The organism is Streptomyces sp. NPDC037301, from assembly GCF_055602785.1.
On the sequence record NZ_JBVJWD010000021.1, the window covers coordinates 53,551 to 109,061 of the forward strand.

The 55,511-nt window shown below is 70.9% G+C and carries 51 protein-coding genes and 1 pseudogene (1 of these 52 running past the window's edge); 24 read left to right on the forward strand and 28 right to left on the reverse strand.

What is annotated here, in order from left to right; translation table 11 throughout:
• Positions 1-239: 239 nt before the first annotated feature.
• Complete coding sequence (locus ACZ7IB_RS29020; RefSeq protein WP_470916750.1) at positions 240-1,028, reverse strand: response regulator transcription factor; 789 nt, start codon at positions 1,026-1,028, stop codon at positions 240-242.
• Positions 1,029-1,155: 127 nt separating this feature from the next.
• Here ACZ7IB_RS29020 and ACZ7IB_RS29025 point away from each other — a divergent pair, with 127 nt between their 5' ends.
• From ACZ7IB_RS29025 to ACZ7IB_RS29040, 4 genes are read left to right on the forward strand one after another with little or no spacing between them, the layout of a single operon-like run.
• Positions 1,156-1,692 carry a hypothetical protein gene (locus ACZ7IB_RS29025; RefSeq protein ID WP_470916751.1) on the forward strand — a complete coding sequence of 179 codons (537 nt, stop codon included), beginning with the start codon at positions 1,156-1,158 and terminating at the stop codon, positions 1,690-1,692.
• Between the two features lie 14 nt (positions 1,693-1,706).
• Positions 1,707-2,747 (forward strand): peptidoglycan-binding protein, encoded by a 1,041-nt coding sequence (locus ACZ7IB_RS29030; RefSeq protein ID WP_470916827.1) that lies wholly within the window; start codon positions 1,707-1,709, stop codon positions 2,745-2,747.
• Positions 2,744-3,526 carry an ABC transporter ATP-binding protein gene (locus tag ACZ7IB_RS29035; RefSeq protein ID WP_470916752.1) on the forward strand — a complete coding sequence of 261 codons (783 nt, stop codon included), beginning with the start codon at positions 2,744-2,746 and terminating at the stop codon, positions 3,524-3,526. Before ACZ7IB_RS29030 ends, ACZ7IB_RS29035 begins: the two co-directional genes overlap by 4 nt.
• Positions 3,523-4,758: an ABC transporter permease gene (locus ACZ7IB_RS29040; protein WP_470916753.1), complete on the forward strand. Its 1,236-nt coding sequence runs from the start codon at positions 3,523-3,525 to the stop codon at positions 4,756-4,758. The genes ACZ7IB_RS29035 and ACZ7IB_RS29040 overlap by 4 nt, the downstream gene beginning before the upstream one ends.
• 72 nt (positions 4,759-4,830) lie before the next feature.
• Here ACZ7IB_RS29040 and ACZ7IB_RS29045 read toward each other — a convergent pair whose 3' ends face one another.
• From ACZ7IB_RS29045 to pdxH, 3 genes are all read right to left on the reverse strand, one after another.
• Positions 4,831-6,186 carry a PAS domain-containing protein gene (locus ACZ7IB_RS29045; protein WP_470916754.1) on the reverse strand — a complete coding sequence of 452 codons (1,356 nt, stop codon included), beginning with the start codon at positions 6,184-6,186 and terminating at the stop codon, positions 4,831-4,833.
• A 292-nt stretch (positions 6,187-6,478) separates the two neighbouring features.
• Positions 6,479-7,189 (reverse strand): DUF4232 domain-containing protein, encoded by a 711-nt coding sequence (locus ACZ7IB_RS29050; RefSeq protein WP_470916828.1) that lies wholly within the window; start codon positions 7,187-7,189, stop codon positions 6,479-6,481.
• An 814-nt stretch (positions 7,190-8,003) separates the two neighbouring features.
• Positions 8,004-8,630: a pyridoxamine 5'-phosphate oxidase gene (gene pdxH, locus ACZ7IB_RS29055; protein WP_470916829.1), complete on the reverse strand. Its 627-nt coding sequence runs from the start codon at positions 8,628-8,630 to the stop codon at positions 8,004-8,006.
• 221 nt (positions 8,631-8,851) lie between these two features.
• On the opposite strand from pdxH, the gene ACZ7IB_RS29060 reads away from it, so the two are divergent.
• Positions 8,852-9,961 (forward strand): citrate synthase 2, encoded by a 1,110-nt coding sequence (locus ACZ7IB_RS29060; RefSeq protein WP_470916755.1) that lies wholly within the window; start codon positions 8,852-8,854, stop codon positions 9,959-9,961.
• A 46-nt stretch (positions 9,962-10,007) separates the two neighbouring features.
• Here the strand turns inward: ACZ7IB_RS29060 and ACZ7IB_RS29065 are convergent, their stop codons facing one another.
• The 5 genes and pseudogenes from ACZ7IB_RS29065 to ACZ7IB_RS29085 form a co-directional block, all read right to left on the reverse strand.
• Complete coding sequence (locus ACZ7IB_RS29065; RefSeq protein ID WP_470916756.1) at positions 10,008-10,601, reverse strand: TetR/AcrR family transcriptional regulator; 594 nt, start codon at positions 10,599-10,601, stop codon at positions 10,008-10,010.
• On the reverse strand, positions 10,589-11,335 hold the full coding sequence (locus ACZ7IB_RS29070; RefSeq protein ID WP_470916757.1) for an enoyl-CoA hydratase family protein: 747 nt from the start codon (positions 11,333-11,335) through the stop codon (positions 10,589-10,591). Before ACZ7IB_RS29070 ends, ACZ7IB_RS29065 begins: the two co-directional genes overlap by 13 nt.
• A gap of 321 nt (positions 11,336-11,656) precedes the next feature.
• Positions 11,657-12,238 carry an HD domain-containing protein gene (locus tag ACZ7IB_RS29075; protein ID WP_266358997.1) on the reverse strand — a complete coding sequence of 194 codons (582 nt, stop codon included), beginning with the start codon at positions 12,236-12,238 and terminating at the stop codon, positions 11,657-11,659.
• A gap of 12 nt (positions 12,239-12,250) precedes the next feature.
• Positions 12,251-12,427, reverse strand: a pseudogene (locus ACZ7IB_RS29080) (transcriptional regulator); the annotation flags it as partial.
• A gap of 119 nt (positions 12,428-12,546) precedes the next feature.
• Positions 12,547-12,921 (reverse strand): hypothetical protein, encoded by a 375-nt coding sequence (locus ACZ7IB_RS29085; RefSeq protein WP_266358999.1) that lies wholly within the window; start codon positions 12,919-12,921, stop codon positions 12,547-12,549.
• A gap of 62 nt (positions 12,922-12,983) precedes the next feature.
• Between ACZ7IB_RS29085 and ACZ7IB_RS29090 the strand changes: the two genes are divergently transcribed.
• The 4 genes from ACZ7IB_RS29090 (at position 12,984) to ACZ7IB_RS29105 (ending at position 16,239) form a co-directional block, all read left to right on the forward strand.
• Positions 12,984-13,789, forward strand: a protein-coding gene (locus ACZ7IB_RS29090) for an IS5 family transposase (RefSeq protein WP_266359000.1) whose coding sequence is annotated in 2 segments (ribosomal slippage) — positions 12,984-13,320 and positions 13,320-13,789 — 807 coding nt in all. Because the reading frame shifts where the segments join, the coding sequence is not laid out codon by codon here.
• A gap of 52 nt (positions 13,790-13,841) precedes the next feature.
• The gene (locus ACZ7IB_RS29095) at positions 13,842-14,225 is read left to right on the forward strand and encodes a VOC family protein (protein WP_266359002.1); all 384 of its coding nucleotides are present in this window, start codon (positions 13,842-13,844) and stop codon (positions 14,223-14,225) included.
• A gap of 137 nt (positions 14,226-14,362) precedes the next feature.
• Positions 14,363-15,574, forward strand: a complete 1,212-nt coding sequence (locus ACZ7IB_RS29100) for a helix-turn-helix domain-containing protein (protein WP_266359004.1) — start codon at positions 14,363-14,365, stop codon at positions 15,572-15,574.
• A gap of 431 nt (positions 15,575-16,005) precedes the next feature.
• The gene (locus tag ACZ7IB_RS29105) at positions 16,006-16,239 is read left to right on the forward strand and encodes a DUF7848 domain-containing protein (RefSeq protein WP_470916758.1); all 234 of its coding nucleotides are present in this window, start codon (positions 16,006-16,008) and stop codon (positions 16,237-16,239) included.
• A gap of 254 nt (positions 16,240-16,493) precedes the next feature.
• Here ACZ7IB_RS29105 and ACZ7IB_RS29110 read toward each other — a convergent pair whose 3' ends face one another.
• The 5 genes from ACZ7IB_RS29110 to ACZ7IB_RS29130 are packed head-to-tail and all read right to left on the reverse strand — an operon-like array spanning position 16,494 to position 23,716.
• Positions 16,494-17,654 (reverse strand): acyl-CoA dehydrogenase family protein, encoded by a 1,161-nt coding sequence (locus ACZ7IB_RS29110; RefSeq protein ID WP_470916759.1) that lies wholly within the window; start codon positions 17,652-17,654, stop codon positions 16,494-16,496.
• On the reverse strand, positions 17,651-19,597 hold the full coding sequence (locus ACZ7IB_RS29115; RefSeq protein WP_470916760.1) for an acetyl/propionyl/methylcrotonyl-CoA carboxylase subunit alpha: 1,947 nt from the start codon (positions 19,595-19,597) through the stop codon (positions 17,651-17,653). The genes ACZ7IB_RS29110 and ACZ7IB_RS29115 overlap by 4 nt, the downstream gene beginning before the upstream one ends.
• Before the next feature lie 8 nt (positions 19,598-19,605).
• Complete coding sequence (locus ACZ7IB_RS29120) at positions 19,606-21,213, reverse strand: acyl-CoA carboxylase subunit beta (RefSeq protein ID WP_470916761.1); 1,608 nt, start codon at positions 21,211-21,213, stop codon at positions 19,606-19,608.
• A complete protein-coding gene (locus tag ACZ7IB_RS29125; protein ID WP_470916762.1) occupies positions 21,210-22,925 on the reverse strand; it encodes an acyclic terpene utilization AtuA family protein in 1,716 nt (571 codons plus the stop codon). Before ACZ7IB_RS29125 ends, ACZ7IB_RS29120 begins: the two co-directional genes overlap by 4 nt.
• Positions 22,922-23,716, reverse strand: a complete 795-nt coding sequence (locus tag ACZ7IB_RS29130; RefSeq protein WP_470916763.1) for a TIGR03084 family metal-binding protein — start codon at positions 23,714-23,716, stop codon at positions 22,922-22,924. Before ACZ7IB_RS29130 ends, ACZ7IB_RS29125 begins: the two co-directional genes overlap by 4 nt.
• Positions 23,717-23,961: 245 nt before the next feature.
• On the opposite strand from ACZ7IB_RS29130, the gene ACZ7IB_RS29135 reads away from it, so the two are divergent.
• The gene (locus tag ACZ7IB_RS29135) at positions 23,962-25,080 is read left to right on the forward strand and encodes a hypothetical protein (RefSeq protein ID WP_470916764.1); all 1,119 of its coding nucleotides are present in this window, start codon (positions 23,962-23,964) and stop codon (positions 25,078-25,080) included.
• Between the two features lie 40 nt (positions 25,081-25,120).
• Positions 25,121-26,131 (forward strand): TauD/TfdA family dioxygenase, encoded by a 1,011-nt coding sequence (locus ACZ7IB_RS29140; protein WP_470916765.1) that lies wholly within the window; start codon positions 25,121-25,123, stop codon positions 26,129-26,131.
• Positions 26,132-26,492: 361 nt separating this feature from the next.
• Here the strand turns inward: ACZ7IB_RS29140 and ACZ7IB_RS29145 are convergent, their stop codons facing one another.
• The 5 genes from ACZ7IB_RS29145 to ACZ7IB_RS29165 form a co-directional block, all read right to left on the reverse strand.
• A complete protein-coding gene (locus ACZ7IB_RS29145) occupies positions 26,493-27,773 on the reverse strand; it encodes a glycosyltransferase family 39 protein (protein WP_470916766.1) in 1,281 nt (426 codons plus the stop codon).
• On the reverse strand, positions 27,770-28,993 hold the full coding sequence (locus ACZ7IB_RS29150) for a bifunctional glycosyltransferase family 2/GtrA family protein (protein ID WP_470916767.1): 1,224 nt from the start codon (positions 28,991-28,993) through the stop codon (positions 27,770-27,772). Before ACZ7IB_RS29150 ends, ACZ7IB_RS29145 begins: the two co-directional genes overlap by 4 nt.
• A 68-nt stretch (positions 28,994-29,061) precedes the next feature.
• A complete protein-coding gene (locus tag ACZ7IB_RS29155; RefSeq protein ID WP_470916768.1) occupies positions 29,062-29,568 on the reverse strand; it encodes a hypothetical protein in 507 nt (168 codons plus the stop codon).
• A gap of 11 nt (positions 29,569-29,579) precedes the next feature.
• The gene (locus ACZ7IB_RS29160) at positions 29,580-30,086 is read right to left on the reverse strand and encodes a SigE family RNA polymerase sigma factor (protein WP_470916769.1); all 507 of its coding nucleotides are present in this window, start codon (positions 30,084-30,086) and stop codon (positions 29,580-29,582) included.
• Positions 30,087-30,748: 662 nt separating this feature from the next.
• Positions 30,749-31,960: a Dyp-type peroxidase gene (locus ACZ7IB_RS29165; protein WP_470916770.1), complete on the reverse strand. Its 1,212-nt coding sequence runs from the start codon at positions 31,958-31,960 to the stop codon at positions 30,749-30,751.
• 57 nt (positions 31,961-32,017) lie between these two features.
• Between ACZ7IB_RS29165 and ACZ7IB_RS29170 the strand changes: the two genes are divergently transcribed.
• On the forward strand, positions 32,018-33,358 hold the full coding sequence (locus ACZ7IB_RS29170) for a right-handed parallel beta-helix repeat-containing protein (RefSeq protein ID WP_470916771.1): 1,341 nt from the start codon (positions 32,018-32,020) through the stop codon (positions 33,356-33,358).
• 108 nt (positions 33,359-33,466) lie between these two features.
• Here ACZ7IB_RS29170 and ACZ7IB_RS29175 read toward each other — a convergent pair whose 3' ends face one another.
• Entirely contained in the window at positions 33,467-34,306 is an 840-nt protein-coding gene (locus tag ACZ7IB_RS29175; protein WP_470916772.1) for a hypothetical protein, read from the reverse strand.
• A 117-nt stretch (positions 34,307-34,423) separates the two neighbouring features.
• On the reverse strand, positions 34,424-37,054 hold the full coding sequence (locus ACZ7IB_RS29180; protein ID WP_470916773.1) for an SdrD B-like domain-containing protein: 2,631 nt from the start codon (positions 37,052-37,054) through the stop codon (positions 34,424-34,426).
• A 418-nt stretch (positions 37,055-37,472) separates the two neighbouring features.
• Between ACZ7IB_RS29180 and ACZ7IB_RS29185 the strand changes: the two genes are divergently transcribed.
• Together ACZ7IB_RS29185 and ACZ7IB_RS29190 are read left to right on the forward strand one after the other, a co-directional pair.
• Positions 37,473-37,982 carry a hypothetical protein gene (locus tag ACZ7IB_RS29185; RefSeq protein WP_470916774.1) on the forward strand — a complete coding sequence of 170 codons (510 nt, stop codon included), beginning with the start codon at positions 37,473-37,475 and terminating at the stop codon, positions 37,980-37,982.
• Positions 37,983-38,336: a nuclear transport factor 2 family protein gene (locus ACZ7IB_RS29190; protein WP_470916830.1), complete on the forward strand. Its 354-nt coding sequence runs from the start codon at positions 37,983-37,985 to the stop codon at positions 38,334-38,336.
• A gap of 22 nt (positions 38,337-38,358) precedes the next feature.
• Here ACZ7IB_RS29190 and ACZ7IB_RS29195 read toward each other — a convergent pair whose 3' ends face one another.
• Positions 38,359-39,336, reverse strand: a complete 978-nt coding sequence (locus ACZ7IB_RS29195; RefSeq protein ID WP_470916775.1) for an EamA family transporter — start codon at positions 39,334-39,336, stop codon at positions 38,359-38,361.
• A gap of 150 nt (positions 39,337-39,486) precedes the next feature.
• Between ACZ7IB_RS29195 and ACZ7IB_RS29200 the strand changes: the two genes are divergently transcribed.
• On the forward strand, positions 39,487-40,413 hold the full coding sequence (locus ACZ7IB_RS29200) for a LysR family transcriptional regulator (protein WP_470916776.1): 927 nt from the start codon (positions 39,487-39,489) through the stop codon (positions 40,411-40,413).
• A gap of 225 nt (positions 40,414-40,638) precedes the next feature.
• Here ACZ7IB_RS29200 and ACZ7IB_RS29205 read toward each other — a convergent pair whose 3' ends face one another.
• Complete coding sequence (locus tag ACZ7IB_RS29205; RefSeq protein WP_470916777.1) at positions 40,639-43,488, reverse strand: FAD-binding and (Fe-S)-binding domain-containing protein; 2,850 nt, start codon at positions 43,486-43,488, stop codon at positions 40,639-40,641.
• Between the two features lie 291 nt (positions 43,489-43,779).
• Between ACZ7IB_RS29205 and ACZ7IB_RS29210 the strand changes: the two genes are divergently transcribed.
• The 8 genes from ACZ7IB_RS29210 (at position 43,780) to ACZ7IB_RS29245 (ending at position 51,159) form a co-directional block, all read left to right on the forward strand.
• Complete coding sequence (locus tag ACZ7IB_RS29210) at positions 43,780-45,225, forward strand: ATP-binding protein (protein ID WP_470916778.1); 1,446 nt, start codon at positions 43,780-43,782, stop codon at positions 45,223-45,225.
• The gene (locus ACZ7IB_RS29215) at positions 45,222-45,668 is read left to right on the forward strand and encodes a roadblock/LC7 domain-containing protein (protein WP_093899843.1); all 447 of its coding nucleotides are present in this window, start codon (positions 45,222-45,224) and stop codon (positions 45,666-45,668) included. Before ACZ7IB_RS29210 ends, ACZ7IB_RS29215 begins: the two co-directional genes overlap by 4 nt.
• On the forward strand, positions 45,665-46,027 hold the full coding sequence (locus ACZ7IB_RS29220; RefSeq protein WP_470916779.1) for a DUF742 domain-containing protein: 363 nt from the start codon (positions 45,665-45,667) through the stop codon (positions 46,025-46,027). The genes ACZ7IB_RS29215 and ACZ7IB_RS29220 overlap by 4 nt, the downstream gene beginning before the upstream one ends.
• Positions 46,008-46,658: a GTP-binding protein gene (locus ACZ7IB_RS29225; protein ID WP_470916780.1), complete on the forward strand. Its 651-nt coding sequence runs from the start codon at positions 46,008-46,010 to the stop codon at positions 46,656-46,658. Before ACZ7IB_RS29220 ends, ACZ7IB_RS29225 begins: the two co-directional genes overlap by 20 nt.
• Complete coding sequence (locus ACZ7IB_RS29230) at positions 46,655-47,947, forward strand: cytochrome P450 (RefSeq protein ID WP_470916781.1); 1,293 nt, start codon at positions 46,655-46,657, stop codon at positions 47,945-47,947. The genes ACZ7IB_RS29225 and ACZ7IB_RS29230 overlap by 4 nt, the downstream gene beginning before the upstream one ends.
• Complete coding sequence (locus ACZ7IB_RS29235; protein WP_470916782.1) at positions 47,944-49,152, forward strand: cytochrome P450 family protein; 1,209 nt, start codon at positions 47,944-47,946, stop codon at positions 49,150-49,152. The genes ACZ7IB_RS29230 and ACZ7IB_RS29235 overlap by 4 nt, the downstream gene beginning before the upstream one ends.
• 119 nt (positions 49,153-49,271) lie before the next feature.
• Positions 49,272-50,390 carry a phosphoserine transaminase gene (serC, locus tag ACZ7IB_RS29240; RefSeq protein WP_470916783.1) on the forward strand — a complete coding sequence of 373 codons (1,119 nt, stop codon included), beginning with the start codon at positions 49,272-49,274 and terminating at the stop codon, positions 50,388-50,390.
• 157 nt (positions 50,391-50,547) lie between these two features.
• Positions 50,548-51,159: a Uma2 family endonuclease gene (locus ACZ7IB_RS29245; protein WP_470916784.1), complete on the forward strand. Its 612-nt coding sequence runs from the start codon at positions 50,548-50,550 to the stop codon at positions 51,157-51,159.
• Here ACZ7IB_RS29245 and ACZ7IB_RS29250 read toward each other — a convergent pair whose 3' ends face one another.
• The 4 genes from ACZ7IB_RS29250 to ACZ7IB_RS29265 form a co-directional block, all read right to left on the reverse strand.
• Positions 51,160-51,567 carry a DUF4259 domain-containing protein gene (locus ACZ7IB_RS29250; RefSeq protein WP_470916785.1) on the reverse strand — a complete coding sequence of 136 codons (408 nt, stop codon included), beginning with the start codon at positions 51,565-51,567 and terminating at the stop codon, positions 51,160-51,162.
• An 87-nt stretch (positions 51,568-51,654) separates the two neighbouring features.
• Positions 51,655-52,170, reverse strand: a complete 516-nt coding sequence (locus tag ACZ7IB_RS29255; RefSeq protein WP_470916786.1) for a GNAT family N-acetyltransferase — start codon at positions 52,168-52,170, stop codon at positions 51,655-51,657.
• A 36-nt stretch (positions 52,171-52,206) separates the two neighbouring features.
• Positions 52,207-53,034 (reverse strand): ABC transporter permease, encoded by an 828-nt coding sequence (locus tag ACZ7IB_RS29260; RefSeq protein WP_266359050.1) that lies wholly within the window; start codon positions 53,032-53,034, stop codon positions 52,207-52,209.
• Positions 53,031-54,008 carry an ATP-binding cassette domain-containing protein gene (locus tag ACZ7IB_RS29265; protein WP_470916787.1) on the reverse strand — a complete coding sequence of 326 codons (978 nt, stop codon included), beginning with the start codon at positions 54,006-54,008 and terminating at the stop codon, positions 53,031-53,033. Before ACZ7IB_RS29265 ends, ACZ7IB_RS29260 begins: the two co-directional genes overlap by 4 nt.
• 94 nt (positions 54,009-54,102) lie before the next feature.
• On the opposite strand from ACZ7IB_RS29265, the gene ACZ7IB_RS29270 reads away from it, so the two are divergent.
• Positions 54,103-54,909: a TetR/AcrR family transcriptional regulator gene (locus ACZ7IB_RS29270; protein WP_470916788.1), complete on the forward strand. Its 807-nt coding sequence runs from the start codon at positions 54,103-54,105 to the stop codon at positions 54,907-54,909.
• A 41-nt stretch (positions 54,910-54,950) separates the two neighbouring features.
• Here the strand turns inward: ACZ7IB_RS29270 and ACZ7IB_RS29275 are convergent, their stop codons facing one another.
• A protein-coding gene (locus ACZ7IB_RS29275) for an SdiA-regulated/phytase-like domain-containing protein (protein WP_470916789.1) crosses the window boundary here: on the reverse strand, positions 54,951-55,511 show its 3' portion. It continues 429 nt past the right edge of the window; the window shows 561 of its 990 coding nt (coding positions 430-990); its start codon lies beyond the right edge, outside the window — the gene reads right to left on this strand; it ends in the stop codon at positions 54,951-54,953.

Here is a 55,511-nt window from a genome sequence, read left to right on the forward strand (position 1 = left end):
CTCCCCTCCCCCCCCCCCCCCCCCCCCCCCCCCCCCCCCCCCCCCCCCCCCCCCCCCTCCCCCCCCCCCCCCCCCCCCCCCCGCCCCCCCCCCCCTCCCGCCCCCCCCCCCCCCCACCGCGGTCAGCACACTGGCGTAGAGGCCCTCGCTGACCAGCAGGTAGACCAGCCCCACCAGCAGGGCGCCGGCCAGCACCAGCAGTCCGCCGTACAGCGCGGTGAGCCGGGCACGCTCGCTGCTCACCGGCCCTCCGTCGGCCGGTTCGCGGAGCCGTCGTCCGGCTGGTCCGCCGACCCGTTCACCGGTCCGGTCGCGTCGCCGCCCACCGGTCCGGTCGCGGAGCCGTGGTCCCCCGGCCCGTCGGCGAGGCCGTCCCCGATGCGGTAGCCGGCCCCCGGGACCGTCTCGATCACCGGAGGCGCGCCCAGTTTGGCGCGGAGTTTGGACAGGGTGACCCGGACCGCGTTGGTGCGGTAGCTGGTGTCCTCCTCCCACACCTCCTCGATCAGGTCGTCGCCGCTGACGACCGCGCCCTCGGCCCGCAGCAGGGTCTCCAGCACGGCGAACTCCTTGCGGGAGAGCGAGAGGTAGCGGCCGTCGCGGCAGACCTGGCGGCGGGCGGTGTCCAGCGTCAGCCCGGCCCGTTGAAGGACCGGCGGGAGAGCCGGGCGGGCACGGCGGCCGAGCGCCAGGACCCGGGCGAGGAGTTCGTCGTACGCGAACGGCTTGGTCAGGTAGTCGTCGGCGCCGAGCCCGAGGCCGGCCACCCGGTCCCGTACCGTCCCGGACGCGGTGAGCATCAGGATCCGGGTCAGCAGGCGCATACCGACGACGCGACGGCACACCTCGTCGCCGTGCAGCCCCGGCAGATCGCGGTCGAGGATCATCACGTCGTACGCGCCGAACCGAAGCCGGTCCAGCGCCGCCCAGCCGTCGGGGGCGATGTCCACCGCGACGGCGTCGCGGCGCAGCCCCTCGGCGATCATCCCGGCCAGGAATTCCTCGTCCTCCACCACCAGCACACGCATGGGTCCTGTGTAACCCAAAGCGACGTTTCGTCGGTGTAAACATCCGGGCTGAGAGAAACGAAACCGCGTCCTCGCGCACGCTCAAGCCGTTCGTACCCGGCCTGTCAGCAACGGACGAGGAGCCCTCATGAACCCGACCATTTCCCGCCGGACCACCTCCCGCGCACAAAGCCGCGGCGTCGCCGCCGCCTGCCTGATCGCCGCCGCCGTCGTCCTGTCGGCCACCGCTTGCTCGGGCGACGGCGGCGGAAGCGGAAGCGGAACCAAGAGCGGCGGATCGGCTTCGGACAACAAGAAGACGGAGGAGGACCAGGCCCTGGAGCACCGCAAGTGCCTGCGGGAGCAGGGTCTGGACGTCCCGGAGCCGAAGCCGGGCGAGAACAGCCACGGAATAACCGTCGACGGCGGCGGCAAGAGCCAGAAGGAGATGGAGAAGGCGTTCAAGGCCTGCCAGGACAAGGCGGTCGGCGGCGGGCCCAAGGAGCTCACCCAGGCCGAGAAGGACAAGGCGGTCGCCTTCGCCCGGTGCATGCGCAAGAACGGCTTCGACATGCCCGACCCGAAGTTCGACGGCGGGGCAATGCAGGCGGCGCCCGCGATGAAGCCGAAGGACATGAAGAAGTTCGAGAAGGCCAACGCGGCGTGCGAAAGCGTCGGGCGGTGAGGCGCGGACGGGCCATGGTGGCCGCTGCGGCGGTGCTCGCCGTGGCGGCCGGGTCACTGGCTCTCACCCAGTTCGGCTCCGCCGAGGAGACGGGCGGCCCGAAGAACACCGGGCTGCCCCCGGCCACCGCCGCGGTCGAGCGCGGCGACCTGCGCGACAGCGCCCAGGCGGACGGGACGCTCGGCTACGACAAGCAGCGCAAGGTCAACGCGGGCGCGGCGGGCACCATGACCTGGACCCCGCGCACCGGCTCGACCGTCAAGCGGAACGAGCGGCTGTACGAGGTCGACGGACGGGCGGTGTGGCTGATGTACGGCTCGGGACCGATGTACCGGACGCTGAAGCCGGGCGACCGGGGCCGGGACGTGGAGCAGCTGGAACGCAATCTCGCGGAACTCGGCTACACCGGCTTCACCCCGGACGACGAGTACACCGAGCTGACCGCGGCCGCCGTCAAACGCTGGCAGAAGTCCCACGACAGCAAGCGGACCGGAACGGTGGGGCCGCAGGACATCGCCTTCGCCCCGGCGGAGGTCCGGATCAAGAGCGTCGAGGCGGCCGTCGGCGAACTGGCCCAGCCCGGCGCTCCGGTCCTCACCACGACTGGCTCCGAGCGCATCGTGACGTTCGAGCTCGACGTCGCCGAGACCCAGCTCGCCAAGGCGGGCACCAAGGTCACCGTGGATCTGCCGGACGGCAGCAGCGCGGCCGGGTCGGTCTCCTCGGTCGGCCGGACGGCGAAGCCCGGCAAGGACCCGCAGGACAACAGCCCCAAGGTCACCCTGACCGTCTCCTTCGACAAACCGGACAAGGTCGGCGGCTTCGATCAGGCGCCGGTCACGGTGAACCTGACCGGCGAACTGCACAAGGACGTCCTCAGCGTCCCGGTGAACGCGCTGCTCGCGCTGCCCGGCGGCGGCTTCGGCCTCCAGGTCGTCCAGGGCGGCACGGTCCGCGACGTGAAGGTCGAGCTCGGCATGTTCGCCGAGGGCCGGGTCGAGGTGTCCGGCGGCGGGCTGCGCGAGGGCATGAAGGTCGGGGTGCCGAAGATATGAGCACGGTTGTCGGCCTCAGGGCCGTCACCAAGGAGTACCCGGGCCCGGTCGCCGCCCTGCGCGGGGTGGACCTCACCGTCGAGGAGGGCGAACTCCTAGGCATCGTCGGCCCGTCCGGCTCCGGCAAGTCCACGCTGCTGCACATCATCGGCACCCTGGACCGCCCCACCGCCGGGTCCGTCCACATCGCGGGGCACGACGTGGCGGCGCTCTCCGACCGCAGGCTCTCCGCGCTGCGTGCCCAGCACGTCGGCTTCGTCTTCCAGGCGTTCCACCTGGTGCCGGGCGTCAGCGCCCGCGACAACGTCGCGGAGGGCCTGCTGTACTCGGGCCTGTCCCGTGCCGTACGCCGCCGCAGGGCCGCCGAAGCGCTGGAGCGGGTCGGGCTCGCCGACCGCCTCGACCACAAGCCGCACCAGCTCTCCGGCGGACAGAAGCAGCGGGTCGCCATCGCGCGGGCCGTCGTGGGGGAACCCGCGCTGCTGCTGGCCGACGAACCGACCGGGGCACTCGACTCGACGTCCGGGGAAGCGGTGATGAAGCTGCTGCGCGACCTCAACCGGGAGGGCGCCACCATCGCGGTCATCACGCACGACACCGAGATCGCCCGGGACCTGCCGCGCGAGGTGCGGATCCGGGACGGCCAGGTGGTCGCGGACGTACGCAATCCGTCCGTGGACGTCCGCGATCCGTCCACGGGCATGCGCGATCCATCCACGGATGTGCGCGACGGCTCCGGCAACGGCCGCTCCCCCGCCGCGACGGGAGCGGACCAGTGAGGGCGCGGCGCGCGGACCGCGACACCGACGGCCGGGGCCGGGGGCGGCTGAAAGCGGCCCGGCTCGGCCCCCGGGACGTGCTGCACGTCGGCTCGGCGGGGCTGCGCAGCCGGCCGATGCGGGTCGTGCTCTCCGCCCTGGGCATCGCCATCGGTATCGCGACGATGATCTCGGTGGTGGGCATCTCCGCCTCCAGCCAGGCCCAGCTGCTCCGGGAGCTCGACAAGCTGGGCACCAACCTGCTCGTGGCCTCCCCCGGCGATTCGATGTTCGCCGGACAGGACGTCAAGCTGCCCGAGGACGCGATCGGAATGGTGGGCCGGATCAAGGGCGTCCAGGGGGTGGGAGCGACCGCCGACCTCGACGCGACCGCACGCCGCAACGAGAAGATCGACAAGGACGATACGGGCGGGATCACCGTCAAGGCGACCACCGGCGACCTGCTGCGGGTGCTGCGCGGCGAGGTCCGCAGCGGCAGCTGGCTCAACAACGCGACCGGACGCTACCCCTCCGTCGTGCTCGGCCATGTCTCCGCGGAACGTCTCGGCATCACCGCTCCGGGCCGGCAGGTGTGGATCGGCGACCGGTACTTCACCGTGGTCGGCATCCTCGCCCCGCTGCCCCTCGCCCCGGAGATCGAACGCTCCGCACTGGTCGGCTGGGAGGGTGCGAAGCGCCTGCTGGGCTTCGAGGGCCACCCGACGTCGGTGTACGAGCGCTCGGCCGACGCGGCGGTGCAGGACGTGCGCAAGGTCATGGCGGCGACGGTCGACCCGCAGAACCCGCAGAACGTGAAGGTCACCGACCCGTCGTCGGCGCTCCGGGCGAAGGCGGCGACCGAGGGGGCGTTCAGCAGCCTGCTGCTGGGCCTGGGCGGCATCGCGCTGCTCGTCGGCGGCGTCGGGGTCGCCAACACCATGATCATCTCGGTGCTGGAGCGGCGGTACGAGATCGGGCTGCGCCGCTCGCTCGGCGCGACCCGGGGCCAGATCCGCATCCAGTTCGTCACGGAGTCGCTGATGCTCTCCGGCCTCGGCGGCCTGGCGGGCGTGGCGCTCGGCGCGGCGGCGACCGGGGTGTACGCGTACTCCGGCGGGCTGCCCTGGGTGGTGCCGCCGTGGGCGGTCGGCGGCGGCTTCGGTGCGACGCTGGTGATCGGCACGATCGCGGGCCTCTACCCGGCGGTGCGGGCGTCCCGTCTCTCACCGACGCTGGCGCTGCACGCGGCGTGAGGACGGGCCCCGGCCGGGGCGGTGCCGGGCTCCGCGACGGGGCCCGGCACACCCCTGGCCGGACCGCGCCTCCTACGGCCGCTTCGTCACCTGCGCCAGGTCGACCGCCCCCGCGACCCGGGCCGCCACCGTCTCCGCGTACGCCGCGTCGGGGCGTTCGAAGGCCGTGCGGTGGGCGGAGCGCAGAAACGTCACCACGCCCAGCGTCCGCCCCCTGCTCCGCAGCACCGCGCACAGCGCGTGCACCGAATCCCCCGGCCACTGCCGTTCGGCCGCCCACACCCCGGCCCCGGGCCCCGCGCCCGCGCTGGCCCGTACCGACCCCGTACGGTCCACCGCCTGAAGAGCCGGGTGCCCCGGCGTGTACCGCAGCGGAATACCGCCGCCGGCCACCGGCAGGCACGGACCCGGCTCACCGGACGGGGTCGCCGCCACCCGCACCAGCCGCTCCCCCGCCACCAGGTCGACCAGCGCGTGGTCGGCGAAGCCCGCGAGCGCATAGTCCAGATAAGACGTCGCCGCCTCCATCGGGTCCTCGCACTCGGACGCCGACAGCGAAGCCCGGTGCAACTGATTCGAGCGGAACCGCACCCGGTCCGCCTCCTGCGCCGCCGGCTTCTCCGCGGTCACGTCCTGGAACAGCCAGCCGACCCCCAACGGAACCGGCTCCTCCGCGAGCGGCGACGCGAGCCGCAGAAAGCCGCTGCGCCAGCAGCGCCGCCGGTCCCCCTCCGCCGTCCGCAACGTCACCCACAGCTCGGCGGGCGCCGGTGGCGCGCCCTCGGCGAGTACGTGCTGCAGCGCGCCCTCCAGATCCTCGACGCCCTGCACGATCAACTCCCCCAGCGGGCGCCCCAGCAGCGTCGTACGACCGCCGCCCAGCGCCCGTGCCGCGTGCGCGTTGACGACCGTCGGACGCAGATCGGCATCCACGAGCACCACACCCCACGACGCGTCCTCGAACAGCGCCTCGCTCAGCGCGATCGACCGCTCCAGATCGATCTGCGCATGCACCTCCCCGAACGCGCAGTACACCCCGGCCGGCTTCCCGTCCGCACCCCGGACCCCCGCCGACTGCGTCCGCACGAGAACCCGTCCACCGTCCTTGCGCAGCAGCGCGAACTCATGCACCCGGCGACCGGTACCGTCCATGGCCGCCATCAGCCGCCCCTGCACCTCCCCCGCGTCCGCCCGCCGCACCGCCCACCCGGCAAACCCGGGCCGGCCCACGGCCTCCTCGGCGGACCAGCCCAGAATCCGCTCGGCCTCACGGTTCCAGTGGGTGATGGTGCCGTCCGCGTCGAACGCGCAGAGCGCCGCGTCCATCCCGTCGAGCAGCGCCGCGAGCAGCTCGGCCCCGGGCCCTGCCCTCGGACCCTCTTCGGGCCCGAGCGCGTCGGTCGTCCCACTGCTTGTGGACGCACTCATCCCGTACCCCCCGCAGGACGTATCCGGCATTACCGCACGTCAGACCATTGAACTCGAACGTGACCCAGCGCACACCGACTTCTCTGAAATCCACTCCCCTCCGGCGCGGAATCCGGCCGCTCAAGCCTCCGCAGATGTGCACGAGCACTGACGGCGCCCAGGACGTTCGGGGCGTGATCGGGCGACGACTGCGGATCTGTGAAGGCGAGGGGGCGCTGCGATTGCCGGGACGACACGTCGGGGTCCGGGACGAGCGTGGAGTGGAGTGGGGCGGTTGCCCGGCGTGGAGGTGTCAGACGATGACGGGGACGGCCTCGGCGCGGTTGGTGGCCCAGTTGGTGACGATGGGCTTGTCGACGTTGGCGGTGTCGGGGAGCTTGAGTTCGGCGGGGTTGGGATCGTCGTCGGTGGTGGCGATGATGACGTGCCCGAACTCCTTGCCGGCATTGCTGTTGGTGGTCTTGGGGCTGATACCGGTGTATGCGACGGCGGAGCCGGTGAGCTTGATGGGGTCTTCGCCCCCCTGTCCGACGGGGGAGGCGACGCCGTCGGCGCCGGAGCCGAAGGACACGCTGGGGGTGTTGATCTCCAGATAGCAGGTGATGCCGGACTTGGCCTTGGCGGTGACGAGGTAGTAGCCGCCGGCCTGGGACTCCGAGGTGACCGTGAAGTCCAGGTCGTTGGTGCCGCAGGACTGCCCGTAGCCGCCCTTCTTGCCGCCGGAGTCGCCGGCCTTGTCGGTGGAGCCGCTGGAACCGGAGCCACCTGTGGTGGAGCCGCTGGAACCGGAGCCGCCGGTGCCGGAGCCGCTGGTGGAGGGGCTGTCGCTGGAGGAGCTGTCGTTCCCGCCGCTGCCGGCGGAGGCGACGGCGGAGGGGGCCGTGGAGCTGCCGGCGTCCGCGACGTCGTCGGCGTCGCAGGCGGTGGTGGTGGCGGCGAGGGCCGTCACGGCCGCGGCGGCCAGGACGAGACGGGCGGAACGGGCGGCGAGACGCGAACGCATCATGATCTCCAGCGGGTGTCGGTTGCAGTGTTTCCTGCTGACACCGATGACACTAGGGCCGGGTCGATCCTGAAACGATCCTGTGAGTGTCCGGGTTCTGTCTCAGCAACTTCGGTTCCAGGAAACGGCGTTGGATTGCACCAACCCCAGCTCAAGGAGCATGTCCGGGACCGCGCGAGTCCGGGGCGCTGCGAGAGATCCAGCGGCTCCGGCAGCCGCAGCACCCGGGCCCCGGTGGCAACCCACCGGCCGTGCCGGGGTCCGGACCCGTGCCCGGGACGGTTCTCCCGCCAGGCGCAGGCGGTGCGCGGGGCCGGCCGACCACCTGAGCCGTCTTCACCAGCCGGGCGGCGTCGGTCAGCACGGCTTCGGCCTGGTCGTCACGGGAGGCGGGGCCTGCCCAAGACACACACGCTCGACGCCCTCTGCGTGGGGCAGCTCGACCATGCCCCGGTCTGAGCACGCCTGTGAGCCGCTGCACCGTGTCCCACGTGCGCCTGCGGCTGCTGCAGTGTGCCGACGGATACGCGTACAGCTACCAGCAGGAAGCCACCGAATAAATAGATTGAGACATTCTCCGAGGGTTCTTAGGCTGCTGCCAGCGAATGAAAGGAGGTGATCCGAAAAGTGCAGTCTTATCGGATTCGTGAGGTGGCTGCGGGCTGACAGCCCGTCGTCGCACACAGTGCACCTCGGCAGGCTGTCTGCCGAAACCCAAGCAGTCACCGACCCGCAGGCTCGCCGGTAAGTCCGGCCGGCTCCTCCGCAAGGAGGGACCAGAGCCTGCGGGTTTCTGCATGTCCGGAGTGGTTTTCTACGGGCACAGGCGCTCGACGCGCCACTTCTCGCCCTCGCGTACGTACCTCAGCCGGTCGTGCAGCCGGTTCTCGTGGCCCTGCCAGAACTCGATCGTGTCGGGGACCACGCGGAAACCGCCCCACTGAGGGGGCGCGGGGACGTGTTCGCCCTCGGGGTAGCGGGCGGCCAGTTCCTCGTAGCGTTCGATCAGCTCGTCGCGGGAGCCGATCACCGTCGACTGGGCGCTCGCCCAGGCGCCCAGCTGGGAGCCGTGCGGACGGGTGCGGAAGTAGGCGACCGTCTCTTCGCGGCCGATGCGGGCCGCCGTGCCGGTGACGATGACCTGGCGGGCCATCGGGTGCCAGGGGAAGAGCAGCGAGACGTACGGGTTGGCGGTCAGTTCGCGGCCCTTGCGGGATTCGTAGTTGGTGAAGAAGACGAAGCCGCGTTCGTCGTACTTCTTCAGCAGCACCGTGCGGGAGGACGGCCGGCCCTCGGGGGTGGCGGTGGAGACCACCATGGCGTTGGGCTCGTGGAGCACCCCGCCCACGGCTACCTGCCGGAACCAGTGGGCGAACTGCTGCATCGGGTCGGCAGGCAGCGTGTCCTCGGTGAAGGCGACGGAGCGGTACTGCTCGCGCATCGCGGCCGGATCGGTGGTGGAATCGGAGGGGGAGTCTGCGGTGGGCACGGGGTCATCCTGCCGCAGCCGCCGAGTCTGCCCGGCAAGGAGGGGCTTCAATCCGTCACCGGTGAATCGTGAAGCTGTGCCGGATGTCACGCTTCCCCGCGTCGTGGGAACCCGCCAATATCTTGGGGCAGGCCACTGTGGCCTCCGTACAGCCGCCGACCGAGGGAGCCGCCATGTCCGACTTCGTACCGGGACTAGAGGGAGTCATCGCGTTCGAGACGGAGATCGCCGAACCGGACAAGGAAGGCGGTTCGCTCCGTTACCGCGGTGTCGACATCGAGGACCTCGTCGGCCATGTGTCGTTCGGAAATGTCTGGGGTCTGCTGGTCGACGGGGCGTTCAAGCCGGGTCTGCCGCCGGCCGAGCCGTTCCCGATCCCGGTGCACTCCGGGGACATCCGGGTCGATGTGCAGTCCGCGCTGGCGATGCTCGCTCCCGTGTGGGGCCTGAAGCCGCTGCTCGACATCGACGAGGAGACGGCGCGCAACGATCTGGCGCGGGCCGCGGTGATGGCGTTGTCGTACGTCGCCCAGTCGGCGCGCGGGCAGGGGCTGCCGATGGTTCCGCAGAGCGAGATCGACAAGGCACAGTCCGTGGTCGAGCGGTTCATGATCCGCTGGCGCGGTGAGCCGGACCCCAAGCACGTCAAGGCCGTCGACGCGTACTGGACGTCGGCCGCCGAGCACGGCATGAACGCCTCCACGTTCACCGCCCGGGTCATCGCGTCGACCGGCGCCGATGTGGCGGCGGCGCTTTCGGGTGCGGTGGGTGCGATGTCGGGGCCGCTGCACGGTGGTGCGCCGTCCCGGGTCCTCGGCATGATCGAGGAGATCGAGCGGACCGGGGATGCCACCGCGTATGTGAAGAAGGCCCTGGACAAGGGTGAGCGGCTGATGGGCTTCGGACACCGGGTCTACCGGGCGGAGGACCCGCGGGCACGCGTGCTGCGGCGTACGGCGAAGGAGCTGGGCGCGCCGCGCTTCGAGGTGGCGCAGGCGCTGGAGAAGGCCGCGTTGGAGGAGTTGCACGCGCGTCGCCCGGACCGGGTGCTGGCGACGAACGTGGAGTTCTGGGCGGCGATCATGCTGGACTTCGCGGAGGTTCCGGCGCACATGTTCACGTCGATGTTCACGTGTGCGCGTACGGCGGGCTGGTCGGCGCACATTCTGGAGCAGAAGCGGACGGGGCGGCTGGTGCGGCCGTCGGCGAAGTATGTCGGGCCGGGGCCGCGTGATCCCCGGGAGATCGAGGGATACGAGCAGATCACGGATCTGGGGAACTGAATCCGTGGTGTGAGGTCCGGGGTCGGCCGGGGCGCCGGTCCCGGACTCAGCCGAGTGCCTCGTCCAGCAGTGCCGCCCACTGCGCCACGACCCGTCGGCGCCGGGCGGTGTCGTCGGTGAGTACGTTGGCCAGGCCCAGGCCGCGGGCCATGTCGAGGAGGCCCTGGACGGTTTCGCGTACGCCGGGCCTGGTTTCGTCGGCGGTGAGGAGTTCGACGGCGATGCGGTGGGTCTCGCGGCCGACGCGGGCTTCGAGTTCGGTGACGCGGGGGCGGAGTTGTTCCTCGTTGGACGCGGCGACCCAGAGCTGGAGTGCGGCGCGGAAGAGCGGGCCCGTGTAGAGGTCGACGAGGGCGGCGACGACGGCCGTGCGGCCCTGGACGGGCAGGGCGCGCAGGGCGGCGGAGCGTTCCTCGGCGACGTATTCGACGGCTGCGGTGAACAGGTGCTCGCGGGTCGGGAAGTGGTGCTGGGCGGCGCCGCGCGAGACGCCTGCGCGTTCGGCGACGACGGAGACGGTGGAGCCTGCCCAGCCGTGTTCGGCGAGGCAGGCGACCGCGGCTTCGAGGAGTCGCCGACGGGTGGCACGGCTGCGGTCCTGCTTGGGGGTCCTGTCGGTGGAGGGCGTCACAACAACCATGCTGGGTCCCGTCGTTCGAGGAAGGCCGTCATCCCTTCGCGTGCCTCGGCGGAAGCGAAGAGGGCCGCCGAGCGGGCGATGAGGTCTTCGGCATGCTGGTCGAAATTCTTCAGCACAGTAGCCGTGACCAGCTCCTTCGATGCTGCCAGCCCCTGCGGTGAGGCCTTGCGCAGTCCGTCCAGTACGGGTACGAGTGCCTTGTCGATGTCCTCGGCGGACCCGACTGCGATCGTGATCAGGGAGATGCGGGCCGCTTCGGTCGCGTCGAAGCGTTCGCCGGTGAGGTAGTAGCGGGCGGCGGCGCGCGGGTCGGTGCGGGGTAGCAGCGGCAGGGAGATGACGGCGGGGGCGAGGCCGAGCCGGGATTCGGTGAGGGCGAACGAGGCGTCGGGCCCGGCCGCGGAGATGTCGCAGGCGCCGAGCAGTCCGAGGCCGCCCGCCCGGACGTGTCCCGTGACCCGGGCGACGACGGGCTTGGGCAGTGCGACAATCTGCCGCATCAGGGCGACGAAGGCTGCCGGGTCGGGCGGTCCGGTGAGGTCGGCGCCCGCGCAGAACGTGTTGCCGGTGTGGGTGAGGACGACTGCTCGTACGGTGTCGTCGGCCGCGCACGCGTCCAGGGCGGTGGAGAGCTCGCCCACCAGCCGTGCGGAGAGTGCGTTGCGGTTGGCCGGTGAGTCGAGGGTGAGAGTGGTGATGCCCCGGTCGTGGGTGGGGGCGGCGAGCGACGACATGCGGTTCGGCTCCTTGTCCTGGGGGCCAGTTACCCCGAGGGCGGTGCCCGGGGTCCCGCCGAGCGTGACAGCGGAACCCGGAACAATCAAGCACGCTTGCATGATTCTGTGTCCACGAAACCAGGACGTGGTATCCGGTGTCGCAGTCGGCTCAACGCACCGCCGGGCAGGGACAGATGCCCTCGCACGTGGCCGACGGCCGCTCCTCTCGCGCGCCGCCCCAGTCGGCGTGGTCAACCTCGCCGTGGCCCTGTGGCCGGCCTCCCAGAAGTAACCCCGCGCCGCTCCCGCGTGCGGAGCGGGTGATTTCGTGCGTCCGCGCTACTCCTTGCCCTCGCCCAGGGCGGTGCGCAGCCAGTCAATGGTCCCCTGCGACAGCAGCTCGTCGGCCAGCCGGTTCGCGGTCTCGGTGACGAGCCGCCCACGGCTGTTGTCGATCCACCGCTGAGCGTTCCCGTAGCCCTGCGCCTTGTACTCTATGCCCTGGAGCAGGCACTCCAGCTTGTCCGCGTCGCGGGCGCAGATCGCTTCCGGTGATTCCTTGGCTTCGTACTCCGCAATCAGGTCACGGACCTCCAAGGCCAGGACCTCGGGCATGCCCGCCGTCTGATCGGCGGTAACTTCCTGTGGATCGCTGGCGGGCGCGTACTTCTTCCCGAGGTGGTTCACGTCCCCGGTCCGGCTCTCCTGCGTGTCGTGCCACACCGCAAGGCAGGCGGCTCGGGCAGGGTCGGCCCCCTCCAGCTTCGCGATGATCGTGGCGATCAGCGACGTGCGCCATGAGTGCTCGGCGACGCTCTCGGGGTCGCGTACCCCAGCCATCCACCAGCCGGTGCGCCGCGTCTGCTTGAGCGTGCCCGCCTCGTACAGGAAGCGGCCCACTGCGGACAGGTCGTCAGCCACGACCCTCTCCTCTCACGCCTCGGCGAGGCGGATTGCGTACCGGATGCCCTCCAGCTCCCGGCGCGCTCGCGCCGACAGCTCCCGGCTATCCAACATGACGGGGAGGGACACGCGTAGCTCGTTCCCGATCGGGGTTCCGGGGCGCAGCAAATTCGGGCGGGCGGCGATCAAGGCCGACAGGGTGTGGACCTGATCTCGAAGCCCATTGCGCCCCTTGAGCCGGGGTGTTGCGACGAGCGCTAGAACCCAGGCATCGCGCGAGAAGGGGGCGGTTTACAGATCGTTTCAGAATAGGGATGGAGCGGCGGTCACTCGTCGTCGAGTCGCTGAAGAATCTGCGTGAAGTCACCGGCGTCGAGCAGGCCGGCAAGTACCTGGGTCATGTTGTCGATGCCGGGATCCCGGACTATCAGTCCGTCAGAACACCAGAAGTAGCGGCCGCCCAACTCCTCGCCTGTTTGAGACCATCTCTTCATCAGGCGCTCGATCTCGGCGAGAGTGAACACGGTCGCGCTCCAGCGGGAGCCGTCCGCTGCCAGCCGTACCTCTACGTCGACGTTGCAGACGGCATCCAGATCCTCGCCAGTGCTGGGCAAGAATGACGCCTCGAACCGATCTGTGCGGACGCGGTACCAGGGTTCATCCCAACCCTGTCCAGGGGCTTCGGTCCCTGCGTTGGTCATTCGGGGAGTATGTCGATCCGCTTCGGAGTGCTCAACCGGGTTTTCTGGCGAGCTGCAGTCTCGTGACCGTGAACCTTGTCCCCGACGATCTCTGGGACCGTATAGCCCCGCTATTGCCGGTGCGCCCACGGCGGCACCGCCATCCCGGACGGCTCCCGGTGCCGGACCAGGTCGCACTAGCGGGCGTCGTCTGCGTCCTGCGCAAGGGCGTGGCCTGGCGCGACGTACCAAGCGAAGTCGTGGGCTGCTCCGGGGTGACAGCCTGGCGCCGTCTGCGGGACTGGACCGAGGCCGGAGTCTGGCCCCGCCTGCACGCCGCCCTGCTGACCGAAATGCGTCGCGCCGGCCTGCTGGAACTGGACGACTGCGCTGTGGACGGATCGCACGTCCGAGCCCTCAAAGGGGGGACCATGTTGGCCCGTCGCCGGTCGACCGCGCCCGTCCCGGCTCCAAGCACCATCTGATTGTCGACCGCCACGGGACCCCGCTCGCAGTCACGCTCACCGGCGGGAACCGCCACGACGTCACCCGCCTCCTGCCCTTGTTGGACGCGGTCCCACCGATCCGAGGACGGCGGGGACGTCCCCGTACCAAGCCGCGGCGCTTGTACGCCGACCGGGGCTACGACTTCGACAAGTACCGCCGTCTGTGGTGGAAGCGCGGCATCAAGCCGATGATCGCCCACCGTGGTGTCGCTCACGGCTCTGGTCTCGGCAAGGTGCGCTGGGTGGTAGAGCGCGCCTTCGCCTGGCTGCACCAGTTCAAACGCCTGCGCATCCGCTACGAGCGCCGAGCCGACCTCCACCAGAGTCTGCTCGAACTTGCCTGCTCGATCACCGCCCTGCGAAGGCTACGGAAAGCCCAGTGAATCGTGCATGCGCGTATCCCTCTTCCTCCGTGCGCGGCATAGTGTGATCAACATGATCGGACGCCTGTTCTCTCTCGTCATTGACTGTCCTGCCCCATCTGAGCTCGCGAGCTTCTACGAGAGCCTGCTGTCGCTGCCGCGGGTGGAGGACTCGTCTGACTATGTGGTGCTCGCGAACACGACGGGCACGGAGATCGTGACCTTTCAGCGTGTCGGCGGTTTTCGGCCGCCCCAGTGGCCCGATCCCGATCATCCGGCCCAGATGCATGTTGATGTGATGGTCGATGACCTGGATGTGGCAGAGGCGAAGGTACTCGCACTGGGCGCCACGTTGCTTGAAGGATCGGACAAGCCAATCGGCTACCGCGTGTACGCCGACCCAGTTGGACACCCCTTCTGCCTCCTCACACGCGAAAGTGTGACGCCCAGCAAGTAGCAGCGGCGACCACGCGGCCTCCGGCCGCCGCACACGGGCCAGAGGCTGATTCTGAAACGATCTGTTAGTCATTTCTGGACCGGCACTCGACGCGATAGCTACGGACACGCGGACTCCGACGGCGTACCGTCGGCGACGTGAGTGAGCACCTTGGCGATACGCTGCGCCGCCTCCGGCGACTGTCCGGCCTGACACAAGAAGCTCTTGCCGGGCGGGCGGGAGTGTCGGCTGATGTCGTGCGGCACCTTGAGCAGAAACGTAAACACTCCGCTCGGCTGCCCACCCTTCATGCGCTCTCGAAGGGGCTCGGGGTAGAGCTCACGTCCCTCCTCGGTGATCCTCCGGGGGTGCCATCGACGGGGGAGACCGATCCACCACAACTCGTCGCCGTACGACGGGCGATCATGCCTCCGCTGTTCGCTCCGCCAACGGAGCCGACCGACGCGGCGTCGCTGTCTCTCTCGGCGGTCCGCGCGGAGATCGCAGACGCATGGACGCTTTACCACGGCGCCGAGTTCGGACGGCTGATGGATCTACTCCCTGGGATCATCGCGGATGCTCGGCTTGTCTCGTCTGTGGGGACGGCCGACGAGCGAGCAGCCGGGCAAGCGGCACTCGGCAAAGCACTGCAACTTGGCGGCCACCTGGCCATCCGGCTAGGGAAGACGGATCTGGCTCTTTCCAGCCTGGAACGCGCAATAGCAGCTGCGGGCGCCTCATCGGATCCCCTGCTGGCCCCTATGGTCTCGAACTCCGTCGCATGGGCGTACCAGCGTCAGAATCGGCTCGATGACGCTACCCATCTCGCAATCCACGCAGCCGACGGTGTGGAGCGGGAACACGCCACCAACGCATCGGGCGTACGCGTCTGGGGTGGGCTTCTGATGTCGGCCGCGACGAGCTACGCGCGGAGCGGAGACTACGACCGGGCCGACGAAATGATGCGGGTGTCCGAAGCGGCTGCGGGTCGTCTCATCAAGCTTCCATCCCCGGAGGACAGCCGCTTGGTATCGGTCTTCAGCCGGTCGTCAGTCCGTATTGAGCGTGTCCGACTCGCAGTTCAGTACGGGCGTCCGGAAGAGGCATTGGCCCTCGCCAAGGGAATGCGGCTGTCGACGGACACCCCGCCGTCGTGGCGCACATGGCTGCTACTGGACGTCGCACGGGCCCACACGGACACCGGGAATACCGAAGGTGCCTTGAAGGCGCTGGAGAGCCTGCGTCGTGTCGCTCCGACGTGGATGCGGCACCACACGCTCGCCGTCGCCATCGTGCAAGACCTCCTGGCGCTCCCTCGCCCTCCGGCGGGCCTTCGAAAGATCGCTGACTTCCTCGGTATCGCTGGCTAACGTCGCGAAACTAGGACGTGGCATCCCTGGAGCCGCCGCCGTGCCGGCGAAAGGCTGGACCCTCCCACGGCGGACAAGAGGGATGGGCCGAATGTCCATGACGCTCAAGGTGTACGAGGTCGACCGGCAGGGCCGGACGCGTGTCGTCCGGCCGAAAGCTGAAGTCACCCCGCTCAAGAACCCACCCCAGACCTCCGCGTACCCGGCCTGCGAGTGTGACCGGTGTACCGCAGGCACGGATCGGAAGGCCTTGGGGGTGCCGTGCTCGGCCCGATGACACCCGATGAGCCCTCACCGGTCAAGGGTTGTGATGTCTGCGGTGCGCTGGATCGTCAGCGGGCGGCGGCGCGGCAGGTGCGGGACATGTCGAAGGTGACGGACTGTAACGTCGAGCTGCGGCGACACCCGCACAGGAAGCCGCCGGGGGAGCGATGAGATCAGTGTTGAAGTACGTCATGCACAAGATCGCGACGGCACCACGGAGCGAAGTGACGATGTCCGCCGGCTGTTTGAAACCCGGATGCGGCTGGACGCTGGCGGAGACGGCCGACATCGACGCGGCCAATCAGGCGTGCATGACACACACGGGCCGGAACGGCGATCACGTCTTGTTCGCCAGGGAATGGTCGGACGTGGCGGTTGTGCGTCGGCTCGGTGCCGAGTGAGCGCGCGTACGGCGGTGACCCCTGCTGGGTTCAATGCCTGGGTGGTGACGGTCGCGTTGTTGGTTGGCGGCTACATTCACGCCCCGTAACTCAAAGCCCCGCTCAGGTGGCTCGCTGGGAACTTCCATACACCTGAGCGGGTCAGTAACTCGCCCCCTCACGCTGGTATTCGTCGAGTTGCCGATAGGTGAGGACGGAGCCGTCGTCCGTGTCGTCGATCAGAGCGACCGCGTGGAGAGACAGAATGTCCTGCGTCAGTACGACCTGGGGAGGCCCAGGGACTGGTGGGACACGTAGTTCAGGATCATTTCCCGGCTGACGGGTGCGATCCGGGCGACGCGGGACGCCGTGATCAGGGATGCGAGGCCGTACTCGCGGGTGAGGCCGTTGCCGCCGAGGGTGTGCACGGCCTGGTCGACGGCTTTGACGCAGGCTTCGCCGGCCGCGTATTTCGCCATGTTGGCGGCCTCGCCGGCACCGATGTCGTCGCCGTCGTCGTACAGCCGGGCGGCCTTCTGCATCATCAGCCGGGCCAGTTCCAGTTCGATGTGGGCCTGGGCGAGGGGGTGGGCGATGGCCTGGTGGGAGCCGATGGGTTCTTTCCACACCTGGCGGGTCTTCGCGTACTCGACGGCGCGGGCGATTGCGTAACGGCCCATGCCGATGCCGAATGCCGCGGTCATGATGCGTTCGGGGTTGAGCCCGGCGAAGAGCTGGAGCAGTCCGGCGTCCTCATCGCCGACAAGGGCGTCGGCGGGCAGCCGTACGTCGTCGAGGACCAGCTCGAACTGCTTCTCCGGGGCCTGGAGTTCCATGTCGATCTGCGAGCGCCGGAAGCCGGGTGCGTCGCGCGGGACGATGAAGAGGCAGGGCTTGAGCCTGCCGGACCTGGCGTCCTCGGTGCGGCCGACGATGAGGGTGGCGTCGGCGATGTCGACGCCGGAGACGAAGACCTTGCGTCCGGTGAGCAGCCAGTCCTCGCCGTCCTTGCGGGCGGTGGTGGTGATGCGGTGGGAGTTGGAGCCCGCGTCGGGTTCGGTGATGCCGAAGGCCATGGTGAGGCTGCCGTCGGCAAGGCCGGGGAGCCACTGCCGCTTCTGGGTTTCGGTGCCGAAGCGGGCGATGACGGTGCCGCAGATGGCCGGGGAGACGACCATCATGAGCAGCGGACTGCCGGCCGCGCCCAACTCCTCCAGGACTATGGAGAGTTCGGCCATTCCGCTGCCTCCGCCGCCGTACTCCTCGGGGAGGTTCACGCCGAGGTAGCCGAGTTTGGCGGCTTCGGTCCACAGTTCGCGCGGGTGGGCTCCGTCGCGTACGACGGAGGTCATGTAGTCCCGCCCGTAGCGCTTTCCGAGGGCGGCGACGGCTGCGCGCAGGGCCTGGTGCTCTTCGGTTTCGAGGACGGTGCTCATTCGTTCTCCTCAGGGTCTGCGGGTTCGGTGACGACGGCGAGCAGGGCGCCGACCTCCACCTGGAGGCCGGGGGCGGCGTGCAGTGCGGTGAGGGTGCCGGAGGCGGGGGCGAGGATGCGGTGCTCCATCTTCATCGCCTCCAGCCAGATCAGCGGCTGCCCGGCTTCGACCGTCGCCCCGGCCCCGAGCCCGTCCGCGATGCGGACGACGGTGCCGGGCATGGGGGCGAGCAGGGAGCCGGGTGCGGTCCGGTCGGTGGGGTCGGTGAAGCGGGGCAGGGCGGTGAAGGTGTACGAGCCGGTGGTGGTGTCCACGTACACCTTGTCCTGGTGGACGGTGATGGCGAAGTGGCGGGTGACGGAGCCGGCTTCGAGGGTGACGTGGTCGGGGCGGGCGGCGATGACCCGTTCTCCGGTTTCGGGGACGGGGCCGGTGCGTGTGGTGCGGTAGGCGGCCTGGTGTTCGGTGCCGTCGGGTTCGGCGCGGTAGCGCTTTACCTGGGGTTGCGAGGAGATGTTGCGCCAGGCGCCGAAGCGGGCGGGGCCGGGGCCGTGGTGCCGGGTGGCGGCGTCGGCGAGGGCGGCGGCCAGGGCGGCGGTGCGGTGGTCCGCTTCGTCCGGGGCGGGGGTGAGGGCGTCCAGGTGGCGGTCGTAGAAGCCGGTGTCGAGGCGGCCGGCGCGGAAGTCGGGGTGGCGCAGCGACCGTACGAGCAGGTCGCGGTTGGTGACCGGGCCGTGGATACGGGCGCGTTCCAGGGCGCGGGCGAGGAGACGTACGGCTTCGCCCCGGGTGGGGGCGTGGGCGATGACCTTGGCGAGCATCGGGTCGTAGTGCACGCCGATGGTGTCGCCGCCGGTGTATCCGGTGTCCAGGCGCAGTCCGGGTTCGTCCGGCACTTCCAGTGTGTGCAGTGCTCCGGTCTGCGGCTGCCAGTCGCGGGCGGGGTCCTCGGCGTAGAGGCGGGCCTCGACGGCGTGCCCCTGTGGTTCGGGGGGTGCGGTGGCGGGCAGCGGTTCGCCTTCCGCGATGCGCAGTTGCAGGGCGACGAGGTCGAGCCCGAAGACGGCTTCGGTGACAGGGTGTTCGACCTGGAGGCGGGTGTTCATCTCCAGGAAGTACGGCCGTCCGTCGGCCGTGAGGAGGAACTCGACGGTGCCCGCGCCCCGGTAGCCGACGGCGCGGGCGGCGGCCACGGCGGCATCGTGCAGCCGGGTCCGCAGCGCGTCGTCGAGACCGGGTGCGGGGGCCTCCTCGACGACCTTCTGGTGGCGTCGCTGGAGCGAGCAGTCCCGGGTGCCGAGCACCCAGACCCCGCCGTGCTCGTCGGCCAGGACCTGGACCTCGACGTGCCGGCCGCGCTCCACGTACGGCTCCGCGAAGACCTCGCCGTCCCCGAAGGCGGCAGCGGCCTCGGCGGAGGCGGCCATCAACTCGCCCGGCAGATCGGTCAGTTCGCGTACGATCCGCATGCCGCGTCCGCCGCCGCCCGCCGCCGCCTTCAGCAGCAGCGGAAGGTCGTCGGCGGTGACCTTCTCCGTGTCGACGGGCGCGAGCAGTGGCACCCCGGCGGCGGCCATCAGTTCCTTGGCGCGGGTCTTGGACGCCATCAGCTCGATGGCCTTGACCGGCGGCCCCACCCAGACGAGACCGGCGTCCTGCACGGCCCCGGCGAATCCGGCGTTCTCGGAGAGGAAGCCGTACCCGGGGTGGACGGCGTCGGCGCCCGCCGCGAGCGCGGCGCGTACGACGAGATCGCCGCGCAGATAGGTGTCGGACGGGGCGGCGCCCGGCAGCCGTACGGCGGTGTCCGCCTCCCGTACGTGAGGTGCGTCGGCGTCCGCGTCGGAGTACACGGCGACGGTGGCGATGCCCAGCGCACGGCACGTGCGGAAGATCCGGCAGGCGATCTCGCCCCGGTTGGCAACGAGCAGTGTGGAGATCATCTGTGGCCTCACATCCGGAAGATTCCGAAGCCGCCGCGGGCGCCTTCGACCGGGGCGGTGTGGATCGCGGACAGGCACATCCCGAGGACGGTCCTGGTGTCGCGCGGGTCGATGACCCCGTCGTCGTACAGCCGCCCGGACAGGAACATCGGCAGCGACTCGGACTCGATCTGCTGCTCGACCATGGCGCGCAGCCCGGCGTCGGCCTCGTCGTCATACGGCCGTCCCTTGGCGGCAGCGGAGGCGCGGGCGACGATGGACAGCACCCCGGCGAGCTGCTGCGGCCCCATGACGGCGGACTTGCTGCTGGGCCAGGCGAAGAGGAAGCGCGGGTCGTACGCCCGTCCGCACATGCCGTAGTGCCCGGCCCCGTACGAGGCGCCCATCAGCACGGACAGATGCGGGACCTTGGAGTTCGACACCGCGTTGATCATCATCGCGCCGTGTTTGATGATGCCGCCCTGCTCGTACTCCTTGCCGACCATGTAGCCGGTGGTGTTGTGCAGGAAGAGCAGTGGGATGTCGCGCTGGTTGGCCAGCTGGATGAACTGGGCGGCCTTCTGCGACTCCTCGCTGAACAGCACCCCTTGCGCGTTGGCGACGATGCCGACGGGATAGCCGTGCAGACTCGCCCACCCGGTCACCAGGCTGGTCCCGTAGAGCGGCTTGAACGCGTCGAAGTCGGAGCCGTCGACGAGCCGGGCGATGACCTCGCGCGGGTCGAAGGGCACTTTCAGATCGCCGGGCACGATGCCGATCAGCTCGTCCTCGTCGTACTTCGGCGGTTCGGCCGGTCCCGGATCTGTGTGTGCCTTGCGCCAGTTGAGGCGGGCGACGATCCGGCGGGCCTGGCGCAGCGCGTCCTGCTCGTCGACGGCGAAGTGGTCGGCGAGCCCGGAGGTGCGGGCGTGCATTTCGGCGCCGCCGAGCGATTCGTCGTCGCTCTCCTCGCCGGTCGCCATCTTCACCAGGGGCGGTCCGCCGAGGAACACCTTGGACCGTTCCTTGATCATGACGGTGTGGTCGGACATGCCGGGGACGTACGCCCCACCGGCGGTCGAGTTCCCGAAGACGACGGCCACGGTCGGGATGCCGGCCGCCGACAGCCGGGTGATGTCGCGGAACAGCGCCCCGCCCGGGATGAAGATCTCCTTCTGCGACGGGAGATCGGCGCCCCCGGACTCGACGAGGCTGATGCAGGGCAGCCGGTTGGCGAAGGCGATCTCGTTCGCCCGCAGGGCCTTCTTCAGGGTCCAGGGGTTGGAGGCGCCGCCGCGTACGGTCGGGTCGTTGGCGGTGATCAGGCACTCCACGCCCGACACCACCCCGATCCCGGTGACGAGCGAGGCGCCGACTGTGTACTCGGGGGCCTCGCTCCCCCAGGCGGCGAGCGGTGACAGCTCCAGGAACGGGGTGTCCTCGTCGATCAGCAGCTCGATCCGCTCCCGGGCCAGGAGCTTGCCGCGCGAGCGGTGCCGCTCGATGTACTTCTCACCGCCGCCCGCCTGCGCCTTGGTGTGCTCGCCGGCCAACTCGTCGAGTTTCGCGAGCATGGCCGCACGGTTCGCGGCGTATTCGGGGCTCGCGGTGTCGAGCCCGGTGGGCAGGACGGTCATGCGTTCACCTCCGGTGCGTGGGCGGCGTCCAGCAGCGATACGGGAATGGGGAGGTGCCGGGAGCGCAGCCACTCCCCTACTGCCTTGGCCTGGGGATCGAACCGGTGCTGGGCGGCGACGCCCTCACCGAGCAGCCCGTGCACGACGAAGTTCAGGGCGCGCAGGTTCGGCAGGACATGGCGTACGACGGCGAGGCCGGCGGTCTCCGGAAGCAGTTCCCGGAACCGTTCGACGGTCAGCTCATGCGCCAGCCACCGCCAGGCGTCGTCGCCGACGGCCCACACCCCCACGTTGGCGTCCCCGCCCTTGTCACCGCTGCGGGCGCCCGCTACCCGGCCGAGCGGGGCGGTCCGGGTGGGTCCGGAGGACGGCAGGGGCTCGGGCAGCGGCGGCTCCCCGGCTTCCCGGAGGGGCTGCGTTCGTGTGGGATGTTCCTGGCTCTCCCGCCGCCCGTCCGGCAGGACGGCGACGTGCGGGACCTCGCCGGCCGGTACGTACTTTGCCTCGAACACCCCGTACGGTGCGCCCTTTCCGGGCGGGGTGGTGACATGGAAGCCCGGATAGCTGCCGAGGGCGAGCTCGATCGCCGCGCCGGAGACCGCACGTCCGACGGCCTCCGGGTCCTGGTCGCGGACGACGAGCCGGAGCAGGGCGCAGGCCCTCTCCTCGGTGTCGGCGTCGGCCCGGTCGGTCCGGGCCAACTCCCAACGAACCTCTGCGGGGCGGGTACGGGACCGGTCGAGCGCCTGTGCGAACTGGTCCTTGACGAGCTGCGCCTTGGCCTCGATGTCGAGCCCGGTGAGCACGAAGACGACTTCGTTGCGCCAGCCGCCGAGCCGGTTGAGTCCGACTTTGAGTGTGGGCGGCGGGGCCTCGCCGCGCACGCCGGAGATCCGTACCCGGTCGGGGCCTTCCTGGGCCAGCCGTACGGTGTCGAGTCTGGCGGTGACATCCGGTCCGGCGTACCGGGCCCCGCCGGTCTCGTACAGCAACTGGGCGGTGACGGTGCCGATGTCGACGACGCCGCCCGTGCCGTCGTGCTTGGTGATGACGGACGACCCGTCGGCATGGATCTCGGCGACGGGGAAGCCGGGCCGGCGCAGGTCATGGCCCCGGAAGAACGAGTAATTCCCCCCGGTGGCCTGGGTTCCGCACTCCAGTACGTGTCCGGTGACGACGGCCCCGGCGAGGGCGTCGTGGTCGTCGGGTCCCCAGCCGAAGTGGGCGGCGGCGGGCCCGGTGACGAGGGCGGCGTCGGTGACCCGTCCGGTGACGACGACATCGGCGCCCGCGGTAAGGCAGGCGGCGATCCCCGCGCCGCCGAGGTAGGCGTTGGCGGTGAGGAAACCCTCGGGTACGGGGAGGCTGTCGCCCTCCACATGGGCGACCCGTACGGGCACCCCCACCTTCTGCGCCAACTCCCTTACGGCATCGGCCAGTCCGGCCGGATTGAGCCCTCCTGCATTGGTGACGATCTTCACCCCGCGCTCATGGGCGAGCCCGAGGCCCTCTTCGAGCTGGCGCAGGAAGGTGGTGGCGTATCCGTGCGTGGGGTCCTTGAGCCGACTCCGGCCGAGGATGAGCATGGTCAGCTCGGCGAGGTAGTCCCCGGTGAGGACGTCGAGGGGGCCGCCGGTGAGCATCTCGCGTACGGCGTCGAAGCGGTCGCCGTAGAACCCGGAGGCGTTGCCGATCCGCAGCGGTCCGGTCACTTGCCGCCTCCCCGGGGTGCGCGGCCGGGTCCGGCGGGCCCGGCGAACGCCTGGGCGATGCCGAGCCACTGGTCGGCGTCGGGCCCGACGGCCCGGACGGCGAGGTCGTCGCGGTGGGCGCGCTGGGTGACGAGGAGGCAGAAGTCGAGCAGCGGCCCCGTGACGCGCTGGGGTGAGCCCTCGACCCCGAAGGCGATCAGCTCTCCGTCCGGGGCCAGGAGTTCGACCCGGAACTCCTCCTCGGGCGCCTTGATGCCCCGCACCAGGTAGGCGTAGTCCCTGGCCCGCACCCCGATCCGGGCGACGTGCCGCAGCCGGGTGGTGGGGGCTCTGGTGACGCCGAGGGCGTCGGCGATGTCCTGGCCGTGCGCCCAGGTCTCCATGATCCGGGCGGTCGCCATGGAAGCGACGCTCATCGGCGGCCCGTACCAGGGAATACGGGTTCCGGCGGGTGCGTCCCGCAGCGCCGCTTCGAGCCGCCCCCGACCGTCCCGCCACCGCGCGAGCAGCGCGTCCGGGGCGAGCAGGGCCAGCTCCTCCGCGCCCCGGTCGACAAAGGATTCGGGCGCCTCCATGGCCTCGGCCACCTCCGCGGCGAAGGCATCGGCATCGGTGGCGGCGAGCAGCGCGACCTCGTCGGTCCAGGTGAGATGGGCGATCTGGTGCGCGATGCTCCAGCCGGGCGCGGGGGTCGGAGCGGCCCATTGCCCGGCGCTCAACCCCCGTACGAGTCCGTCGAGTTCCTGGCTCTCATCGCGCATGTCGTCGATCACGGCTGCGACATCGGGCACGGTGCGCTCCCCTCGGGGCAAGGCGGTGTGCCCAGGAGCATGGCAGCGGACCCATAAACAAGCAAGCATGCTTGCATTATTTTCTGCCCCGCCACCGGCCCCGGTAGCGGTGAGCTCGGACCGGAGTCCGCAGGGCACGCCGGGCCCGCCGCCGCGGACCTCTCCGGCCAACTCCGGCGCACCGCACAGGAATGGTCTTGCAGATCAGGTTTCGTGTGGAGTGTTCTTGGCGAAGTACTTCAACCATGGGCTTATCGCCGGTTGCCGGCCATCCTGCTGTCGCTGTCTTCCGTGAGCCCCGAGGCGGGCAGCCCGTCCCGGTGCTGGGCCCGCGGGTCGATGCCGAGGCGAAGCGCACCGCGCGCGTGCTGGCCGGGCTGGCGACCCACGCCAGGCCTGTCGAGCGGACCGTCGCGCTGCGGCAGGCCGCTTCGGCTGCCGGTGAGTTGGTGGCCGCGCTGTCGGCTCTGGCTCCGGCCGTGGCCGGTGAGGGACTTCCGGCCAAGTCGATCAGCCAGTCCTTCTTCCGGGTCCGTGAGGTGGAGCTGTCGGATCAGCAGGCCGCCCTGCACGGTGTCCTGGTCGTCCACCGCGGTCTGGAAGATCTGTGTGAGGCTCCGCTGTCGGGTTCCGACCTGGCGCTGGAGGTGGCCGGGATGCGGCAGTCTGTGCTCGACCTCACCGGCGCGGCGCCGGGCGCCGCACCTGACTCCGCCTCGCCGTTGGCCGTCCCCGAGCCTGCTGCGGGGGCGTCGTTGGAGAGTGTGTGGAGTGCTCGGTGGCTCATCGGGCACCAGGTCCATGTCCTGTTCAACGTCTGCGCCGCGGTCGCCGTGGCCGACGCCACCCGCCATCTGCGGCACGGCGACGTCGATGCCGCGCTGCTGCGGCTGGCAGATGCGACGGTGTTGGTGCGGGGCTTCCCGGCGGCCATGACCCACGCCAGTACGGTCCCGGCCGATTACTACATGGCGGCGATACGCCACACCATGGCGCCTCCGTCGGTGGACGTCCCGTTGAGCGGGCGCCAGCATCGCGGCTACAAGCTGTTCCGGGCGGCGATGAAGGACCTGCTGTCGGTGCTTCCCGACTCCTACGAGCACCTGGCGGCCCGCGCCCCGGAGCTGGCCGAGGCACGGGCCGCTCTCCTGGAAGCCGACATCGTGGACGGTGAACGGCACGTCACCCTGGCGTACTCGATGGTGCATCTGCGTCGTTCCATCGCCCAGAAATCTGAAGGCCCCGACAACGCCGTCGCCGAACTACGGCTCATGCGCCATCGCCGCGCGGCCCAGTACGCCTCCCTGATCCGGTTCGGGGACCACTACATCGCCGACGCCGTGGCCGGCCTGCGCCACTCGTGAGTCCGTGCGTCCGCCGCCCACCCCCCGGCAGGAGACCCTGATGCCCGAGACGACGCCCGGCACCACCCAAAGCCCTGCCGTCGCCGCCGACTGGGCACTCGACCCGGCCGATGCCGGCGCGTGCGAGCGGCTGGCCCGCACCCTGTGCACCGGCGGTCACGACCAGGTCGACAGCCCCGAGTGGGTGGCAGGGGCCCGGGACGCCTGGGAGGACCTTCCGTTCCCGCTGCGCCGTGAGGTGCGCCGGTTTCGAAGGCACTCCGGCCCGCACGGCACATCGGTGATCGGCGGCCTGCCCGTCGGCCAGGCGGCCCTGCCCGCGACACCGACCGTACCCGGCTCGGTCCAGCGCCAGGCCAGCGTCTCAGCCGCGGTGCTCACCATGGTGGCCTGCGGGCTCGGCGAGCCTCTCGCCTACCGGGCTGAGAAATCCGGTGCCCTCGTGCAGGACGTCGTGCCCGTGCCCGGGCAGGAGACCTTCCACGGCAACGCCGGATCGGTGCCGCTGTCCTTCCACACCGAGAACGGCTTCCACCCCCACCCACCCGACTATGTGATCTTCCTGTGCCTGCGCGCCGACCACGACCAGATCGCCGGTATGCGCGTCGCCGGCATCCGCCAAGCACTGCCGCTTCTCACCCCAGCCAGCCGCCAGGCCCTGTTCGCACCGGAGTTCATCACCACACCACCCCCCTCCTTCGGCCCCGCCACTGCCGCGAGCGAGCCCGATGCCAAGCCCCGACCGGTGCTGTCGGGAGCGGCCGAGGATCCCGACATACGCATGGCCCAACTCGTCACCACCCCGCTCACCCCTCGGGCCACCGCGGCGCTGACCGAATTCGGCCGCGCCTGTGAGGCGACCGCCCGCACCCTGCGCCTGACACCCGGCGACCTGGTCATCATCGACAACCGCGTCACCGTCCACGGCCGCACCGCCTTCCACCCCCGTTACGACGGAGCAGACCGGTGGCTGCAACGCACCTACGTCACCACCGATCTACGCCGCTCCCGCGACCACCGCCCCCACGACGGCCACATACTCGCCCGCTGACCAGCGTCCAGTTCCACGGGTAGGTGTTCACGAGCGCGGTGAATTTCTTCACCGCGTTCTCCCGGCCTTCCACGGTCGTGCGGCCGGGTTCCCGCGCCGGCTGCTGATTGGCGAACCCGGTCAGCATCGCTGTGAAGACCTGTTCCTCCGGCCGCAGCAAAGTGACCCCATCCACCAGAAGCAGTCTCGCCGCCCCTGGTATCGAACCGTTGAACCCCAATGATCGACCACTCTCTGTTACTCGCATCAGATGCGAGAAAACCGCATCCTCCGCGAGCTTCCAGAGAACCCGCAGGTCAGCCCCTTGGGTGAGCGGTGGGCAGGGTCGTGGTCATCGGGCATCCGTTCCTGGGTCCGTCGGTTACGGGACGCCGAGTTCGAAAAGGCCGTAGCCCGCGTACGAGCCGGAAGCCAGGGCCGCGATGCCGAGGAGCATGAGCTGGAGGGGCAGGCTGAGGCGGCGCAGGGCGAGGGCGAGCGGGAGGAAGAGCGGGAAGAGGGGGAGCAGATAGCGGGAGACGTTGGCGAATATCTGCTGGCTGCCCAGGATGAGGACGAGGGTGAGGACGGTGTAGACCATCAGGACGGCCGGGGGACGCAGCCGGATCAGCAGCGTGAGCAGTGCGAGCGCGAGCAGGACGACCCCGACGCCGATCAGGTCCGCGAAAGGCCAGGCGGAGAGATAGTCGGAGTGGCCCACCGGGACGGATGTGAGGACGTCGAGGGTGTGCCGGCCGTAGTCCCATTCGTGGGCCCAGGCATCGGACTGAAGCTTGAAGTAGCCGCCGTAGTCGCCCATTTGGTGACCCACCCAGCCGATATAGGCGAGGAGGCCGAGCGGGGCGACGGCCATCGCGGCCACCGGACGCAGGATGCCGTCCCGGTGACGCCAGAGCTCGAGCAGGGCCGCGACGGCGACGGCGGCGATCAGCGCCCCGGCGGTGGGCCGGTTGAGCCCTGCCACGCAGGTGAGGAGACCGGCGGTGAGCCAGCGGCGGCTCAGGACGGCATGGCAGGCCCAGACGGCCAGGGCCACGTAGAGGGAGTCGGAGTAGACGGCCCACTCCGCGCCGGAACCGGGCCAGACGGCCCAGAGTCCGGCCGCGGCCAGCCCGGCCCTTCTGCCGCCGAGGCGTTCGGTGACGGCGTAGATGCCCAGGGCGGCGGCCAAGGAGGCGACGACGGAGACCAGCATGCCGGCGCCGTACGAGCCGAGGCCGGTGAGCTCGGAGACCAGCCGCATCAGCGCCGGGTAGAGCGGGAAGAACGCCGCCGAGTTCCCTTCGAGGGTGATCGGGCCGGTGGCGCCGGGGATCGGGACCAGCTGAGGGTCGTACCCGTGCTCGGCGATCTGCTGGTACCACCAGCCGTCCCAGCTGGCCAGGACGTCCCACGGGTGGGCGCCGCCGCCGAAGCGCGGGTGCTTCGTGCGGTAGTCCCCGGCGGAGTGCAGCAGCCACATGAAGGCGGCGAAGCCGATGAACTTGAGCGTGCCGTAGACGGCCAGTACGGGGCCGTAGTGCTCGGCTGTGCGGCGCAGCCGGCGCCGGCGGTCGGGGCCCGTGGTGGCGGGCTGCTGCGACAGCCTCGCGTTCCAGCTCAGGGTACCGGTCGCGGTCGTACGGGTGGTGGTCCTGATCATGCGCGGAACACCCACACTCGGAAGAACAGGAACCGCAGCAGCGTCGCGGCCAGGTTGGCGGCGACGAGTACGGCGAGTTCGATGGTCTGCCCGGCCGAGGGCACCGCGTGGTGCAGGGCGGCGAGCGATCCGCCGGTGAGCGCCAGGCCGATCAGGAGGACGACCAGGCCCCTGCTCTGGTGGCGCAGCACACCGCCGCGGCCACGGAGGCCGAAGGTGAGCCGCCTGTTCACGGCCGTGTTGGCGACGGCGCAGACCAGCAGCGCGAGTGCGTTGGCGGCCTGGGATCCGGCCACCGGGCGCAGCGCCGCGTAGAGGAGCAGGTATGCGAGGGTGCTGACGGCTCCTACGGCGGCGAAGCACACGAGTTGGGTGGCGAGCCTGCCCGGTGCGTCGGCGCCACCGTCGCGGAGCGACCCGCCCGGCGGCAGCGTGCCCCGCGCCAGTGCCCCGCCGATCCTGGCGATGCCGCGCAGGTCGGCCAGTGCCGTGGCGAGGATGTCGACCCTGGTGTCGGGATCGTCCACCCAGTCGACCGGCACCTCATGGATGCGCAGCCCGGCACGCTCGGCGATCACCAGCAGTTCGGTGTCGAAGAACCACTCCGAGTCCTGTATGAGGGGCAGCAGTCGCTCGGCCACATCACGCCGCACCGCCTTGAATCCGCACTGCGCGTCGGAGAAGCCCACGGCGAGGACGGAGCGCAGGAGGGCGTTGTAGCAACGAGAGGTGATCTCTCGCTTGGGGCCGCGCACCACCCGGGAACCGGGGGCCAGGCGGGTGCCGATGGCGATATCGGAGTGGCCGGAGAGCAGCGGGGCCACGAGCGGCAGCAACGCCGTCAGTTCCGTGGACAGGTCCACGTCCATGTACGCGAGTACGGGGGCCGACGAGAGCGACCAGGCGGTGCGCAGCGCCCGGCCGCGCCCCTTCTCGGCCAGCCGAATCCACTGTGCTTCGGGCAGTTCGTCTGCCAGCCGAGCGGCGATCCGCGGGGTGCTGTCCGTGCTGGCGTTGTCGGCGATGGTGATACGGAACGGATAGGGGAAGGTCTCGCGCAGGTGTGCGTGGAGCCGCCGCACGCTCGGCTCCAAATCTCTCTCCTCATTGAACACGGGGACGACCACGTCCAGGACGGGCTCCGGGTGGTGCGTCGCCACCGGTGCGCGGTGCGGCAGTGGGCTCAGGTCCTTCAGGGCAAGTGGCCCTTGATGTCTCATGTTTTGTCCTTTTTGTGACCTGGTACGGGGCAGGCCGAAGACACTCGGGGCGACGGTGCGCTACGGCGTTACGGGGTGACGAGCGAGAACGAGGCAGTCGACGGCTGGTTCCGCGCGGTCGCCGTACCCGAAGGCGGGGCCGAGGTCGAGGGCGGCGACGCGCCCTCCGCGCTCCCCGGCAGGGTCTCGGTGGCCGTGGCCGTACTCCCGGTCGTGGCCGGCGGCGTGGTTGCGGCGGTCCCGTCCGGGGACGCGGGGGCAGTGGAGGTGCCCGAGGAGCCGGGCTCGCTCGGGGACGCGTCGGGTGTCGCGGGTGAGGCGGAGGGCGACGGGCTCGTCGCGGGCCGTGGGCCGGGGTGGCTGGGCTCGACCCGGGTCGCATGGCCGGGCAGCAGGAACAGCCCGACACTGAGGCCGACGACGGCCAGGACGGAGCCGACCGCCCTCTGCGCGGCCCGTCTCCGAGAACGGACACGCACCCCCGCCCAGAGACGTTCCCGGTGCTTCGGCTCGAACGGTGCGGGCGCCTCGGTGTCGCGCATCATCTGCGCCAGCTGCCGCTCGAAGTGATCCATGGGGTTCTCCTTCACCGCACCGGCTCGTTCACATTGCCCAGGAGCTGCCTCAGCCGCGCCACTCCGCGTGCGGCATGGGACCGCGCCGTGCCCACCGGGCACCCGAGCGCTTCCGCCACCTGCCCCTCGGGCAGGTCCTGGTAGTAGCGCAGCACCACCGCCACCCTCTGCTTCGGCGACAACTGGGCCAGTGCGGCCTCCAGCCGAGAACGCTCCACCACGTCGGCGGACACATCGCCGGCCACCGCCGCCTCGGGCAGCTGTTCGACGGGGCGTTCACCCCACCAACGCCGCTGTCCCGAGCGTGCCGCCGCACGCATCATCACCTTGCGGACGTACGGCTCCGGTGCGTCATCCGCGACCCTGGGCCAGACGAACCAGAGCTTGACCAAGGACTCCTGCAACAAGTCCTCGGCCCGATGCCGATCGCCTCCGACGAGCAGACGGGCCAGGTGGACCAGCGCCGACCAGCGGGCAGCCACGAACTCGTCGAACGCACGGGCTCGACTCTGCTCCATCCACACTGTCCCTGTTCTCGCCGGTCGCCTACACCCTGTAGAAGGCACTGGCATGCGGCCCACGATGCACCCGCGGCCCGTGATCTGGGTCACAGGGCATGTCGACGACAAGCGCGAGACGCTCCTTCGTCCCGTCCCGTCAGCGATGCCGACGACGAGGACGCGGTTCGACGGCCCCGCCCGACGGCCACCCGCCCGACGGGAAGGGCACCGCCGTCGAAGACCAATGGTGCCAACCCCTTCGGCCGCAGGGGATTTCCGTACCTCCAGGTGGGAGGACGGCCCGGTCGTCCACGAAGCGGTGTTGGCAGCAGCCGCCGAGCGGCTCGAGACCCCAGGCAATGCGAGCTACGTGTTCCGCCCGAACTGCCACAGCCGCGGAACGAACACAGTGACCGACTTCCTGAGCCGGACCGAGCCCAGCGATGACGTTCCCCGCCCGGCCATGGGGCGCCTGCGCTCCACCCGGCTGGTCGATCTCTCCGAATCCCGAGTCCCGGTCACTGCGATCGTCGCGGCGGCAGGCGTGGACACGCTTCACGGACTCTCCCGCATCCTGCCGTTCCTCCGCGGCATCCCGGCCGACGAAGCTGCCGCACTGCTGCGAGGCGACCAGCCAGGGATGCGCGCGCTTCGGTGGGGAGGAGGGAGCGAGGCGGACTTCATGTCCAGAGCTGTTCGCCGAGAGTCCCGGCGGGTGCGGTGCCGGGCAGGACGTAGGCCATGGCCGAGGCCCGGTGCTGGAGGAAGGGGGTGAGGGCGTCGCGGGCGGCCAGGCGGTTCTGGACGCGGGTGAACTGGGCGGGGTCGCGCATGAAGGCGCAGAAGAGCAGGCCGCGGTCGGTCGGGCCGTCGTCGTAGCTGTAGCTGCGGCGGAGCATACGGGCGCCGCCGTCGAAGCGGGGGCTGGCGAGGCGCACGTGGGCGGTGGCGGGGATGACGTAGGAGCCGTCGGGGTTCTTGGCGTAGATGTCCGGCTCGTCATGCTCGGCGGTGCCGCTGAGGGGGACGCCGTCGCGGGCGCGGCGGCCTATCACCCGGTCGTGCTCGCCCTCGGGGAGGGCGGCGAAGCCGGTGACGTCCATGCGGATCCTGCGGTAGACCAGGACGGTGCCGTTCCGGTGAGCTCCCGTCGGGCCCCAGACCCACTGCTCGGCCGCCGCGTGATCGGGGTTGGCGATGCCGTCCTTGGAGCCGAACAGGTTGCGAGGGGTGGCGCCCGGAGGCGTGTGGGGCAGGAAGCCGGACTGGGTCCAGCGCGGTACGGCGCCGGCGGCGTGTGCGGCCGTGCCGGCGAGTTCGGCGACGATGGTGAGGGTCCAGCGGTCGGCTGCGCACAGTTGGACCAGAAGATCGCCGTTGCTGCGGTGCGGGTCGAGGCGGTCGCCGGGGAAGGACGGCAACTCACCGAAGGAAGCGGGGACGTTGAGGCCGAGCCGGGCGGCGAGGGCGGGGCCGATGCCGACCAGGGAGGTGAGCCGGGACACGCCGCCGCTCTGGAGTCGCGGATCCGGCGGGGCGGCGGAGGCCGCGGCGGCGAGCGTGCGGGTCAGCGCGCCGAGGACGCCGCGCAGGGTCTTCCTGTCGGTGGCGGCGGAGGCCTTCGGGAGGTCGAAGGAGAGCAGGTGCGTCGCCGGTTGCTGGGGCGCCGTGACGCCCGCCTGCCGGGCGCCGTGGAAGAGGATCGCGGCCTCGGCCGACGGGGCGCCGGTGGTGGCACGGCCGGCTGTCCGGTCGTCCCTCACCAGTTCGTCGGCCGCCGCGCCGATCCCGGCGGCGAGCACCCCTCCAGCGGCGAGCAATGCCCGGCGCCGCCCGAAACCGGTTGCCGCGGGTCGGGATGAATCCTGCGCATTTCCCTGTTCGGTGGGCATACGCCTATTGGAGACGATAAAACAACTGCCATGCAAATCCTGTCTGGAGAAGGCCTGTTGACGCGTTCGGCAGTCCCGGCGGCGGTGTTCAGGGCGGCGCTGCGTCTGTCGGTGCTGGTCGTCTCGGTCGCGATGGCGGCCACCGGGTGCTCCGCAACGGGGTCGACGTCCGCCGACGCGCGGCATCCGGCCGGGAGCGTGCTGCGCGTTCCGCAGGATTTCCCCTCGGTGCAGGAGGCGGTGGACGCCGCTCGTGAGGGCGAGACGGTGCTGATCGGCCCGGGCGTGTACCGGGAGAGCGTGCGCGTCACCAGGCCCCGCGTGGTGCTGCGCGGAACGGACCGTAACAAGGTGGTCTTCGACGGCGGTGTGCGGCTGGCCAACGGCATCACCGTGACCGGCGCCGGCTCGGTGGTCGAGAACCTCACCGTGCACGGCTACCTCGCCAACGGTGTGCTGTTCACCGGCGTCACCGACGAGCGGTTGCAGCAGCGCGGCGCCGGCGGCTCCGCCTACGACCCGCTGGACACCGCCCGCTTCCCTGCCGTCCGGGGCTTCCGCGCGACCCGGGTCACGGCATACAACAACGGCCTGTACGGCATCTACGCCTTTGACGCGCGTGACGGGGTGATCGAGGACTCCTACGCCTCGGGGCACGCCGACTCCGGCATCTATGTCGGCCAGTGCAAGCCCTGCGGCACCGTCGTCCGTGGCAACACCGTGGAGCGCAACGCGGTCGGCATCGAACTGACCAATGCCTCGGACGGCCTGTCGGTGCTGGGCAATCGCGTCGTCCTCAACCGGGTCGGCGTCACAGTCAACTCCAATGACCTGGAGGCCCTCGCCCCGCAGCACGGCGCGGTGATCGCGGGCAACGTGGTCGCCGACAACAACGCCGCCGACACGCCCGAGCAGGCGGACGGGGGCTTCGGCATCGGCATCGGCATCGGCGGCGGCACCGGGAACCGCATCCAGCGCAACCTGGTCCGGGGCAACCGGGCGGCCGGAGTGGTCGTCACCGACCCGCCGGGGCATCCGGCGAGCGGCAATCGCGTCGAAGGCAACCGCGCCACCGGCAACGGCATCGACCTCGTGCTGGCCTCGGCCGACCCCGGCAACTGTTTCGCCGGCAACCGGCCCGCCACCCAGAGCCCGGACGGCCTGGAGGGCCGCGCGGGCTGCGGCACCCGCGGCCGGGGCGCGCTGCCCACCGGCCGGACCGCGCCGGTGCAGGCGCCGCCCGGCGTCCCGTTCAGCCAGGTACCGGCCCCACCCGCCCAACCGTCCATGCCGGACCCGACGGCCCCGGGCAGCCCGGCGACCGGCCTGCCGGGGGCCGTCGACACGGCCGCGTACCCGCTCCCGAAGGACGCGGACGCCATGCCGCACTCACGCTGAGCACGGTGCTGCGGCGGACTCGGCCCCCGTTCACCGTGCCGCCCCGAAGGGTGGGCCAAGGAGGGTCGTCGGCACCCACGGAAGCCGGGGCACATCGGCACGGAGACGTCAGCCGGTGGCCCACGGCGCCTCGGGGAGCTTCGCGCGGCCGTCGCGCCCGGAGAACTCCACGGTGGTCGGGGTCCCCAGGCCCGGCATCCGCATCGTCACCCGCCGCAGGCCGCCGTCACCGTCGACCCAGTACGTCAGCGGCGACCGTCCGCCGTCGGGCCCCGCACTGGGCGTGGCACCCTGTGCGCGCGGCCCGGCGAACCGGTCGTAGCTGCGGCCGTCGATGCGCTCACGCTCCAGCCAGCGAGCTCCGGACTGTGCGAGCAGCAGCGGGTTGTCGGGGCGGTCCGCGCCAAGCCCGATCAGCAACTGGAGCCCGGCGTCCAGGGGATCGGTCGTGTAGGAGCGCGGGGACCAGCCCGAGCGCGGGATGCGCTCGGCCTGCTGCCAGGGCGGGCTGTTGTCGCCCTCCGGCGCGGGGGCCAGGCCGAGGCCGCCGGTGTCCCAGACGATCAGGCCGCGGTCGAGCTGCCCGGTGGCGGGCCCGGACGTTCCAGAGGTCCCGGAGGATCCGGCGGCCCCGGTGACCTGGTAGCTCCCCACGGCCCGGTGGGTCCGGTAGTCCACGACCCCCTTGACCCGCACCACCACTCCGCCGCCCTCGGTGGCGGTGAGGGTCACCGCCACGGGACTGGCCTGGTACAGATTCAGCCGCGACAGCGCCAGCCTGGACGCCTCCTCCGTCGTCACCGGCCGCTCGGTGGCGGTGTCGTCGGAGAAGGTCCGGTAGGCGGCCAGGCCGCCCACTACGACACCGCACGCCGTGATCGCGATCAGTGTTCTCAACCAGAGGGCCCGACGCGGCGTACGGCCGTCGGTCTTTCTCTTCCGAGCCATGCGGTCGCCTTCTCTCGTCGGTCGGTCACACAGGAGGGCGGGTTCGCGAACCGCTGGTCCGCGAACCCGCCCAGTCCGGCCCGGAGGGTCACCGGTGCCGGTCGCCCCGCTTCGGGGCTAGCGGTGCTGTGCCCTTCGCCTGCGCATCAGTGCGACCAGAGCCCCGCCGAGGGCGGTAAGCACGGCGCAGCCGGCCAGGGCCAGCAAAACCGCCTGGCTCATGCCGGTGGACGCCAGGCCCGAGTTGGGTGCATGGCCCGGTGCACCTGGTGCCCCCGGTGAACCCGGTTTGCCCGGTGTATCCGGTGCCGGCGTGGTCGGTGTCGGTGTCGGAGTGGGGCCGGGCAGCCGCTGGTTGACCGCGGTCACCGAGACCCCCTCGTCGAGGTTGTCGGAGGTCAGCACCAGCGGCCCGAACACCGCCACGTCGGGTACGGCGTACCCTTCGGGCGGGCTGACCTCCTGCCAGTAGTACGTCCCCGGCGCGCCGGCGCCCTGGCAGATGCCGTCGGTCCCGGTCAGGCAGGGCTTGTCGGCCGGCGTGTCCGGCTCCGTCCCGGTGGCCTGCAAGCCGTCGGAACCATTCGTCTCCTTCCACAGCTGGAACTTCGCCTTCGCCAGCGGCTTGCCGTCCTGGTCGTGCTTGACCAGGCGCAGCGCGCCTTCCTGTTGCCGGAAGCCGAAGTCGTAGGTGTGGTCGTTCTCCCCGGGCCCGCCGGTGGTCAGCGCCCGCTCCGGGAACTTCGCGTCGCGCGGGACGATTCCCTTGGAGTCGATGAAGTGGTTGTCGCCGACATCCGCCTCTGTGGGCACCCACTGGTGGAGCGGGCCGCCCTTGGCGTAGTCGGCCGGTTTGTCGAGGCGGATGGTGTACTTGGTCCTCGGCTTCAGGCCGCCGGTGACATTGGAGTCGTCGAAGTAGTACTCGCCACGCGCCGTCGTCTCGGTCGTGCCCACGAGCTTGCCCGACTCGTCGTACAGGTTGACGGTCGCGCCCACGACCGGCCGCTGGCCCGGGTTCTGGATGCCCTTGCGCTCGGGGTCGTACCAGACCCGGTTGCCGATCTGGAGCGGGGCCTGGTCGCAGAGCACCTCCAGGTCGCCCATCGAGGCGCCCTTGCCGAACGGGGCTACGGTGCCCGGCGGGTTGAGGCGCAGGCCGAACTCCGGGTCCTGCGTGCCATCGCGCTGGAGGAACGACGTGCCGTACCCGAGGGCGGTGTGGTTGGGGTCGAAAGCGGAGGTCGCGATGGTGTTCTCGGTCTTGGAGAGCGTCATGCCGGCGAACGCCGTGTTGCGGTGACCACCCCAGCTGGTGTCGAAGAACCGGGTACCCCGAGAGGACAGCCCGCAGCCGTTGTTGGTGTCCATCACATACATGCCGTCCGCCGGACAGGCCTTGTTCAGGTCACCGCCCGACATGACGATGGCGGCGGAGTTCGGCGCGGGACCGGCCGGCGCGCGGTCGCCGAAGCGGTCGCGGAAGGCCAGCAGCATCGAGCCGTCTGTCTCGAAGGCGATCTCGCCCAACTCCGGTTCGGGTTTGGCGATGGTGGAGTTGCCACACGGCCGGCCGTTCTGCGAGTCCGGGTAGGTGCTCGTCCACGGGAACCAGCCCGCGCCGTCGCACGGGCCGGCGCCGACCGTCGAGCCGCGCGGGTAGTCCAGCGGCTGGTTCAGCACGGCCTTCTGGAAGGCGCCGGTGCCCAGGTCGAAGGGCAGAACCACCGCGCGCAGGTCCGAGACCTTCCCGGTGGACTCGCCCGAGCAGACCCCGCCGAGGTAGCCGGTGCCGTCCTGCGTCCCCAGGCCGAAGGGGCGCCAGTCCCCGGCCGCCGGGCAGCCCGGGTCCGGGATCGCGTAGACGGCCTTCGGCGCCGCGGCGGTCGGCACGGTGGCGTCGTAGCGGTAGAGCTTGCGGTTGTTGAGGTTGACGACGAACAGGTCCTTGCCGTCATCGGTGATCTTGATGCCGCCCAGACTCTCCTTGCCCGGTACGGCAAGGAAGGCGTCATCGGTACCCGACCCGTGCGCCGTGGTCCCCGCGTCCGGGACGACGGTGAACAGGGTGGTCTTCTTCTGCGCGCGGTCGGTCACGTAGATCCCCCCGGCGCCACCCGGACCGTAGTCCGTGGTGCGCTTGGCCACCGCCGAGGAGAACACCCGCTTGTCGGCCTTGTTCCACGCGATGCCGAACAGTGTGCCGGTCTCGGCGTTGGTGGCGATGTCCGTGACGTTGACGTCGACGCCGTCCTGGCCGCGTGCGTCGTACGGGAAGGAGACCAGCGTGCGCTGGGCACCGCCCTCGCGCGTGGTTGGCTGACAGGTCGTCATCAGCGGTGCGTTCTTCTGGCAGTAGTCACCCGGACTCCACAGCCCGGTGGTGTACGCCACGCTCTTCCCGCCGGAGAGGTCGACGAACTCCTCATTGCTGCTCAACTGGTTGGGCGCACCGTCCAGCCCCCGGCGCGAGGCGAAGGCGGGGAACAGCACACCCGGTTTCGGATTCACCACCTGCACCCGGTACTTGCCGCTGGTGACCTTGCCCGCCGCCGGCGTCAGTGTCACGGTGCCGTCGGCCGCCGTAACCCCCTCGACGCCGGCCCCGGCGTCGTCGGCGAGGGTCACCTTGACGCCCGCGATGCCCGGTTCCAGCGCGGGCGTCCACACGCCGCTGTTGTCCACGGCCCGGATCACCCGGACCGTCACCGATCCGTCGTCCGCCTGCGAGTACGCCGCAGGCGCCATGGCTAACGAGCCACTACCGATTCCCAAGGCGAGCGCGACCACGCAGCCAACGGTGCGGCGACCGAGCACGCCCGGCCGCCGCCGACGCGGCTCGGGCGCGGCTCCCTTCGCTTGTTCATTTGTAGCTGTCATCCCCTGCTCTCAGCGTTCAGAAGGGCCTGCAGCCCTGCTCGTGAGGGAGTACATAGAGATGCGGAGAACCGCCTTGCCAGCGACTTTAAAGGGAATTTGGGCATGATCGTGACGGAATGGCGAACTCGGCCTCTGCCGAACCTGTGTCGGCCGGCTCCTGCGCCGTCATCCGATCGCAGGTCTGCAGGAGCAACAGGATGGAGACCAGCCGGCTCGCTCGCATGCCGTGAAGTCTGCCGCGGATCACTGACACAAGGTGTCAGTGGAGTGGAAATAGCTTCCCCGCATGAACAACGACGTGAGCAATGACGTGAGCAGCGACCTGGGCAACGGGACGAGCGGCGACATGGACATCGACCGGTTCGTCGCCAGGTACGTGGATGTGTGGCACGAACCCGACCCGGACGCACGCCGCGCCGCCGTCGCCCGGCTCTGGGACGCGAACGCCACCGAAACCACCGAGGCCGCGCGGTACCACGGCCACGACGCCCTCGAAGTCCGCGTCACCGAGGCGCACAACAAGCTGGTGCGGGACGGTGGATACGTCTTCCGTTCCGCGGGCGACGCGACCGGCCACCACGACACGGTCGCCTTCACGGTCCACATGTTCCCTGCCGCCGGGGGCGCCATCGCCTGGACCTGCCGCATCGTCGCCACCCTCGGAGAGGATGGGCTCATCCGGGACGAGTACCAGTTCCCCGTGGCCGTACCGTCCGGGACGGCCACGGGCACGCGGGCCATCGCCGAGGACTTCCTGCGTCGTCTGGCCGAAGGCGACCCGGACCGGATCGCCTAACTGTTCGCCGCGCACGTCGACTGGCGGCTGGACTGGCCGGAGGGCGGTCATCCGGCGGTTCCGTGGATCCGTCCCCGCTCGACCCGTACGGATGTCGCCGACCACTTCCGCGAAGTGGCCGCCCACCACGTTCCCGGCAAGTCGGCCGGAACGGCGTCGCTCGTCCTGGTCGACGGCGCGGAGGCGGTCGTGCTCGGCGACATCCGCCGGACGGTACGGGCGACGGGCACGCCGTACACAGCCCTGTGCGCGCTCCACCTCACCGTGGGGGACGGCCTGATCACCCGCTACGTCGTCTACGAGGACAGCCTCACCGTCGCCGAGGCCCTCGCGGGCCGGCCGGTGCAGCGCTGAGCGGCCGGGCACGGGCCGGACGTCAGGTGTGGGCGCGGCTCTTCCCGCCCCGTACCTGACTGCGTACCGCCCCCATGCTCGCCCCGATGACCAGCGCGATGGCGAGCGCGTCGGTGGTCGTCAGGGTCTGGTCGAGGATGAGGAAGCCGGCCGTGGCCGCGATCGCGGGTTCGAGGCTCATCAGGATCGCGAAGGTGGGCGCGGGCAGGCGGCGCAGCGCCATGAGTTCGAGGGTGTACGGAAGGACCGTGCTCAGCAGCGCCACCGTCGCACCCAGTCCCAGCGTGGACGGGACCAGCAGTTTCGAGCCCGACTCCAGGATGCCGAGGGGCAGGGAGAGGAGCGCGGCGACCACCAGGGCCATGGCCAGGCCGTCCGCCTGGGGGAAGCGGCGGCCGGTGCGGGCACTGAAGACGATGTACGTGGCCCACATGGCACCCGCGCCCAGTGCGTACGCGGCGCCCACCGGATCGAGGCGGTCGAAGCCACCCCCGCTCAGCAGCACGACGCCGCCCAGCGCGAGGCCCGCCCACACCACGTTGACCAGGCGGCGTGAGGCGACCACCGAGAGGGCCAGTGGCCCCAGCACCTCCAGGGTGACGGCCGCGCCCAGCGGGATGCGGTCGGCGGCTTGGTAGAAGAGTGTGTTCATGCCGCCCATGGCCGCCCCGAACGCGAGGACCGTGCCCCAGTCGGCGCGCGAGTAGCCGCGCACCTTCGGACGGCAGACGATCAGCAGCACGAGCGCGGCGACGGCCAGGCGCAGGGTGACGACCCCGAGCGCGCCGGCCCGCGGCATCAGCAGGACCGCGACGGCGGCGCCGAACTGGACGGAGAGGCCGCCCGCGACCACCAGCGCGACCGGGGCGAGTGCCGCCCTTCGGCCCTTGGGACGTGCAGGACCTGCCGCCCCGCCCAGGGCGGACGCCGCCTCCGGTACGGCGACGGCTGCGGCCTGCTCCGCGGCCGGCGCCCCTGCTGCACTGCGCTGGTCGTTCACCTGCGGTGTTCCTCCCGAGTCCGGCAGTGCATTTCAATGCACCACCTGATTGAAGATACTGCACTATTGCCGTGCGGTATCTCCTCTTACGTTAGGTACCTCCGCGTGGCACGTAAAATGCCCGTTGGGCTCCCGTTATGCTTCTCGCGCATGAGCCTTGGACGCAGCGGTGACGGCCGTACCGGGAGCCATGCGGGCCGGAGTTCCGGCCGCGGTATCGAGGTCCGCCATCTGCGTGCCTTCCTCGCGATCGCCGACGAGGGCAACGTCACCCGCGCCGCCGCCCGGCTCCGCCTCACCCAGCCCGCGGTCTCCCGCACCCTCGCCGCCCTGGAGCAGCACCTCGGCATCCGGCTCGTCGACCGGTCCACCCACCATCTCGTCCTCACCGCCGAAGGCGTCGCCTTCCGGGACAAGGCCGCCGCCGCGGTCGCCGCGTTCGACGAGGCGCTCGACTCCGGCGGGCTGCGCCACTGGCCGCTGCGGCTCGGACACGCCTGGTCGGCGTTCGGCCCGTACACCACACCCCTGCTCCGGCGCTGGCAGGAGCGGTATCCGCAGACCCCGCTCGAACTGCTGCGGATCGACGACCGCACCGCCGGGCTCACCCGCGGCGAGGTCGATGCGGCGTTGCTGCGGGGCCCCGTCGAGACGCCGGGGCTCGTCGCCGAGGTGCTGTTCGAGGAGGACCGGGTGGCGGCGGTGGCCGCGGACGGGCCGCTCGCCGCCCGCGCCACGCTCCGCCTCGCCGATCTGGCGGGCGGCACCGTCGTCCTCAACACCGTCTCCGGCACCACCACCGTCGATCTCTGGCCGCCGGACTCCAGGCCCGCCGCGACCCTCACCGTCGCCAACACCGACGACTGGCTGACCGCCATCGCGGCGGGGCGCGGCGTCGGGGTCTCCGCCGCGTCCACCGCCGAAATGCACCCGCACTCGGGGGTCGTCTACCGCCCGCTCGCCGACGCCCCGACCGTCCCGGTCCTGCTCGCCCGGCGCGACGCCCCCGGCCATCCCGCGCTGGCGAAGCTCGCCGCGCTCGCCCGCGAGATCGTGGGGCGAGACGCTGCGGAATGAGGGAATTTCCGCGCACGCGCATGACGGTGGGGCGGGTGCGCGTGTGGTGCGGGGTGCGCCTGTGGCGGGCCTCTCCCACTACCCGCCCTTCCCGAAACCGGGGCTCCGCCCCCGGACCCCGGTCCTCGAACGCCGGACGGGCTGGAAGAAGAGCCGGAAGGGGTGGGGGAGCAGAGAGGCGAGGGGGGCGAAGAGGGTGAGGGGAGCCTGGGGGCCAGGAGGTCCCTAGGACGGGATCTCGTTGTTCAGGCCCTCCGCCAGCACCTCCGCCAGGTGCCGGGCCCGCACACCGCCCAGTTGCTCCAGCTGTGTCCGGCAGGAGAAGCCGTCCGCCAGGAACTCCGTGCCGGGCTCCGCGGCCCGTACCGATGGCAGCAGGGTCTCCTCCGCGCACGCCGCCGATACCGCCCAGTGGCCCCGCTCGAAGCCGAAGTTCCCGGCCAGTCCGCAGCAGCCGCCGCTCAACTCACCGGTCAGTTTGGCCCGTTCGCGCAGGCGGCGGTCCGCCGCGTCGCCCAGGACCGCGTGCTGGTGGCAGTGGGTCTGGCCGGTGGCCGGGCGGTCCAGGCGGGGTGGTTGCCAGTCGGGGGCGTACTCCTCCAGGTACTGCGCCAACGTCCGTACCGAACCCGCGAGTTCGGCCGCGCGGGGGTCGTCGGGGAGGAGTTCGGGCAGGTCCGTGCGGAGAGTCGCGGCGCAGCTCGGTTCGAGGACGACGAGCGGGTCGCCGAGGCGGACGCCCATCCGGTCCAGGGTCCGGCGCATGACCTTGCGGGCCTTGTCGAGCTGGCCCGTGGACACGTACGTGAGGCCGCAGCACAGCCCACGGCCGGGCAGCAGCGGTCTTCGGCCCGCCGCCTCCAGGACCCGGACCGCCGCCCGCCCCACCTCGGGCGAGAGGTGGTTGGTGAAGGTGTCGGGCCAGAGACCGACCGCCCGGTCGCCCGGCGGGATCACCGCCCCCCTGCCCCGGTGCCGCCGGACCCACCGGGTGAACGTCTCCCGCGCCAGTACCGGGAGCGTCCGCTCCGGAGCGATGCCCGCCAGCCGTTTGACCAGGGCCGCCAGCGGGCGGACCCGGGCCAGCGCGTTCAGGACAGGTGCGAACGGGGCCGCCGCACGCAGCCACGTCGGCAGCCGTCCCATCGCGTAGTGGGCGGCCGGGCGCAGCCGCCTCCGGTAGTGGTGGTGCAGGAACTCCGCCTTGTACGTGGCCATGTCGACGCCCACCGGGCAGTCGCTGCGGCAGCCCTTGCAGGACAGGCAGAGATCGAGCGCGTCGCGCACCTCCGTCGACCGCCAGCCGTCCGTGATCACCTCGCCCGCCAGCATCTCGTGCAGCAGGCGGGCCCGGCCGCGGGTGGAGTGGGCCTCCTCGCCGGTCGCCCGGAACGACGGGCACATCACGCCCGCGCCCGCCGGCTCCGCCGTACGGCATTTGGCGACACCCACGCATCTGCGTACCGCCGCGGAGAAGTCTCCGCCGTCGTGCGGGTAGCCGAACGTGACATCCACAGGGCGCTTCGGCAGCACCTCGAAGCGGAGGTTCTCGTCGAGCCGGGCGGGGTGGGTGAGGATGCCGGGGTTCATGCCGCCGTACGGGTCCCAGATGTTCTTGAACCGGGAGAAGAGGGCGACCAGTTCGTCTCCGTACATGCGTGGGAGCAGTTCGGCCCGGGCCTGACCGTCGCCGTGTTCCCCGCTCAGTGATCCGCCGTGCGCGACGACCAGGTCCGCCAGCTCCTCGGAGAAGCGGCGGAAGCGGACCACTCCCTCGGGGTCCAGCAGGTCGAAGTCGATCCGGACGTGGATGCAGCCGTCGCCGAAGTGCCCGTACGGGGTGCCGCGCAGCCCGTGGGCGGCGAGCAGGGCGCGGAAGTCGCGGAGGTACGGGCCGAGGCGGGCGGGCGGTACGGCGCAGTCCTCCCAGCCGGGCCAGGCCTCCGTGCCGTCCGGCATCCGCGTGGCGGTGCCGGCGGCGTCCTCGCGGATGCGCCACAGGGCCCGCTGTCCGGCCGGGTCGGTGACGACCATGCCGGACAGCGCGTCGGCCGCACGGAGGATGCGCCCGGCGTGCGCCCGGGCCTCGGCCGGCGTGGCGCCGCCGGTCTCGACGAAGAGCCAGGCACCTCCGCGCGGCAGCCCGGCCGGTTCCCGCACGAGATCGGCGGCCATGCCCTCGACAGTCAGGGGGTGGAACGGGAGCAGGCCGCAGGCGGCTTCGGCGGCCGCGGGCTCGTCGGCGTACGCGAGTACGGCGAGCGCTCGGGCGGCCGGTGCCTCGACCAGTCGTACGGTGGCCTCCGTCACCACACCGAGCGTGCCCTCGCTGCCGCAGAAGGCGCGGGCGAGGTCGGTTCCGCGCTCGGGCAGGAGTGCGTCCAGGGCGTATCCGGAGATACGGCGCGGGAGCTCGGGGAAACCGGTGCGCAGAAGGGCGAGGTTCTCGCCGATGAGTTCGGGGAGTCCGATGAGTGCGGTGGATCCGGAGAGTCCGGTGGGGGGTTCGGCCTCCCCTGCCCGGCCCAGACGCAGCGTGTCGCCGCCGTAGCGGGCCACGGTCAGGGCACGCACGTTGTCGGCCGTGGTGCCCCACGCGACCGAGTGCGCGCCGCAGGAGTTGTTGCCGATCATGCCGCCCAGCGTGCAGCGGCCGTGTGTGGAGGGGTCGGGGCCGAAGGTGAGGCCGTGCGGGGCGGCGGCGGTGCGCAGGTCGTCCAGGATCACGCCCGGCTGGACGACCGCTGTACGGGATTCGGCGTCCAGCTCGACGATCTTCCGCATATGGCGGGTGAGGTCGAGGACGACGCCGGTGCCGGTGGCCTGACCGGCGATGGAGGTGCCGCCGCCGCGCGGGACCACGGGCACGGCGTGTGAACGGCAGACGGCGAGCGCGGCGGCCACGTCGTCGGCGTCGCGCGGGGTGACGACGCCGAGCGGTACGCGGCGGTAGTTGGAGGCGTCCATCGTCGTCAACGCCCTGGCGGTGGGGCCGAAGTCGGCCTCTCCGCGGACCGCGGCGCTCAGGGCCTGTGCGAGTGCGGCGGATTCCGGCGGTTTGCGATGTGCGGCCATGGGCCCAGGATGCCGTTGATCCGCTCACTGGGCAGCCCCGCACCCGCGCGATTCCCCCGAATACGTCAATACGTCGGAGTACGTCGGACGCGTGGTCACATACGTGACAGAGAACGCCACAAGTGCTTCCCAAATAGAGCCTCAATTCTCATATAGTGACCATGACTTGTCCTGGAATTATCAGCTCCAGTTGTCGCGTTCGCCCCTGCTGCACCGAACTGTCCCGATCAGACCTGTTGGACCTGCCTGCCCTTCCCGTCCCGTTTACCCCGTCCGCCCCAAGGACTGCACTTGAGCCCCTCATCCCGGCCGACCGCACTGGCCCTGCTGATATCACTGGCCGTCACCGGATCCCTGTGCCTGTGGGCGGTCGTCGCCGCCCCCGACTCGGTACGGACCACGCTGGCCTGGGGGGCGGGCGCCTCCGCCGTGCTGCTGTCCGCCGCCGTGGCCGCCGCCGTCCATGCCCGCGCCACCGCGAACCGGTTGCGCGCCCGTCTCGCGACGGAGACCCAGCGGTTCACCGGTGAGATCAGCCGGCTCGTCTCCGCCTCCGCGGCCGAGGGCCAGCGGTTCACCGCCGAGACCGCCCGGATCAAGGCCGCCGCCGAGGCCGAGACCGTGCGGATCGCCTCGCAGGCCGCCGCCGATACCGAGCGGCTCACCGCCGATGTCGAGCGGCTCGGCGCCCGCGCGGCCCGCAGTGACACCGAGCGTTCCGCCGCGGTCGCCGCCTGCGCCAACGCCGCGGGCCGGATGCAGGCCCTGGCCACCAGCATGCTCGCCGACCTGCGCGAGATGGAGCACCGGCACTCCGCCGAGGACGTGCTCGGCGATCTGCTCCATCTGGACCACCGCACCGCCCAGGCGGGCCGGCTCGCCGACTCCATCGCCGTGCTGACCGGGGCCCGCTCCGGACGGCGCTGGGCGAAGCCGATCGTGATGGAGTCGATCCTGCGCGGCGCGATGGGCCGGATCAGCGGCTATCAGCGGGTACGCCTCCACTCGACCAGCGATGTCGCGGTCGCCGGCCACGCCGCCGAGGGCGTCATGCACGCGCTCGCCGAACTCCTCGACAACGCCGCCAACTTCTCGCCGCCCACGGCGGAGGTCCATGTGTACGTCGAGGAGGTGCCGGCCGGCATCGTCCTGACCGTCGAGGACAGCGGCCTGGTCATGAGCGATGTGCAGTTGCGCCGCGCCGAGCGCGCGGTGTCGGCCACCAATCAGGACCTCGCGGCTCTTTCCGGCACCCGGCTCGGTCTCGCCGTCGTCGGCCGGCTGGCCCGTAAGCACGGTCTGACCGTGTCGTTCCGGCCGTCCGCGCGCGGCGGCACGGGCGCCCTGATGATGATTCCGCAGGAGCTCCTCACCCGGGCCCCGGTTCCGGAGCCGGCGCCCCAGCTGACATCCGAACCGGCGTCCGAACCGAGGCCCGAGCCGGAACCCACACACGAAACGGCTGCCCCGACGGGGGCGGAAGCCGACCCCGCCCCCTCGGACTCCCCCGCGTCCGAGACCACCGGCCACCTCCCCCGGTTCGGCGAGAGCGGGCTCCCCAAGCGCTCCCGCGGCCGCACCCTCGCCGCCGCCGAGGCCCGTACCAACGCGGGCGGTGCCACCGCAACTCCCCGGCCCCGCACCGCCGACCCCAAGGAACAGGCAGCCCGCTTCAGCAGCTTCCGCCAGGCTGTTCGGGCCAACTCCCCGCACCCGGAAGAAGGCAACACCCGATGACCGCGACCACCGACGAGAAGCTCAACTGGCTGCTGGAGGGGCTGCTGGAGCGCACCCCCGGCACCCGCCATGCCCTTGTCCTGTCCAGGGACGGACTCAAGCTGTGCCGTACCCCCGAGCTCTCCGTCGACCAGGCCGACCAACTGGCCGCGATCTCGGCCGGTATCCAGAGCCTTTCGCACGGCGCGTCCGTCGAGTTCGGTGACGGCACCGGCGGCGTACGGTCCGCGATGGCCGAGTTCTACGGCGGTGTGCTGTTCATCGTCGAGGCGGGTGCGGGCGCCCATCTCGCGGTCGTCGCCTCGGAGGACGCCGACGTCGGCCTCATCGGCCACAACATGAGCGAACTCGTCGAGCAGCTCGGCGAGCACCTGAGCGCCCCGCCGCGTTCCCCCTCGGCCCCCGAGGCCGCCGCGGTCGTCGACGCGACAGCGAACGTATGACCCGCCCCCGTCCCGGCCGGGACGACGACCCGGACCGGCTGTACACCCTCACCGGTGGCCGCAGCCGGTCCGATTCGGATGCTTTCGACCTGGTGACGCTGGTCGTCTCCGAGTGCGAGCCGGCCCCCGGCATGCAGTCGGAGCACGTCACGATCCTGCGGATGTGCACGCGGCCCACCGCGGTCGTGGAGATCGCGGCGTGCCTCGGCCTGCCTGTCAGCATCGTCCGGATCATGCTGTCCGATCTGCTGGACACCGGCCGGATCAGCGCCCGTCACCCCCGTACCGCCCGTGTCGCGGACCGGCTCCCCGACCCCGACATCCTGGAACAGGTGCTCGTTGGACTCCGCAACCTCTGACCGTGCCGCCCTGCAGGCGACGGCCGACAACGGACTGAAGATCGTCGTCGTCGGCGGCTTCGGGGTCGGCAAGACCACCATGGTCCGATCCGTCAGCGAGATCCGTCCGCTGAACACGGAAGAGACCATGACCAGCGCGGGCGAGGCCGTCGACCATCTCGACGGTGTGCAGTCGAAGACGTCCACGACCGTCGCCTTCGACTTCGGCCGGATCTCGCTCGACGAACGCTCGGTGCTGTACCTGTTCGGCGCCCCCGGTCAGGAACGGTTCTGGTTCCTGTGGGACCGGCTGTTCTCGGGCACGCTCGGTGCGGTCGTCCTCGCCGACACCCGCAGGCTCGCCGACTCCTGGTACGCGATCGACCGCCTGGAGCACCACGGCACGCCGTTCATCGTGGCGTGCAACGACTTCGGCGGCCCGTTCCACACCGAACAGCAGATACGGGAGGCGCTCGCCCTCTCGGACGACGTACCCCTGGTGGAGTGCGACGCCCGGGACCGTTCGTCCAGCAAGTACGTACTGATCACGCTGGTCGAGTACCTGCATGCCCTGTCGCAGGGCAATGCCTCCGCCACGTCCGCCGACCGTCCGGAGATCACGCCGGAGAAGACCCCGGAGCCCACCTCGTGACCCAGCCCCCGGCGCCGGCCCCCGGCTGCCCCGTGTCCCAGGGCCGCGCCCCGCTCTCCGGCCCCCGGTTCCAGACCGAACCGACCCGGCTGTACCGGGAGATGCGCCGTGACCACGGGGCCGTGGCGCCCGTCGTCCTCGACGGCGACGTCCCCGCCTGGCTCGTGCTCGGCTACCGCGAACTGCACCAGCTGACCAGCGACCCGGTGCTGTTCAGCCGCGACTCCGACCTGTGGAACCAGTGGGACCGCATCCCCGACGACTGGCCGCTGCTGCCGATGATCGGCCGCAAGCAGCCGTCGATCCTCTACACGGTCGGCCCGCGGCACACCGAACGTGCCGGAATGATCAGCAACGCGCTGGAGGCCGTCGACCCGTTCGCACTGAAGCGGTACGCGGAGGAGTTCGCCGACGGTCTCATCGACCGGTTCTGCTCCACGGGCGGGACCGAGATCATCGCCGAGTACGCGATGCTGCTCCCCGCCCTGGTACTGGCGAAGATCTACGGCTTCAGCGACACCATCGGCGCGGCGCTCGTGGGCTCGCTCAACGACATGATCGACGGCCGGGAGCGGGCGCTGGCCGGTCAGCAGCACCTCGCCTCGTCCATGTTCCAGCTGCTGGCCGACAAGCACGCCGAGCCCGGCGACGACGTCGCCACACGGATGCTCGCCGACCGCGGCGGCTTCACCGACGAGGAGATCGCCCAGGACCTGATGGTCATGATGGCCGCGGGCCACCAGCCGACCGCCGACTGGATCGGCAACTCGCTGCGGCTGATGCTCACCGACGACCGGTTCGCCGCCTCCCTCTCCGGCGGCAGGCACAGCGTCGCCGAGGCCATGAACGAGGTGCTCTGGGAGGACACCCCGACGCAGAACATCGCGGGCCGCTGGGCGTCGCGCGACACCCATCTCGGCGGGCGCCACATCCGGGCGGGCGACCTGCTGCTGCTGGGCATCGCCGCCGCCAACTCGGACCCGCAGGTCCGCACCGACGGTTCCGCGCTGACCGGCGGCAACAACGCGTTCCTCTCCTTCGGCCACGGCGAGCACCGCTGCCCGTTCCCGGCCCAGGAGACCGCCGAGGTCATCGCCCGTACCGGCATCGAGGTGCTGCTGGACCGGCTCCCGGACATCGACCTCGCCGTCCCCGCCGAACAGCTCACCCGGCGCCCGTCCCCGTGGTTGCGGGGCCTGACGGACCTGCCGGTGACCTTCACACCCACCCCTGCCGTCGGAACCGCCGTCGGAACCGCCGTCGGACTCGCCATCGGAGGCCAGAGATGACCCGGATCGCCCTCGACCCCTTCGTCGCCGACCTCGACGGCGAGAGTGCCCGGCTGCGGGCGGCGGGCCCGCTCGCCGAGGTGGAACTGCCGGGCGGAGTGCACTGCTACGCGGTCACCCACCACGCCGAGGCGCGGCAGTTGCTCACCGACAGCCGGATCGTGAAGGACATCAACGTCTGGGGCGCCTGGCAGCGCGGCGAGATACCGATGGACTGGCCGCTGATCGGCCTCGCCAACCCGGGCCGCTCCATGCTCACGGTCGACGGCGCCGACCACCGCCGGCTGCGCACCCTGGTCGCGCAGGCGCTCACCGTGAAGCGGGTGGAGCGGCTGCGGGCCGGCATCGAGGCGCTGACCACGGCGAGCCTGGACCGGCTGGCCGCGCTGCCCCGGGGCGAGAAGGTCGACCTGAAGGCGGAGTTCGCGTACCCGCTGCCGATGAACGTGATCAGCGAGCTGATGGGCGTGGACAGCGCGGACCACCCGCGCTTGAAGGAGCTCTTCGAGAAGTTCTTCTCCACGCAGACGCCGCCCCAGGAGGTCCCGCAGATGATGGCGGACCTCGGCGCGCTCTTCACGGAGATCGTCGACTCCAAGCGGGAGAACCCGGGCGACGACCTCACCAGCGCGTTGATCGCGGCCTCCGAGGACGGTGACCACCTCACCGACGAGGAGATCGTCAACACCCTCCAGCTGATCATCGCGGCCGGTCACGAGACCACGATCAGCCTGATCGTGAACGCGGTCGTCGCGCTCCAGACCCACCCCGAGCAGCGCAAGCAGGTGCTGAACGGGCAGGTGCCGTGGGAGAACGTGATCGAGGAGACCCTGCGCTGGAACACCCCCACGTCCCATGTCCTGATCCGGTTCGCCACACAGGACATCGAGGTGGGCGACAAGGTCCTGCCGAAGGGCGAGGCACTGATCGTCTCCTTCGGTGCGCTGGGCCGCGACGAGGCGCAGCACGGGCCGACGGCCGGTGACTTCGACATCACCCGCTCCCCCAACCGCCACATCGCGTTCGGCCACGGCCCGCACGTCTGCCCGGGTGCGGCACTGTCCCGGCTGGAGGCGGGGGTGGCGCTGCCCGCGCTGTACGAGCGGTTCCCGGAACTGGAGCTCGCCGTCCCGGCGTCCGAGCTGCGGAACAAGCCGATCGTCACCCAGAACGACCTGTACGACCTGCCGGTCGAACTGGGCTGACCCGGCCTTCCCGCACACGGTCCACGGACCGGAACGCACGCGGTCCACGGACCGGAGCGGGTGTCTCATCCGACGGACACGGTCCTCGACCGTGTCCGTGAGGTACTACGCTCCGGTTCGTGGCCGATATCCAGATTCCCGCTGACATCAAGCCCGCCGACGGACGCTTCGGCGCCGGTCCTTCCAAGGTGCGGACGGAGGCGCTCGACGCGCTGGCCGCCACCGGTACGTCTCTTCTCGGTACGTCCCACCGTCAGGCCCCGGTCAAGAACCTGGTCGGCGCGGTGCGTCAGGGCGTGCGCGACCTCTTCTCCCTCCCCGAGGGCTACGAGGTGATCCTGGGCAACGGCGGTTCCACCGCCTTCTGGGACATCGCGACGCACGGGCTCATCGAGACGAAGTCCCAGCACCTCAACTTCGGCGAGTTCTCGTCGAAGTTCGCGAAGGCCGCCAAGCTCGCCCCGTGGCTGGCCGACCCGACCGTGATCGCCTCCGACCCGGGCACCCACCCGGACCCGCAGGCCGAGGCGGGCATCGACGTCTACGCGTTCACGCACAACGAGACGTCGACCGGTGTCGCCGCGCCGGTCAAGCGCGTCGCGGGCGCCGACGAGGGCTCCCTGGTCCTGGTGGACGCCACCTCCGGTGCGGGCGGCCTGCCGGTCGACATCACCGAGTCGGACGTCTACTACTTCGCCCCGCAGAAGTCCTTCGCCTCCGACGGCGGCCTCTGGATCGGTGTCTTCTCCCCGGCCGCCCTGGAGCGCGCCGCGCGCATCCACGCGTCGGGCCGCCACATCCCGGAGTTCTTCAGCCTGCCCACGGCGATCGACAACTCCCTCAAGAACCAGACGTACAACACCCCGGCCCTGGCCACGCTCTTCCTTCTGAACGAGCAGCTGAACTGGCTGAACACCCAGGGCGGCCTGGACTTCTCGGTCCGCCGCACGGCCACCTCCGCGCGGAACCTGTACGGCTGGGCGGAGGAGTCCAAGTACGCGACCCCGTTCGTCACCGACCCGGCGAAGCGCTCGCAGGTCATCGGCACGATCGACTTCGCGGACGAGATCGACGCCTCCGCCGTCGCCAAGGTGCTGCGCGCCAACGGCATCGTCGATACCGAGCCGTACCGCAAGCTGGGCCGCAACCAGCTGCGCGTGGCGATGTTCCCGGCGATCGACCCGTCGGACATCCAGGCGCTGACGGCCTGCATCGACTACGTGATCGAGAAGCTGTAAGGGGTACGCGGGTTACGCATCCGGAGGGCCCCACGCACATCAGGTGCGCGGGGCCCTCCGCCGTTCACCCGACCGGGTGGCGAGAGTGCCTTCCGGGCACGGGCGGCCGGATCGTCCTACGATGATGGCTCGACATCATCCCTTCAGGAGGCCCGCAATGTCTGCAGCAGCAGTCGAGCACCCCTGTGATGGTGAACCGGAGTCGCTGCTCGAAACGGCCAACAGCCTCACGGAGCAGCTGACGGGTTACCGCGTCGAGATCATCGGAGGCGTCATCACCGTGGCCCCACCCCCGGACGGCCCCCACGGCCGAGCGCTGACCAAGATCATGCGCCCCTTCATCGCAGCCGGTCTCGACGACGACGAGACGGAGGTCATTCAGGGAATCGGCGTGTGGCTCCCCGGCGGCCCCGCGGACTTCGCCATCCCCGACCTGGCGCTCGTCGACGCCGATCTCGACGAGCATCTGATCGAGAACAACTGCTACGACCCCGCCGTCTTCCGCCTCGTTCTGGAGGTCACCTCCAGCAACTACAACAACGACCTGCGCAACAAGGTCATCGCCTACGCCGAGGCCAAGATCCCGGTATATGTGATCGTCGACCGCAAGCACGGCCGGGTGCATGTTCTGACCGAGCCCATGAGCGGCGGTTACGACAACCACCAGGTGTACGCCCCCGGGCAGACGGTCACGCTGCCCGATTCGATCGGCGCCCCGGTGACTCTCGACGTCGCCGAGCTCATCCGGGCCGGCCGCCCCCGAACCTGATCAACCGGCCGCCGCCACAAGCACCTCCCGGAGCCGGGTCACTCCCTCCGCCCACCCCTCGTCCCCCGCGTCGTCCCACAGCTCGCGCAGCTCCGAGGATTCGCCCAGCACCTGGTCGAGGGCCTTCACCGCAAGGGGGCGCAAGTCCACCGGGAGCACGGGCAGCGGCTTGTCGGGGCCGTACGAGGTCGTCACGGCCTCCCCGCCCGGGCACTGGGAGCCGACCAGTGCGGCCGCCGCGACCGCGACCGCCCCTTCATCGCTGTCCAGGTAGTCCGTCGTCGCGATCACGACGCTCAGGGCGTTACGGATCACCGCTTCTCGCTCGGCCTCGGGAGCGTCGTCCAGGTCTCCCGAGAAGTCCGCAGCGGTGTCGTTGTCGAAATGGCCGGTGTCCCAGGTGCCCATGAGGTCCCCTCCGCAAGTGGCGTCCGCCGGTGCTCTCCACCGACGTACGTCATCCTCGCAACCACCACTGACAACGCCGGGTCTGCGTCAGCCCTCTCCGTCCCGCTGCCAGCGCCGTTCGCCGTCGCACCACTCCTCCGTGGGCACCAGCCCCGCCGCGGCGGCCACGGCGGCGGAGGCGTCATGGTCCGGATGGATATGGGCGACGACGGTACGCACCACCCCCACCCCCGCGAGATGGGCGACCAGACCCACCGCGGCCTCTTTCGCGTATCCCAGTCCCTGCCACCGCGTCCCGACCACCCAGGCGATCTCCGCCTCCGCGTCCTGCTCGTTCACCGTCGCCTGTACGTAACCGGCCAGGCGGCCCTCGTCCCGCACCCGCAGCACCCAGTTCCACCAGCCCACGCCGGGGTCCGGCGAACCGGCGGTCTGGCGTGCGTAGCGGGCCCGCAGCTCGTCGGCGGTCTCCGGGGCGCCTCCGGTGTAGGTGTGCAGGGCCGGGTCGTCCAGCACCGCCGCCATCTCGTCCGCGTACGCGACCCGCAGCGGCAGCGCGTCCAGCCGGGCGGTGGCAAAGGGCTCGGGTCCATGGTTGATCACACCGCCCGACCCTATGTGCGCCGGTCGCCCGGCGACTCAGCGGCTCAGTCGCTGGAACCGCCGCACCGCCAGCGGCAGGAACACCGCGGTCAGTGCCAGCGGCCAGACCACCGCCATCAGCAGGGCGTGTTCCTCGACCCAGGTGCCGCCGCTCGCCACCGGGTTGCCGAAGAGTTCGCGGGTCGCCGTGACCGTGGACGAGATCGGGTTCCAGGCGGCTACGGTGCCCAGCCATCCCGGCATCAGGGAGGGCGCGACCAGGGCGCTGGAGATCATCGTGACCGGGAACGCGATCGCGTACAGACCGCCCGCCGCCTCCGCGTTCGGGACCAGGAGTCCCAGCCAGACCCCGACCCAGATCAGGCTGAACCGAAGCAGCAGAAGCAGCCCGAACGCACCGACGGCGGCGGTCGGGTCGCCGTCCGCGCGCCAGCCGATCGCGAGGGCCGTCGCCGCGAGGATCGTCAGTTCGGCGCCCGCAACCAGCAGATCGGCGAGGCCGCGTCCGCCGGAGACCGCGGACGGTGCCATCGGCATGGAGCGGAACCGGTCGACGACGCCCTTGCCGACGTCGGTCACCATGGCCATCGCGGTGTTCATGAAGCCCATGGCCATGGTCGTCGCGAACATGCCCGGCATCAGGAACTCCCGGTAGTCGCCGCCTCCGGGCACCTTCATGGCGCTGCCGAAGACATACCCGTACAGCAGCACGGAGAGGATCGGGAAGCCCAACTGCCAGATGATGGCCGCGGGTTGGCGCCGGTAGTGGGTGAGGCTGCGCCGGGTGACGTTCCAGCTGTCGGCGAGCGCCCAGTGGAGTCGGCCGCGTGCGGGGCCGGCCGTGTGCGGTTCGACGGTGGTCACACCGTCACCTCCTCATCGAGCGTCTCCGTACGGTGTCCGGTCAGGCTGAGGAACACGTCGTCGAGGCTCGGTCTGCGCAGCCCGATGTCCTCGACCCCGATGCGTTCGTCCTGGAGGGTGCGCGCGACCTCGGTGAGCGCGGCGACCCGGTCGGCGACCTGGGCGTGGACGCGGCGGTCCGCCTCGTCCAAGACGACAGGGCAGGCGCCCGCGACCCGTTCCACAGCCTTGACGACCGCGGGCAGGTCGGCCGTCTCACCCGCGACGACCTCGATCCGGTCGCCCCCCACCCGGTTCTTCAGCCCGTCCGGCGTGTCGTCGGCGATGACCCGGCCCCGGTCGATGACGGTGATGTGCGAGGCGAGCCGGTCGGCCTCCTCCAGGTACTGGGTGGTGAGCAGCACCGTCGTACCGTCCGCCACCAACGCCCGTACGCTGTCCCAGACTTCGCCCCGCCCCCGCGGATCGAGCCCTGTCGTGGGCTCGTCCAGGAACAGCACCTGGGGCACGAGGATCATCGATGCCGCCAGGTCGAGGCGGCGCCGCATGCCGCCGCTGTATCCCTTGACCCCCTTGTCGGCGGCGTCGCACAGGTCGAACTGTTCCAGCAGTTCCGCGGCCCGCCGCCGGGCACGCGCGGCGCCCAGATGGAAGAGGCGCCCGAACATCTCCAGATTCTGCCGTCCGGTCAGGATCTCGTCGACGGCGGCGTACTGCCCGGTGAGCCCGATCCTTGTGCGTACGCGACGGGGTTCGCGCGCCACGTCCAGCCCGGCGACCTCGGCCCGCCCGCTGTCGAACCGCAGCAGCGTCGCCAGGGCGCGTACGGCGGTGGTCTTGCCGGCCCCGTTGGGCCCGAGCAGCCCGTGCACGATGCCGGGCCGGACGGTCAGATCGAACCCGTCGAGAGCTCCCTTCTCCCCGTACCGCTTCATGACCCCTTCGGCAAGTACGGCATATCCGCTCGTGCCCATGGCAGAGCCCCCTTCACCCCAATGAACTGAGTACGCTGTACCCAAATAAGAGTACAGCGTACCCAATTCTTGTCCAGAGGCTTACGCTGAGCCCATGACGAAGAGCGATTCAGTGGATGGGACAGACGGAACGACGACTGGCAGCGGCGATATCGCGCGCAGCCTGGAACTCCTCTGGGGCACCGGCGACCGCCCCAGCCGCGGTCCCAAACCGGCTCTCACGCTCGGCCGGATCGTCACCACCGCCGTGACGATCGCCGATACGGAGGGCCTGGCCGCCCTCTCGATGCGCCGACTCTCCACCGATCTGGGCACCGGCACGATGTCGCTCTACCGGTACGTCCCCGGCAAGGCCGAACTGCTCGACCTGATGCTCGACCACGTCCTGGGCGAACCCCTGGACGCCACCCCGGCCGACGGACCGGCCGACGGACCGGCCGACGGACCGGCGGACTGGCGCGCCGCCCTCGACGCCATGGCCCGCACCTACCTGGAGCAGCTGAGCCGCCACCCCTGGCTCCTCAAGATCAACCAGGCGCGTACGGTCCTCGGCCCCAGCGCCCTCCGGGGTCTCGAACGGGCCCTCGCCGGTATCAGGGGCATGGGTCTGACCGACCCGGAGCTGATCTCGACGATCATTACGGTCAACAGCTTCGTGGAGGGCATCGCCCGCACCCGGCTCCAGGCCACCGAGGCCGTGCAGCAGACCGGGTTGAGCAATGACGCCTTCTGGGAGGATCAGCGCCCTTATCTGGAGCGGGCCATGCGGAGCGGCGACTATCCGCTGATGGCGGCGCTCTCCGAGGACGCGTTCAGCTACGACAACGACCACTTCGCGTTCGGCCTGCAACGGCTGATCGACGGCTTCGAAGTGCTCGTCGAGCGGCGCGCCAAGGGCTGATGCGGAGCCGGGGCCACGCACCGGTGGAGGCCGGCCGACGGTCAGCCGCGGTTACGACGCCGGTTCGTGAAGACGAGTGCGCCCACGGCGGCGAGCACCAATACCCCGACCAGAGTGCTGCCCTTCATCTCGCCGCTCCCGTCACCGGCGGAGGACGACGCACCACTGCCGTCCTTCGACGGCGACTTGCTGTCACCACCGCCGCTGCCGCCGGCGATGTCCACCCGCACCACATCGCTCCGCTCCCCCTCCGTGCCGAACATCAGCGCCGAGCCGTCCGCCGTGTACGTCACCGACTCGGCCTGCCGCTGCAGCGGTGCCTGGACCGCGTGGTCGGTGCCGAGCCTGCCGTCCTTGAAGGCGTAGCCACGGGCGCTGAAGTACGAGCGCAGCACCAGCTCCTTGCCGTCCGGCGAGAACGCCCCGTCCGTCACCCACGGCACCTCCCCCACCCGTCGGAAGACATTGGTGGCGCCGGTGGTGAGCTCGGCCGGGCCCTCGTACAGTCCGCCGCCGTCCTCGTTCTTCGACGCGATGTAGACCCGCCCGGTCGTGGGGTGGACCATCAGCGCCTCGGCGTTGCGCGGGCCGTCCGCGTACTT

What these genes read in the sequence shown, in the direction of transcription:
- ACZ7IB_RS29140 (WP_470916765.1), top strand. Translation starts at nt 25,121, where the DNA reads ATGCCCGAGACGACGCCCGGCACCACCCAAAGCCCTGCCGTCGCCGCC.
- ACZ7IB_RS29185 (WP_470916774.1), top strand. Translation starts at nt 37,473, where the DNA reads ATGAACAACGACGTGAGCAATGACGTGAGCAGCGACCTGGGCAACGGG.
- ACZ7IB_RS29180 (WP_470916773.1), bottom strand. Translation starts at nt 37,054, where the DNA reads ATGGCGCCTGCGGCGTACTCGCAGGCGGACGACGGATCGGTGACGGTC.
- ACZ7IB_RS29025 (WP_470916751.1), top strand. Translation starts at nt 1,156, where the DNA reads ATGAACCCGACCATTTCCCGCCGGACCACCTCCCGCGCACAAAGCCGC.
- pdxH (WP_470916829.1), bottom strand. Translation starts at nt 8,630, where the DNA reads ATGCGCGAGCAGTACCGCTCCGTCGCCTTCACCGAGGACACGCTGCCT.
- ACZ7IB_RS29155 (WP_470916768.1), bottom strand. Translation starts at nt 29,568, where the DNA reads ATGGATCACTTCGAGCGGCAGCTGGCGCAGATGATGCGCGACACCGAG.
- ACZ7IB_RS29115 (WP_470916760.1), bottom strand. Translation starts at nt 19,597, where the DNA reads ATGATCTCCACACTGCTCGTTGCCAACCGGGGCGAGATCGCCTGCCGG.
- ACZ7IB_RS29200 (WP_470916776.1), top strand. Translation starts at nt 39,487, where the DNA reads ATGAGCCTTGGACGCAGCGGTGACGGCCGTACCGGGAGCCATGCGGGC.
- ACZ7IB_RS29065 (WP_470916756.1), bottom strand. Translation starts at nt 10,601, where the DNA reads ATGGTTGTTGTGACGCCCTCCACCGACAGGACCCCCAAGCAGGACCGC.
- ACZ7IB_RS29030 (WP_470916827.1), top strand. Translation starts at nt 1,707, where the DNA reads ATGGTGGCCGCTGCGGCGGTGCTCGCCGTGGCGGCCGGGTCACTGGCT.
- ACZ7IB_RS29060 (WP_470916755.1), top strand. Translation starts at nt 8,852, where the DNA reads ATGTCCGACTTCGTACCGGGACTAGAGGGAGTCATCGCGTTCGAGACG.
- ACZ7IB_RS29085 (WP_266358999.1), bottom strand. Translation starts at nt 12,921, where the DNA reads ATGACCAACGCAGGGACCGAAGCCCCTGGACAGGGTTGGGATGAACCC.
- ACZ7IB_RS29235 (WP_470916782.1), top strand. Translation starts at nt 47,944, where the DNA reads ATGACCCGGATCGCCCTCGACCCCTTCGTCGCCGACCTCGACGGCGAG.
- ACZ7IB_RS29160 (WP_470916769.1), bottom strand. Translation starts at nt 30,086, where the DNA reads ATGGAGCAGAGTCGAGCCCGTGCGTTCGACGAGTTCGTGGCTGCCCGC.
- ACZ7IB_RS29205 (WP_470916777.1), bottom strand. Translation starts at nt 43,488, where the DNA reads ATGGCCGCACATCGCAAACCGCCGGAATCCGCCGCACTCGCACAGGCC.
- ACZ7IB_RS29245 (WP_470916784.1), top strand. Translation starts at nt 50,548, where the DNA reads ATGTCTGCAGCAGCAGTCGAGCACCCCTGTGATGGTGAACCGGAGTCG.
- ACZ7IB_RS29110 (WP_470916759.1), bottom strand. Translation starts at nt 17,654, where the DNA reads ATGAGCACCGTCCTCGAAACCGAAGAGCACCAGGCCCTGCGCGCAGCC.
- ACZ7IB_RS29135 (WP_470916764.1), top strand. Translation starts at nt 23,962, where the DNA reads ATGGGCTTATCGCCGGTTGCCGGCCATCCTGCTGTCGCTGTCTTCCGT.
- ACZ7IB_RS29045 (WP_470916754.1), bottom strand. Translation starts at nt 6,186, where the DNA reads ATGAGTGCGTCCACAAGCAGTGGGACGACCGACGCGCTCGGGCCCGAA.
- ACZ7IB_RS29105 (WP_470916758.1), top strand. Translation starts at nt 16,006, where the DNA reads ATGAGATCAGTGTTGAAGTACGTCATGCACAAGATCGCGACGGCACCA.
- ACZ7IB_RS29270 (WP_470916788.1), top strand. Translation starts at nt 54,103, where the DNA reads ATGACGAAGAGCGATTCAGTGGATGGGACAGACGGAACGACGACTGGC.
- ACZ7IB_RS29070 (WP_470916757.1), bottom strand. Translation starts at nt 11,335, where the DNA reads ATGTCGTCGCTCGCCGCCCCCACCCACGACCGGGGCATCACCACTCTC.
- ACZ7IB_RS29150 (WP_470916767.1), bottom strand. Translation starts at nt 28,993, where the DNA reads ATGAGACATCAAGGGCCACTTGCCCTGAAGGACCTGAGCCCACTGCCG.
- ACZ7IB_RS29020 (WP_470916750.1), bottom strand. Translation starts at nt 1,028, where the DNA reads ATGCGTGTGCTGGTGGTGGAGGACGAGGAATTCCTGGCCGGGATGATC.
- ACZ7IB_RS29175 (WP_470916772.1), bottom strand. Translation starts at nt 34,306, where the DNA reads ATGGCTCGGAAGAGAAAGACCGACGGCCGTACGCCGCGTCGGGCCCTC.
- ACZ7IB_RS29050 (WP_470916828.1), bottom strand. Translation starts at nt 7,189, where the DNA reads ATGCGTTCGCGTCTCGCCGCCCGTTCCGCCCGTCTCGTCCTGGCCGCC.
- ACZ7IB_RS29035 (WP_470916752.1), top strand. Translation starts at nt 2,744, where the DNA reads ATGAGCACGGTTGTCGGCCTCAGGGCCGTCACCAAGGAGTACCCGGGC.
- ACZ7IB_RS29120 (WP_470916761.1), bottom strand. Translation starts at nt 21,213, where the DNA reads ATGACCGTCCTGCCCACCGGGCTCGACACCGCGAGCCCCGAATACGCC.
- ACZ7IB_RS29250 (WP_470916785.1), bottom strand. Translation starts at nt 51,567, where the DNA reads ATGGGCACCTGGGACACCGGCCATTTCGACAACGACACCGCTGCGGAC.
- ACZ7IB_RS29095 (WP_266359002.1), top strand. Translation starts at nt 13,842, where the DNA reads ATGATCGGACGCCTGTTCTCTCTCGTCATTGACTGTCCTGCCCCATCT.
- ACZ7IB_RS29215 (WP_093899843.1), top strand. Translation starts at nt 45,222, where the DNA reads ATGACCGCGACCACCGACGAGAAGCTCAACTGGCTGCTGGAGGGGCTG.
- ACZ7IB_RS29265 (WP_470916787.1), bottom strand. Translation starts at nt 54,008, where the DNA reads ATGGGCACGAGCGGATATGCCGTACTTGCCGAAGGGGTCATGAAGCGG.
- ACZ7IB_RS29145 (WP_470916766.1), bottom strand. Translation starts at nt 27,773, where the DNA reads ATGATCAGGACCACCACCCGTACGACCGCGACCGGTACCCTGAGCTGG.
- ACZ7IB_RS29220 (WP_470916779.1), top strand. Translation starts at nt 45,665, where the DNA reads ATGACCCGCCCCCGTCCCGGCCGGGACGACGACCCGGACCGGCTGTAC.
- ACZ7IB_RS29165 (WP_470916770.1), bottom strand. Translation starts at nt 31,960, where the DNA reads ATGCCCACCGAACAGGGAAATGCGCAGGATTCATCCCGACCCGCGGCA.